Below are 52,603 nucleotides of genomic sequence, written 5' to 3' on the forward strand. Positions count from 1 at the left end.
TCGGTCACGAGTCCTCCTCGAGGATGTCGGCGAGTGTGCGCAAGCGGCCGTGCCAGAACCGCTCGAACGGATGCAGCCAGTCGCCCACGTCGGCGAGTGGCTGTGCGGTCAGGTGGTAGTGCCGTTGCCGTCCGGAGGGTTCGTCGCGGACGAGCCCCGCCTTGCGGAGCACCTGGAGGTGTTCGGCGACGGCGGGACGGCTGAGGTCGAACCGGCCCGCGAGGTCGCCTGCCGTCCGGGGTCCGTCGGCCAGAATTTCCAGCAGACGACGCCGCACGGGGTTCGCGAGGGCGAGGAAGACGTCGTCGTCGGGCACGACCCTGACAATATGTCGGAACTTTCCGACACGTCAAGGCGGATCCTTTTCTTGACTAATTCCAAATAAGGGCAATACTGGAACACATGCGACACGACACGGATCCCCGAGCGCAACTGCGCGCCGCGGGCCTGCGTGTCACTGCCCCGCGAGTTGCAGTGCTGAATGCGGTTGCCGTACAGCCGCATTCCGACGTCGACGACATCGCGGCCGTAGTTCGCGGCGAGCTGGGTTCGGTCTCCACCCAGGCGGTGTACGACGTCCTCAAGGCGTGCACCGCCGCCGGCCTGCTCCGCCGAATCGAGCCCGCGGGTTCGCCCGCACGGTTCGAAACCCGTACCGGAGACAACCACCACCACCTCGTGTGCCGCAGCTGCGGGACCGTTGTGGACGTGGACTGCGCAGTCGGCGAGGCACCGTGCCTCGACCCCTCGCAGGCCCACGGTTTCGAGATCGACGAGGCCGAGGTCGTCTTCTGGGGGCTCTGCTCGCAGTGTCAGAGCGGAACCGGGTCGGCAGCAGCCCTGACCTGACCCGTCCGTCCCCACTGATACACCCTCATCCGATGCAACCTGGAGGCTTTGCCATGCCTGAAACACAGCGCGCGACCACCACCAACGCCGGAATTCCCGTCGCCAGCGACAACGAATCGCTCACCGCCGGACCTCAGGGTCCCATCCTCCTGCACGACCACTACCTCGTCGAGAAGCTCGCGCAGTTCAACCGCGAGCGCGTCCCGGAGCGCGTCGTCCACGCCAAGGGCGGCGGCGCATTCGGCGAACTGGTGGTGACCCACGACGTGAGCCGCTACACCAAGGCCAAGCTGTTCCAGCCCGGCGCGAAGACCGAGTCGCTGGTGCGCTTCTCCACCGTCGCCGGCGAGCAGGGCAGCCCCGACACCTGGCGCGACCCGCGCGGATTCGCCGTGAAGTTCTACACCGAGGACGGCAACTACGACCTCGTCGGCAACAACACACCGGTCTTCTTCATCAAGGACCCGATCAAGTTCCCCGACTTCATCCACTCGCAGAAGCGGCTGCCCGGTTCCGGTCTGCGCGACCACAACATGCAGTGGGACTTCTGGACGCTGCGGCCCGAGTCCGCGCACCAGGTGACCTGGCTGATGGGTGACCGCGGAATCCCGAAGACCTGGCGGCACATGGACGGATTCGGCTCCCACACGTACCAGTGGGTCAACGCCGAAGGCGAACGTTTCTGGGTGAAGTACCACTTCAAGACCGACCAGGGCATCGAGTTCCTCACCCAGGGCGAGGCCGACACCCTCGCGGGCAACGACCCCGACCATCACCGCGCCGACCTGTACGACACGATCGCCCGCGGTGAGTTCCCCAGCTGGACGCTGAAGGTCCAGATCATGCCCGTCGACGAGGCCGAGGGCTACCGGTTCAACCCGTTCGACCTGACGAAGGTGTGGTCACAGAAGGACTACCCGCTGATCGAGGTCGGCAAGTGGACCCTCAACCGCAACCCCGACAACTTCTTCGCCCAGATCGAGCAGGCGTCGTTCGAGCCGTCGAATGTCGTTCCGGGCATCGGCTTCTCGCCCGACAAGATGCTGCTGGGCCGCGTCTTCTCGTATGCAGACGCACACCGGTACCGCATCGGCGCCAACTACGCGCAGCTGCCCGTCAACGCGCCGAAGAACCAGGTGAACTCGTACTCGCAGGACGGCGCGATGCGGTATGTCACCAACTCGCCCGAGACCCCGGTGTACGCGCCGAACTCCTACGGCGGCCCGCACGCCGACGCGTCACTCGCGGGCGACGAGGGCCTCTGGGCGTTCGACGGTGAGTCGGTGCGCGCCGGCTACATCGAGCACCCCGAGGACGGCGACTTCACGCAGGCGGGCACGCTCGTCCGTGAGGTCCTCGACGACGACGAACGCGACCGCCTCGTGAGCAACATCGTCGGTCACGCACTCGGCGGTGTCAGCGAGCCGGTCCTGCTCCGCGTCTTCGAATACTGGAAGAACGTCGATCCCGACCTCGGTAAGCGAGTGGAAATCGGTGTACGGGAAGGGCAGAGCCAGGGCTGACTCCGGTGGTGGGGCAGGCGTCAGAGCAGGCCCCACCAATAGATCAGACAGGCGAGAACGAACACGACCACAGTTTCCATTTTCGACCCTCCTCCCTTCGCCCGACTGCACGCAGTCGCACAGTTCCATCATCCACCATGCGCTTCGCACCCGTGAGTACTTGTTAACCGCCCGCGGTTGAGAAGTACTCACGGGGGTGTGACGGATGTGTCGGATGTTGTTGCTAGGTTGGGCGGTGTCAGGACACCGGCTCGGATGACCGTGTCCCGTGTCGGGGTCGAAAGGTGCTGTCTTCCATGGTGATGGGTCCTACCCATGCAATGTCCGGTGCGGCCGTCGGTCTAGCGGTGGCAGATCTTCTGCCCCTCGACTGGGGCGGGCCCACCTCGACGGCCGAGACCTTCACGTTCGCGGCGGTGTGCGCCGGCGCGGCGCTGCTCCCGGACCTCGACACGAGCCAGTCCACCGTGTCGCGCTCGTTCGGTCCGGTCAGCAGCGTCGTCGCGAAGGGTGTCGACGCGGTGTCGCTGGGTTTCTACACCGTCACCAAGGGCAGCCGCGACGGCAAGCGGCGCGGCGGGCACCGCACGCTCACCCACACCGCGTTGTTCGCGGCGGGGATCGGAGCGGGCGTGTCCGCGCTGGTCGTCCAGTTCGGCAAGCCGGCCATCATCGCGACGCTGTTCGTCTGCCTCGGGCTCGCCCTTCGCGGGCTGGCCGGGGAGCTGGCCAAAGAGAAAGGCTGGCTAGCAGTTTCCGCGGTCGCCGCCGTGCTGTCCGCCCTCACGTGGCAGTCGTATCCGACCGTGGCCGGCTCCACCGGACTCGGTGTCGCGGTGGCGCTCGGCTGTGTCACCCACTGTCTCGGGGACGCCATCACCAAGGAGGGCGTCCCCTTCCTCGCCCCGTTCCTCACGCTCGGCAAGGAACGGTGGTGGGAGTTCCGGCTTCCGTCGTTCCTGTCCATCCGGGCGGGCGGGCCCTTCGAGAAGGTCGTGCTCGGGCCCGCCCTCACCGTGGCCGTCGGATTCATGGTCATCTGGGCCATCGACGGTGCGCCGCAGGCAATCTACGACGCGTTCATGCCCGTGCCCAGGTAACTCGGCGACTCGGTGACTCGGTAACTCTGCGACGCGGTGACTCAGGCCGCGAGCATGTTCTCGAGGTCGTCGAGGACGAGCATCGCGCCGGTGGGGCCGAGGGCGAGGAACCAGGTCTCGTCACTGACGTGCACGGACTTGCCGTCCTTCACCGCCTGCATCTGGTTCCACAGCGGGCCGCCGACCACGGTCGACTCGTCGGTGGTGTCGGGCGCGCCGTAGCTGGAGTAGAAGATCCGGTCGGCGTCGGCCTCCCCGATCGTCTCCTGGCTCACCTCGACGGCGAGTTCGTCGACGTTCTGCACGGTCGGCCGCGGCAGCCCGACGTCGTTCAGGATGACGCCGATGAACGACAGGTTGCCGTACAGGCGGATCTTGCCGGACATGAACCGCACCAGCGAGATCGTCGGTGCACCGGTGATCGACTTCCGGACCTCGTCGGCCCGGGACTGGTAGGCGTTGAGCACGTCCTCCGCCTTGGCCTCCTCGCCGAGGGCGTCCGCGACGAGCAGGAAGTTCTCCTTCCACGGGAAACCGGGGCGGATGCCGAACACGGTCGGAGCGATGGACGACAGCTGCGGATACAGCTTGTCGGCGCGCAGTTTGCTGCCCAGGATCAGGTCGGGATGCAGCGCGGAGATCGCCTCGAGGTTCAGGTTGTTGGTGGTCCCGACGTCCGGCACTCCGGACAGCTTGTCGGCGAGGTAGGACGGCTGTCCTGCGGCGCTTTCCGGGCTGGCCAGTCCGACGGGCGTGATCCCCAGGGAGAGCACGTCGTCCAGTTCGCCGCCGTCGAGGACGATCACCCGTTCGGGCTTCTTCTCGATGACGGTCTCGCCCAGCGCATGGGTGATGGTCCGGGGGAAGATGCCGGGTTCGGCGTCGGTGCCGAGCTTGGCGGTCTGGGCGTCGGCCGTGGCGAACAGCCGACCGCCGGTGGCGACGTCGGCGTTGCCGGCGGACGAACCGGTGTCGGTGGTGCCGCAGGCGGCGAGAAAGACGGTGGCCAGGGCAACCAGCCCGGCGCGTACGTAGAGCCTCGAAGACATGAGGTGAGGCTAGCCTGAGCTGCCGGGCGGATGCGTGCGGGGTCCGTTGCAACGGCAAGGCCGCACCATGCAGAAGAGGCCTCGACCGGCGAACCGGTCGAGGCCTCTTCTGGTGTCTCACACTGTCGGGGTGGCGGGATTTGAACCCACGACCTCTTCGTCCCGAACGAAGCGCGCTACCAAGCTGCGCCACACCCCGTGTTGAACCTCGGCTAGCTTACATTACGTAGCCAGCCACCATTAAATCCCCTGGTCAGTTGCGTATAACAGTGCTCTCCGACGACTCCGTGCGACCGCGGGCGGCGTCGGTGTCCGAGCCGTCGCGCTGGGCCGGAACCAGTGTCAGGAGCGTCGCCTCGGGGCGGCAGCAGAACCGGGCAGGCGCCCACGGGGATGTCCCGATTCCGGCGGACACGTGCAGTTGGGTGTGCGCACCCCACTTCGACGGACCCTTCACCCGCGAGCGGTCGATGTCGCAGTTGGTGACGAGCGCGCCGTAGAACGGCAGGCACAACTGACCGCCGTGCGTGTGACCCGCCAGCACCAGGTCGTATCCGTCGTCCGCGAACCGGTCGAGCACCCTCGGTTCGGGGGAGTGGGTGATGCCCAGGCGGAGATCGGCCAGCGGGTTGGGCGGACCGGCGATCGTGTCGTACCGGTCGCGCTTGAGGTGGGGATCGTCCACGCCGGCCGACGCGATCCGAACCCCCGACACCTCGAGGTCGCGGCGGACGTGCGTGACGTCGAACCAGCCGCGCTCGGTGAACGCGGCCCGCAGATCGCCCCACGGCAGCGGATCGCCGAGAACACGCTTGTGTTCCTTCCGGAAATACTTGAGCGGGTTCTTCGGCTTCGGCGCGAAGTAGTCGTTGCTGCCGAAGACGAACAGCCCGGGCCGGGCGAGCAGATTCCCCATCGCCTGGACCACCGCGGGCACCGCCCGCTGGTGCGACAGGTTGTCGCCGGTGTTCACGACGAGGTCGGGGTCGAGGTTGTCCAGTTCGCGCAGCCAGTTCTGCTTCAGCCGCTGTCCGGGCATCATGTGCAGGTCGCTGATGTGCAGCACCCGCAGCGTCGACGACCCGGGTTCGAGCACCGGCATCGTGACTTCACGCAGCGCGAACGCGTTGCGTTCGATGAGCGAGGCGTAGCCGATGCCGAGGGCGGCGGCACCCGCCGTACCCAGGGCGGCGCGGGTCAGGTTGGCACGGAACTCGTCAGACACCCTTCCAGGATACTGATGGGCGCAATCGAGGTGCAGTGTCCGAATCGGGGCGCGTAGCGTTTCGCCCATGCCAGATTCACTGAAAGCAAGACTGCGCTCCGACATGACGGCCGCCATGAAGGCCAAGGATTCGCTGCGCACCGCCACCATCCGCATGCTGATGGCCGCCGTGCAGACCGAAGAGGTCTCCGGCAAGGAAGCTCGTGAACTCACCGACGACGAGGTGCTCAAGGTCCTCGCGAAGGAGTCGAAGAAGCGCGGCGAGTCCGCCGAGATCTACACCGAGAACGGTCGGGGTGAGCTGGCCGCGCAGGAGCGCGCCGAGGCTCAGATCATCGACGAATACCTCCCGACCCCGCTGACCGACGCGGAACTCGTCGACGTCGTGGACACCGCCATCGCGCAGGTGGCCGAGGAGATCGGTGAGCGTCCCGGGATGCGTCAGATGGGTCAGGTCATGAAGGCCGCCGGCGCGCTCGCGGGCGGCAAGGCCGACGGTTCGCGGCTCTCGCACGCGGTGAAGTCCCGCCTCTGACCCGCAGGTGAGTGGGAAAGTGTGCCCCCGCACGCTTTCCCACTCACGTGGGGGTTATCGAGGTATGGGCGGCAGCTGGATCGGCGGCAGGCCGGGCAGCTGGATGGGCGGAACGGGGATGCCCTGAGCCGGTGCCTGCGGGGGAGCGGCCTTCACCGATCCGTCGCTGACGTAGATCGTGATGGTCGACCCCGGAATGGCGGAACCGGACGGCGCAGCGCTAGTGACCGTGCCCTTGGTCGCCTGCGATTCGGTGGTGACGGCGTTCACGGTGAACCCCGCTCCCTGCAGACGGGACGTCGCGGCCGACTGGCTCAGCCCGGTGACGTCCGGAACCTGGCCGTTCTGCGAACCGCGCACGTACTTCTGATCGAGCGGCGGCAGCGTCGTCGGTCCGAAGTTGTTGGCGACCGGATTCAACGCGGCGAACCACGTCTGGGCCGGCTCGTTACCGCCGTAGAGATTTCCGTCACCACAGGGCCGCAGGGGACCCGAGCAGATCTCGCCGGGCGTCGGCGAGTCGCCGAACACGTAGACGGCGGCGGCGAAGTTGTTGGTGAATCCGAGGAAGCCCGAGGACATGTGGGCCTCGGTGGTACCCGTCTTGCCCGACATCGGGAGCGTCCAGCCCGCGCTGCCCGCCGCGCCGGCGGACGTGCCGCCGGCCTTGTCGTCCTTGCTCATGGCGTTGGCGAGGGTGTCCGCGAGACCGGGCTCGACCACCTGCTCGCACGCCTGCTGCGTGACCGAGACGGGTTTGCCTTCCCGGTCGAAGACGGAGTCGATGGGGGTGGGCGGGCACCACTTGCCGTGCGATGCGAGCGTCGCGGCGACATTCGACAGTTCCAGGGGGTTGACCCAGGTGGGCCCGAGGGTGAACGAACCCAGGTTCTGATCCTTCTGGAAGTCGGCCATGCTGCGGTCGTCGAATCCGGACGTGCCGGGCTCCGCGTACGAGCGCAGACCCAGCCGTACCGCCATGTCGACGGTGGGCGTGACGCCGGTGGCCTGGATGAGCTTGACGAACGCGGTGTTCGGCGACTGCGCGAGCGCGTCCGTCACCGACAACGCGGGCGGGTACTTGCCCGCGTTCTCGACGCAGTACGTGGACGCCGGGCAGCCCCGCGCACCACCGCTACCCATGCCTTTGGCCTCGAACCGCCCGGGGACGTCCAGGATGGCGTTGGTGCCGAGCCCCTTCTCCATGGCCGCGGCCGTGGTGAAGATCTTGAAGATCGACCCGGCGCCGTGCCCGGCCAGCGAGTACGGCTGCGCCTGGACGGTCTCGTTGGCGTTCGCGTCGAGGCCGTAGGTGCGGCTGCTGCCCATCGCGAGAATCTTGTGCGAATCCTGGCCCGGCTGGACCACGTTCATGACGTTCGCGATGCCGTCGAGGTTCGGGTCCGCCTTCGCGCTGAGCGCCGCCTTGGTGGACGCCTGGACCGCGGGGTCGAGCGTCGTCTTGATCAGGTAGCCGCCCTTGTCGATCTGCTCGCGGCTGATGCCGGCGTTGGCCAGGTACTGCAGGGCGTAGTCGCAGAAGAACCCGCGATCGCCGGCGGCGATGCACCCGCGGGGCAGGCGGTTGGGCTCCGGCAGCACGCCGAGGGGTGTCTCCTTGAGCTGCCGAAGCTCGGCCGCCCGCTCGGGGATGCTCGAGATCATCGTGTCGAGAACCACGTTGCGGCGCTCGAGAACACCCTCGGGATTGGTGTACGGGTTCAGCGCAGAGCTCGACTGCACCATGCCCGCGAGCATCGCGGACTGCTGGGTGTTCAGTGCGGACGCGTCGATGCCGAAGTAGGTCTGGGCGGCGTCCTGGATGCCGAAGGAGGCGTTGCCGAACGGAACCAGGTTCAGATAGCGGGTGAGGATCTCGTCCTTGGTGAGTTCCTTGTCGAGCGTCAGCGCCATCCGGATCTCGCGGATCTTGCGGGCGGGCGTCGTCTCGATCGCCGCGCGGCGTTCGGCGTCGGTCTTGGCGACGACGAGCAGCTGGTAGTTCTTCACATACTGCTGGTCGAGCGTGGACGCACCCTGCTGGACCTCACCGCTCGTGGTGTTGGTCAGGAAGGCGCGCATGGTGCCCTGCCAGTCGACGCCCTTGTGCTCGGGGAATCGGCGGTCCTCGACGGAGACGATGGCGAGCTTCATCTCGTTCGAGATCTTGTCGCTCGGGACTTCGAACCGCCGCTGGTCGTACAGCCACGCGATGGGATTGCCCGCCGAGTCGACCATCGTCGAGACCGCGGGAACCGTTCCTTCGACGAGTTCGGCGGACACGTTGTCGACGGTGTCAGCCGCCCGGTTGGAGGCGTAACCGAACCCGCCGGCAAGCGGAAACATCACGCCGGCGAGGAGAACACCAGCCAGGGCGGAGGATCCTGCGAGCTTCCCCACTGTTTTTGCAATCGACACGATCTACAGACTACGTGGGGTCTGAGGGTGCGCTGGTTGGGCGCAGAATTCGGCCAGGAAAATGCCCTGAGCACGGGGTATGGACGGGCGTACCAAAAAAGCGTGTTCTTCGTCTTGCGCGTTGCGGTTTCTTTACCTAAATTGTTGGAACAGTGTGATGGAGATAACACCCCATCGCTTATGTGGTGCAGCCTCGGCGTGATAAGCGCTGGCTGCGCAGACTCGAAGAGGGGAAACGAATGCACATGACCACCCCAACCAGCCGTCTGGACGTCGAGCAAGCAGAAGCGCGAATCGCCTGGGTCACTCAGGCCCGTTGCCGGGAAGTCGATCCCGATCAACTCTTTGTACGCGGCGCAGCACAGCGCAAGGCCGCAACCATTTGCCGGCATTGCCCGGTACTGATGCAGTGCGGAGCCGATGCACTCGACAATCGGGTCGAGTTCGGTGTGTGGGGTGGCATGACGGAACGTCAGCGCAGGGCGTTGCTCAAGCAGCACCCAGAGGTGGAATCATGGTCCGATTTCTTCGAGGCTCAGCGGCAGCACCAGTCCGCCGTCTGACGTTCGGACACTGACTCACAGCAGGACAGTAGGTAAGCACCAAACGGGTGACCGGTTCTCCGGCAGCGAGCTGATCAGCTCGTGCGGGTGAGCTGGTCGCCCACCGCCCTCAAGGCCTCGAGGTCCGACACCTCGAACGGCAGGGAGGGCACGCCGACGATCGGCACCCGAGGGTGGGCGGCCGTGAAGCGGCTCAGCAGTTGGACCTCACGCTTGGCGATCACCGCCCGATGGGCGTGGATCCGCAGCACGGCGGCGGTGAGGGGGTCTTGGTCCCCGAGTTTGTCGGCGGCAGTGACCGCGTGATCGGCAGACAGGGAACTGAGAGTGGGGTGCGTCCGATTCAGGACGAGGCCCGCGAGCGGCATCTCGTCGCCCGCGAGCCGGTCGACGAAGAACGCCGCCTCCCGCAGGGCATCCGGTTCGGCCGCTGCGATCACCAGGAACTTGGTTCCCGGCTGTCGGAGCAACTCGTAAGTGCGCGTGGCCCTTTCGCGGAATCCGCCGAACATCGAGTCCAGTGACTGCACGAAACTCGAGGCGTCCGACAGCATCTGACTTCCCACGATCGTGGAGACGCCGCGCAGCGCGAGCCCCATCGCGCCGGTGACGAGCCGGGTGAGGCCGCGGCCGGGGGCGGTGAGCAACCGGATCATGCGGCCGTCGAGGAAGGCGCCCAGGCGCTGGGGTGCGTCGAGAAAGTCCAGCGCGTTGCGGGACGGCGGCGTGTCGACGATCACCAGATCCCATTCGTCGCTGGAGGCGAGCTGCCCCAGCTTCTCCATCGCCATGTACTCCTGTGTTCCCGAGAACGAGGTGGCGACGGTCTGGTAGAAGGGGTTCGCGAGAATCTGCTCCGCCTTCTCCGGGGTGGAGTGCTCGATCACCATCTCGTCGAACGTGCGGCGCATGTTCAGCATCATGGCGTGCAGTTCGCCCGTGGCGCCCGGTCCCAGCTGCACCGGTTGCGGCGAGTTGTCGAGTTCCGCGACGCCGAGGGCCTGCGCGAGTCGGCGCGCCGGGTCGATGGTCAGCACGACCACCTTCCGACCCTGTTCCGCCGCGCGCAGCGCCAGCGACGCGGCCGTGGTGGTCTTGCCGACGCCACCGGCCCCGCAGCACACGACGATCCGCGTGGCCCGGTTCTCCAGAATTCCCGCGACATCCAGTGCGGCGGCGGTGCGGCGGCGCTCGTGTTCAGCTGTCTGCGTCATCGGACACCCTGTTCCGTCAGATACTCCGCGAGCTCGTACAGCCCGCCCAGGTCGACGCCGTCGGCGAGCGACGGCAGATGCAGTCGCGCCCCGTCCACTTCGGCGAGCTGTCCCGCACTCTCCTCCTGCGCCTCGAGGACCGACGCGTGCTCGATCGTCTCGGTGAGCAACCCCGCGAAATCGTCCTCGTCGAGGGTGATCCCGCCCGTGCGCAGTCCGGCGCGGATGGCCTCGGCGTCGATCCGGCCCTTCGCGGCGTCGGCCAACGTCTCGGCGGGCAGGAACTGCGGGCTGGTGCGGTTGACGACGATGGTGCCGAGCCGCAGGTCGGCGTGGGCCAGTTCCACTGCGGCGTCGGTGGTCTCCTGCACCGGCAGCGCCTCGAGCAGGGTCACGAGGTGGACGACGGTCTCGTCGGAATGCAGCAGACGCACCACGCCCTCACTCTGCGAGCGCACCGGACCACCCTTCGCGAGGTCGGCCATCGCCTTCGTCACGTCGAGGAAGTTGCCGATCCGCCCGGTCGGCGGCGCATCGACGACGACGGCGTCGTACACCCGCTTGCCGGACTTGTCGCTGCGCACCACGCATTCCTTGATCTTGCCGGTCAGCAGCACGTCCCGGAGGCCGGGCGCGATGGTGGTGGCGAACTCGATGGCACCGAACTTGCGCATCGCGCGGCCGGCGAAGCCGAGGTTGTAGAACATCTCGAGGTATTCGAGGAAGGCGGTCTCGATGTCGATGGCCAGCGCCATCACCTCCCCACCCCCCTCGGCGGCCGCGACCTTCGTCTCCTGCGGCGGGAGCGGGGGCACGTCGAAGAGCTGGGCGATTCCCTGCCTGCCCTCAACCTCCACCAGCAGGACGCGACGCCCGCCTTCGGCCAGGGCGAGCGCCAACGCGGCGGCCACCGTGGACTTTCCGGTGCCGCCCTTGCCGGAGACGAAGTGCAGCCGGGCCCGTGCAGCCTTCTCGGGCCACGCGGGGGTGAGCTGGTCTGGGGATGCAACCACGGGTCGAGCCTATAAGTCTGGGAGGCGGGATGTGCGGGGGATAGGCTCTCCGGCATGAGTGAATTGACTTCGTGGGAGTACGCCACCGTTCCGCTGCTCACACATGCGACCAAGCAGATCCTCGATCAGTGGGGCACCGACGGCTGGGAACTGGTGACGGTTCTCCCCGGGCCCACCGGTGAGCAGCATGTCGCGTACCTGAAGCGTCCGAAGGGCTGATGGCCGTGGCAGAGACACAGAACTGGTCCGCTCGCCTGGCCGAGCTCGGCATCACGCTGCCGTCCGTCGTCCCGCCGGTGGCCGCGTATGTGCCCGCCGTGCGCACCGGCAACTACGTGTACACGTCCGGGCAGTTGCCGATCGTCGAGGGCACCCTGACGATCGCAGGCAAACTCGGCGCGAACGTGTCGGACGAGGACGCCAAGGCAGCGGCCCGCGCGTGCGCACTCAACGCCCTGGCAGCGGTCGACGCCCTCGTCGGGATCGACTCGGTGGTTCGGATCGTCAAGGTCGTCGGATTCGTCGCCTCCGCCGAGGGATTCACCGGGCAGCCCGGCGTCGTGAACGGTGCATCCGAATTTCTCGGTGAGGTGTTCGGGGACGCCGGCGCCCACGCACGGTCGGCCGTGGGTGTCGCGGAGTTGCCGCTCGGCGCCCCCGTCGAGGTGGAGCTGATCGCCGAAGTGCGGCCGGAGTCGTAGTGTCATGACGCTTGCCCATCCGGCGTACGCCCAGGTGCGGGCGGTCACCCCGACCGTGTCGGTGATGCTCGAGAACAATCCCGGCATGATGACGCTCGACGGCACCAACACGTGGATTCTGCGTGCGCCGGGCCGGGACGAGTGTGTGGTGGTCGACCCGGGTGACGCCGACGAGGAGCACCTCGCCCGCGTCGCGGCACTCGGTCCGGTCGCGTTGACGCTGATCACGCACCGTCACTTCGATCACACCGGCGGAGTGCAGGGGTTCTTCGAACTCACCGGCGCGCCCGTGCGTTCGGTGGATCCCGAGTTCCTCCGCGGCGGCGGCGCCGTCCTCGCCGACGGCGAGACCATCGACGTCGCGGGGCTCACCCTCACGGTGATCGCCACACCCGGGCACACGAAGGACTCGGTGTCCTTCGCCGTGGAGGGCGAGGGCACCGTCCTGACCGGAGACACGATCCTCGGCCGCGGCACCACGGTGCTCGACGACACGGACGGCGACCTCGGCGACTACCTGTCGTCGCTGCGCCGACTGCTGGATCTCGGCGCCGGCCGCCAGGTCATGCCCGGTCACGGCCCCGAGCTTCCCGACCTGAACGCGATCGCGCAGCAGTATCTCGATCATCGAGAGGAGCGGCTCGACCAGGTGCGGGCCGCGCTCGGCGCGCTCGGCGGCACCCCGACCGTCCGGGAAGTGGTCGAGCACGTCTACTCGGACGTCGATCCGAAGTTGTGGCCGGTCGCCGAGAAATCCGTGACCGTGCAACTCGCCTACCTGCGCTGTCGCGACTAGCTTCCGAACGACGTCGGCCACCCCCTCCCTGTGAGGGGGTGGCCGAAATCGTCAGGTGCGAGAACTACCGCGCGCGGCGTGCCAGGCGCTCGGAGTCGGAGATCAGCACGCTCTTGCCTTCGAGGCGCAGCCATCCGCGGTGAGCGAAATCGGCGAGCGCCTTGTTGACGGTCTCGCGGGACGCGCCGACGAGCTGGGCGATCTCTTCCTGCGTGAGGTCGTGCGTGACCCGCAGCGAACCCGCCTCCTGGGTGCCGAACCGCTGCGCGAGCTGCAGCAGCGCCTTGGCGACACGACCGGGAACGTCCGTGAAGATCAGGTCGGCCAGGTTGTTGTTGGTGCGGCGCAGACGGCGCGCGAGCACCCGCAGGAGCTGTTCGGCGATCTCGGGGCGGTGGTCGATCCACGCCTTGAGCGCTTCGCGGTCCATGCTGACCGCGCGGACCTCGGTGACCGTCGTGGCGGTGGACGTACGCGGTCCGGGGTCGAAGATGGACAGCTCGCCGAACATGTCGGACGGGCCCATGATCGTCAGCAGGTTCTCCCGGCCGTCCGGCGAGCGGCGACCGATCTTCACCTTGCCGGACACGATGATGTACAGGCGGTCACCGGGCTCACCTTCGTTGAAGATGACATGTCCGCGGGGGAAGTCGACAGGCTGCAGCTGCTTGGTCAGCGCCGCTACCGCTGAGGGCTCGACTCCTTGGAAGATGCCGGCTCTTGCCAGGACGTCGTCCACGTGCGCTCCTTGGGAATATTGTTCGTCTGTATGCATATTGTGCGCGATTTGCTGCATGTCGACGATGCCCCGGTCATCCGCGGCGTGTCGCTGTGCAACAGGTACGGCTCTGAAGTCTACGTTGAGACGGCTCGGTCTGAGTGACCGATACCACGGAAGTCGCAAAAGTTAACCGGGGAATGCGTCCTGCGGTGTGTCGTTGCGGGTATTTCGCGGGGGTCAGCTGGCGCGCCGCGAGCCCACTTCGGTGATCGCGGCGTCATCGGTTTCGAAGTCCGCACGACCCTTGCGTCGACGATGGAAGCGTGCCAATGCGTGGGGGAATCCTTCGTGGGCCAGGGTGGCCACTTCGTCGTGACTTGCCTGGTCCAGGAACTCTTCCACCTCTTGCTGACGAACCGTGAGCCGGCGGAGTCTGAACTCCACCCGCTCCATGGCCAGCGCAAACAGCATCAGCAGCACTGGGAAGAGGACCACAGCGAGACCTTGCATACCGGGAAGTAAACACTGCAAATGTCTCAGAAGCGACACAGCGGCGATTCGGATCGGTCGGGTATCCGTAGAGTTGATGCCGTGCATGCGACCCCCAGCGACGGCTCCGAAGTGCGAGGACGTACCCGCTCGCGGGCGGCGAAACAGGACGAAACCAGGCTCGGTCTCGTCCGGCGTGCCCGCAGAATGAACCGCCGGCTCGCGGAGGCCTTCCCTCACGTCTACTGCGAACTCGACTTCACCACACCCCTCGACCTCGCCGTCGCGACCATCCTCTCCGCGCAGTGCACGGACGTGCGGGTGAACATGGTGACGCCGGCGCTGTTCGCCCGCTACCCCGACGCGAGGGCGTACGCGGAGGCCGAACGGACCGAACTCGAGGAGTACATCCGGTCCACCGGCTTCTACCGCAACAAGACGAACTCGCTGATCGGGCTCGGGCAGGCGCTGCTGGAGCGCTTCGACGGCGAGGTCCCCGGCAATCTGAAGGACCTCGTGACGCTGCCGGGGATCGGCCGGAAGACGGCCAACGTGATCCTCGGCAACGCGTTCGATGTGCCCGGAATCACGGTCGACACCCACTTCGGGAGGCTCGTCCGGCGCTGGAAGTGGACGGAGGAGGAAGACCCGGTCAAGGTGGAGCACGCGATCGGCGCTCTCATCGAGCGCAAGGAGTGGACGCTGCTGTCGCACCGGGTGATCTTCCACGGCAGGCGCGTCTGTCACGCCCGCAAGCCCGCGTGCGGCGTGTGTGTGCTCGCGAAGGATTGTCCGTCGTACGGGTTGGGCCCCGTCGACCCCGACGTCGCGGCAGAACTGGTTCGCGGACCGGAGACGGAGCATCTGCTGCGTCTGGCCGGCAGGTGAGGGTAGAGACGAGTGTCTAGTGCAGCGCGGTGGAGTCTGGCCGCTCTCGTTGTCGTGGTGGCGCTGGTCGTCGCGATCTGGCCCCGGGGTGACGATGCCGGGACGCCGTCGTACGAGGACCGGTTCGGTTCGGGGAGCAGTACCCCCACTTCGGTGAACACCGACCCGGACGCGCTCGCGGCGCTGCGGGCGCAAGCGAAACTGGCACCGTGTCCCGCTGCCGCGCCCACGACGGAGCCGGCAGGCGCGGTCCTATCCGGCATCACGCTCGAATGCGTCGGCGACGGCACCCCGGTCGATCTGGCGGCCGCGCTCGGAGGCCGGCCGGCGCTGCTGAACCTCTGGGCGTACTGGTGCGGCCCCTGCGCCGAGGAGCTGCCCTATATGCAGCAGTTTTCCGATCGTGCCGGAGACGCGGTTACCGTGCTTACGGTGCACACCGATCCCAACGAGTCCAGTGCGCTCTCCAGACTGGTCGACTACTCCGTCACCCTGCCCGGTGTGCAGGACGGCGACGGACGCGTCCGCGCGGCGGTCGGAGCACCGCCGGTGCTGCCCGTCTCGGTGCTGATCCGGCCCGACGGCACGGTGGCGAAGGTCCTGCCGCAGCCGTTCCACAGCGTCGACGAAATCGCGGCTGCCGTCGAACAGAACCTGGGGGTCGCGGCATGACGTTCTCGATGGACGGCGTCGTCGTCCCGTCCTGGCTGCGCAGGGTCGTGCAGCGGACTCCGGCCGACCCGCACCGCATCAACCCCGTCCTCGACCGGCGCGCTCCCACGGGCACGACCACCCGTGAGGCGGCGGTGCTCGTGCTGTTCGGCGGGCCCGCGGAGGCCGACCCCCTGATGTCGGGCGGCCTGCCCGCCGGCGCCGACGTCCTGCTGACCCAGCGGGCGTCCACGATGCGTCAGCACAGTGGCCAGGTGGCGTTCCCCGGTGGCGCCAGCGACCCCGGTGACGAGGGGCCGATCGCCACGGCGCTGCGGGAGGCCGAGGAGGAGACGGGTCTCGACCCGTCCGGGGTCCGTCCGCTCGCCGTGCTCGAGGAGATCTTCATCCCCCCGTCCGGATTCGACGTCACCCCGGTCCTCGCGTACTGGGAGAAGCCCAGCGAGGTCGGCGTGGTCGACCCGGCGGAGGCGGAGCGGGTCGCCCGGGTTCCCGTGCACACCCTGATCGATCCCCGGAACCGATTCCAGGTGCGCCATCCCGCCGGGTACCAGGGTCCGGCGTTCGCCGCCGACGGCATGCTCGTGTGGGGGTTCACGGCCGGCATCCTGGCCGCCCTGTTCGCGATCTCCGGCTGGGAACAGGAATGGGACCGCCGCGACATCCGCGACCTCGACACCGTCCTCGCGGAACTCGACAACGACCTCGACGACGACCACCTGACGCACGGTCCCGGCCGACCGGCGGTCGAGCGATGACCGGGTCGCGCTGGATCGACCTCGCGATCGTGCTGATCGCGTTCGTCGCCGCCACCTCCGGCTGGCGGCAGGGTGCCGTGGCGTCGGTGCTCGCGTTCATCGGGGTGGTGCTCGGCGCAGTCGCGGGCATCCTGATCGCCCCGCACGTGCTGGTGCACGTGGACGAGGGCCGCGGTCGGGTGCTGGTCGGCATCGCCCTGATCGTCGTCCTGGTGATCATCGGCGAGGTGGCGGGCATGGTGCTGGGCCGCGCCGCCCGCGGAAGCATGCACAGCCCGGTCGCCCGTTCCGTCGACAGCGTGATCGGGGCCTGCGTGCAGGCCGTCGCGGTGTTCATCGCGGCCTGGCTGCTGGCGATCCCGCTGACGTCGTCGTCCCAACCGCAGCTGGCTGCCGCGGTGCGCGGGTCGAGCGTGCTCGAGACGGTCGACAACATCGCGCCCGCGTGGATGCGGCAACTGCCCACCGAGTTCACGGCCCTGCTCGACACGTCCGGGCTTCCCGACGTCATCGGGCCGTTCGGGCGCACCCCCATCACGACCGTCGACCCGCCGGACGCGAGCGTGCTGCAGAGCCCCGTCGCGTCCTCGTTGCAGTCGAGCGTGCTGCGGATCCGGGGCGTGGCCCCGAGTTGCCAGCGGGCGCTGGAGGGTTCCGGGTTCGTCGTCGCGCCCGATCGGGTGATGACCAACGCGCACGTGGTCGCGGGAACGGCGGGAATCGTCGTCGACACCGCGAACGGGCCGATGGATGCCGAGGTCGTGTTGTTCGATCCGTCCGCCGACGTCGCGATCCTCGAGGTGCCCGGACTGGACGCCCCGGTGCTGAACTTCGCACCCCAACCCGCAAAGACCGGCGACAACGCGCTGGTGCTCGGATACCCGGGCGGCGGACCGTACACGGCCAGCGCCGCGCGGGTCCGGGAGATCCTCGACCTGAGCGGTCCCGACATCTACCGGGCCGGCACCGTCCAGCGTGAGGTCTACACGGTTCGCGGTTCGATCCGGCAGGGCAACTCGGGCGGACCGCTCGTGGACAGTGACGGGCAGGTGCTCGGCGTGGTGTTCGGCGCGGCCGTCGACAACAGCGACACCGGTTTCGTGCTCACCGCCGCGGAGGTCTCGCGGCAGCTGCGGGCGGCGTCCGGGGCGTCCGCCGCCGTCGACACCGGGGCGTGCATTCTCTGAGCGTCAGACCCTGCGGGGTGCGACGAGGTCGAGCAGTGCGGCGTTCACGCGTTCCGGGGCCTCCCAGTGCGCGTAGTGGCCGACACCGGTGACGGTGTGCATCTGCTGGGTGGGCGCGAACCGGTGGCTGCGGCGCACCGTCTCCGCGAGCACATACGGGTCCAGGTCGCCGTGGATGTGCAGGACGGGGATCCGCAGCGTCTGATCCATCGACGCCATGAACCGGCTGCCGTCCGGCCGGAACTGGCTGCGGAACGCCCACCGCTGATACTCCAGGGTGCAGTGCGCCGTGCCGGGGATCTGGATCGCGGACCGCATCCGCGACACCACCACGTCGAACTCGGGGTTCTCCGTCCACGACGGGCCCGAGCGCGCGCGGATCAACCGCTCGACCTCCGACCCGTCGTCCCGGGTGAGGCGGCGCTCGGGTCGCCACGGCACCTGGCAGGACACGAAGGAGGGCAGCAGGGCCTTGCGCTGGTACCGGTCGTGGAGGACGGCCTGCTTGAGTGCGAGAGGATGCGGGGAGCTGACCAGGCCGATCGACCGGACGAGCCGGGAGTGGAGGACTGCGGTGGCCCAGCAGACGAGGCCGCCGTCGGCGTGCCCGACGAGGGTCGCGTCGCCGTAGCCCATCGCCCGGATCAGGCCCGCGATGTCACCGGCCAGCGTCCACCCGTCGTAGCCGCGCGGCGGTTTGTCGGAATCGCCGTAGCCGCGGAGGTCGACGGCGACGGCCCGGTACCCCTGGGCCGACAGCGCGGTCAGCTGATGGCGCCACGACCACCAGAAGTCCGCGAAACCGTGCAGCAGGACGACGAGCGGCGCATCCGGTGCGGATGCGCCGACCTCGACGGTGTGGAATCGGATTCCGTTGGCGTGGATGTCGCGATGAATCCAGGGGCCGTCGAAACGGACGGTAGACGGATCGGGTGGTGCCACCGGAGCGAATTACCGCGCGTGACGTCCGCTGGACGATGCGAGATGTGCTTCCGCATCCGAGTACGACGACGCAAGCACGGTCTTGGCCTGCTTCAGGGAGTCGATGGTCTTCTCGGGTGCGCGTAGCTTCCGCACCCTCAGGTAGCCGAGGAGGGCGAGTATCGCCGTCACCACGACCATGATCAGGAAGACGATCAGGAACGCCAGCCAGCGGGCGATCCACACGTCCAGGAGTTCGGCGAGGAAGAAGAAGAAGAAGAACGAGCTGAACAACAGCACGGTGAACGCGAGGATGAAGAACAGGCTGCCCTGCAGACCCTTCTTGACCTCGCCGGTGACCTCGGCCTTGGCGAGCTCGACCTCGGCGCGAACCAGGGTGGACACCTGCGCGGTCGCATGCTTGACCAGGGTGCCGAGGCTCGCCTCGCCGGGCGTCTGGGCGTCCACGTCCGTCAACGGGATCGACGACACCGTGTTCGGCACCCCGTCTCCCGTGTAACGCGGGCTGTCTCCCTTGCCGTGAGTGATGCTCACTTGTCGACCCCTCCAGGTAGCTCTTGCTCTTCCGAGTCATCATTTCGGGCCGCATGGACCCGACCGCGTCGCCACAGTAACGCTGATCCGATCAGCGACGCTGTCAACGATGTCACGAGCACCGCGACCTTAGCTATCTCGGCCTCGCTGCCGTCACCGATCCCCTCGAGCGCGAGATCCGCTACGAGAAGGCTAACGGTGAACCCGATCGCGCCGAGCACTGAGAGGGCAAACATGTCGCGGAACCCGAGTGCACGCGGTTTCTTCGCGATGCCCAGGCGGATCGCGAGCCACGAGATCCCGAAGATCCCGACGGTCTTGCCGACGAGGAGTCCCGCCATCACGGCCTGCGAGATGGGGTTGGTGAACAATTCCCCGAGGAGTTCGCTGTTCAGGGCCACCCCGGACGCGAAGAGGGCGAACAGGGGGACGCAGACGCCGGCCGACAGGGGCTGGATGCGGTGCTCCAGTCGTGCGCCGGGGGCCTCACTCTCCCCGGGGTCGCGTCGCACGCGGGTGAGGAGGCCGAGGGCGACACCGGCGAGCGTCGCGTGGATTCCGGCGTCGTGCATGCAGTACCAGGTGAGCAGTGCGAGGGGGACGTAGAGCAGCGGCGTGGTGATGCGCCGGTACTGGGCGAACGCGTAGACGGCCAGGCAGAGGGCGGCGCCGAGCAGCCACAGCAGGGCGATCGAGGTGGTGAACAGCACCGCGATGAGCACGATCGCGAGAAGGTCGTCGACGACGGCCAGGCTGAGCAGGAACACGCGGGCGCTCGCCGGGATGCGCGAACCGGTCAGTGCCAGCACTCCCAGCGCGAACGCGATGTCGGTGGCGACGGGGATCGCCCAGCCCCGATCCATGCCGGGAGTACCTGCGCCGATCGTCGCGGCGATGATCGCGGGCACCACCACCCCGCCGCAGGCCGCGATGATCGGGAGCAGGGCTCGCTTGCGGTCGGCGAGTTCGCCCACCACCAGTTCCCGCTTCAGTTCCAGGCCGGCGACGAAGAAGAAGATCGCGAGCAGTCCGTCCTGCGCCCACGTCCCGACCGTCAGGTTCAGGTGGAGTGCCGCCGGCCCGATCTGCCAGTCGCGGAGCGCGAAGTACGACTCCGAGACGGGGGAGTTCGCCCACACGAGGGCGACGGCCGCGGCGGCGAGCAGTATCGACCCGCCGACGGTCTCGGTGCGGAGGTAGCGGGAGAGTTCGGAGCGCAGGGGCTGGGTCACGAGGATCGCTCGCTTTCGAGTTGTCATCCGGGTACGGCAAATGCTCTGCCGACCAGACTTCCCGGCGCACCGAGGAGAGCTTATCCAATTTGCCAAGCGAAAGACACGAGGTGTTCAATTCCTAAGGAATGGACTCTCGTCCCAATAGTTGAAATAAGCATCGTGCAGGAGTAAGTCGAGTGAGCAGTGCCGTCGATACGTCGAAGCCAGAACCGGACGACGGGACCACCGTCGCCGGCGTACCCAGAAGCCGGATCGTCGTCGCGAGCATGGTGGGAACGTCCATCGAGTTCTACGACTTCTACATCTATGCCACCGCGGCCGTGTCCGTGTTCCCACACCTGTTCTTCCCCAGGGGAAACGGCACCACCGCGCTGCTGGCGTCCCTCGCCACGTTCGGTCTCGCCTTCGTCGCCCGGCCGCTCGGGTCGATCCTGTTCGGCCACTTCGGCGACCGCATCGGGCGCAAGACGACGCTCGTCGGCTCGCTCCTCACGATGGGCATCGCCACGTTCGTGATCGGCCTGCTGCCGACGTACCACCAGATCGGCATCGCCGCGCCCGCCCTGCTGGCGTTGATGCGGTTCTGCCAGGGTCTCGGCCTGGGCGGGGAGTGGAGCGGTGCGGCGTTGCTCGCGACCGAGACCGCGCAGAAGGGCAAGCGGGCCTGGGCGGCGATGTGGCCGCAACTCGGCGCGCCCATCGGGTTCTTCCTCGCCAACGGCCTGTTCCTGATTATCACGCTGTTCCTCGACCACGACAACGGCAGCCCCGACCTGGACGGCGCGTTCCTCACCTGGGGTTGGCGTATCCCGTTCCTGCTCAGCGCGATCATGGTGATGATCGGTCTGTACGTGCGGCTGAAACTCGAGGAGACGCCGGTGTTCGCCCGCGCCGTGGAACGGGGCGAGAAGGTGAAGACCCCGCTGGCCGAGGTGTTCAAGACCAGCTGGCGTCAACTGGTCATCGGCACGTTCGTCATGCTCGCCACGTACACGCTGTTCTACATCATGACCACCTGGGTGCTCAGCTACGGCACCGGCAAGACCCCGGCCCAGGGCGGCACCGGAGCCGGGTTCCAGTACGCCGACTTCCTGGTGCTCCAGCTCGTCGCAGTCCTGTTCTTCGCAGGCGCCGTCCCCGTGTCGGGGTGGCTGGCCGACCGCTACGGACGCCGCATCACGCTGCTGACGATCACCGCACTGATCATGGTGTTCGGCCTCACGTTCGGTGTGATGCTGAACCAGGAAGGGATGGGCAACGCCCGCATGCTGGCGTTCCTCGCCATCGGAATGTTGTTGATGGGCATGACCTTCGGCCCGATGAGCGCTGTCCTGCCCGAGCTGTTCCCGACCAACGTGCGGTACACGGGTTCGGGGATCGCCTACAACACCGCCAGCATCCTGGGTGCCGCCGTGGCCCCGTTCATCGCCACCTGGCTGGCCACCACCTACGGCGTCGGCTGGGTGGGGATCTACCTGCTGATCGCAGCCGCGCTCACGTTCGTCGCCCTCCTCGTCATGCGCGAGACGCGCGACCAGTCGCTCGACGACGTAGGCGCATAGCGCCCGTGCGCCTTTCCGGCTGCTCCAACTACCAGAAAGGCGCACGAGCCGCGCAGCGGCCTATAGTTCTTGCATGGCGAAAGCCGTGCTGCTGTCCCGAAGGGCCCGGATCCGGCTGCCGACGCAGGATCTGTGGTCGTTTCTCGCCGACACCGATCGACTCAATCGCAACATCGATCTGTCGCCGGTGCAGTTCGCGCCGACATTGGATCGACGCCGCAAGGGGCACTTTTCGGCGGAGACCCGCTCGTACGGGCGGCGAGTGCGGTACGAGGAGTTTCCATTCGAGTGGATCGAGGGCCGCTTCTATCAGGTCCTCCGCCGATTCTCGGGCGGACCGCTGACGGAGATCTCCACCGGCGTCCGGCTGCATCCGGCCGCCGACGACACCGAGGTCGAGGTGTTCGCACGGATCGTTCCGCGGACGTGGTTCGGTGCGATCGTGGCGAGAACTCTGCTGGCGCGCACGGGTTTACGGAAGACGGTGGCGCTCGCACGCGCGTTGGAACTCCATGTCCGCGATCCGCAGGCGCACCCCGTCCCCGCCCTGCCGCCCCCGGAGCGGCTGGACCCGGTCCGGCTGGAGGCCCGGACGGCGCAGCTGTCTCGATCGCACGATGCCCCGAATCTGATCGGGCGCTTGGAATCCCACCTGCGGACGGCGTCCGATCTGGAGGTGACGGGCATGCGGCCGTTCGCGCTGGCAGACCGCTGGGGCGTCGACCGGATGCAGTTGCTGTACGTGTTTCTCCACGCCGCGGACTGCGGTCTGCTGGACCTCACCTGGAGTGTGTTGTGCCCGGTGTGCCGGACAGTCCGCGAGGACGCCGGCCGGATTCGACAGTTGCCCAGTCGGGTGCACTGCGACACATGCGACATCGCGTTCGACACCGACCTGGCACGGTCGGTGGAGATCCGCTTCGACGTCAACCCCGCGGTCCGCCGGGCGGAGCGGGCGCGCTACTGCATCGGTGGTCCGGCGAATTCACCGTCGGCGGTGGCGCAGTTGCGGCTCGGGCCGGGGGAGCGGCGGTCCGAGCGGCTCGACGTCGACGCGGGTTGGTTGCGGCTCCGGTGTTATCAGGTGGGCGCCCCGGTGGCCTGCGACGTCGGCGCTTCCGGTGGAACGCTGCGGGTGGAGTGCGGGCCCGGTGAACTCCGGGTGCGGAGTTCACCGGACACCGGCGGGTCGATCCGGTTGGAGGTCACCAACCGGCTCCCCGGTGAGGCGCTGGTGGTGGTCGAGCGGGAGCGGTGGAGGGACGCCGCGGCAACCGGTGCGCTCGTCACGTCGCTGGAGGGTTTTCAGGACCTGTTCCCGGATCAGGGGGTGGCCCCTGGCGACGAGATCGGGATCGCGAACCTGGCGGTGCTGTTCACGGATCTGAGTGGTTCGACCGCCCTGTACGAGCGCATCGGTGACGTTCGGGCGTTCGCGTTCGTGCAGAGCCATTTCCGGTATCTGCGGGAGGCGGTGGTGCGGGCGAACGGCGGCGTCGTGAAGCAGATGGGTGACGCGGTCATGGCGACGTTCGCGGCCGCGACGGAGGCCTGGGCGGCGTCGTCGTCGATGCAGTCCGGCTGGGACGACTTCCGCCGCGAGCACCTGGGTGCGGACCACTCGGTGGCGTTGAAGGTCGGGTTGCACCAGGGGCCTGCGGTGATGATCGACAACGACGGCAGCGTCGACTATTTCGGCGCGACCGTCAATCTCGCAGCGCGGGTGCAGGGGTGTGCGAACGGCGGTGACATCGTCCTGTCGCGAGCCGTGCACGACGACCCCGAGGTGGGTGCCCTGCTCGCGGTGTCGGACTACCGGTGCGAAGTCTTCACCGCAGGTCTGAAGGGGATCGGCGAGGAGCAGACGCTGTGGCGGCTTCGCCGCCCGTGAGTGGGTGAGGAGTGCAGGGACTCGTCAACCCACTCACGGGGCGCGGAGCGGCCTACTTGCCGCGGATGGCGTCGAAGACCTTGGGGTCGACGAGGGTGGAGGTGTCGCCGAGGTCGCGGCCTTCGGCGATGTCCTTGAGCAGGCGCCGCATGATCTTGCCGGAGCGGGTCTTGGGGAGTTCGGGGACGATGGTGATCTGGCGGGGCTTGGCGATGGGGCTGATCTCCCGGGACACTTCGGCCTTGAGTTCGGCGATGAGGGTGTCGCCGGTGTTTTCGACGCCTTCGCGGAGGATGACGAATGCGACGATGCCCTGGCCGGTGGTCTCGTCGGCGGCGCCGACGACGGCGGCCTCGGCTACGCCGTGGTGGCCGACGAGGGCGGATTCGACCTCGGAGGTGGAGATGCGGTGCCCGGAGACGTTCATGACGTCGTCGACGCGGCCGAGGACCCAGAGGGCGCCGTCGTCGTCGTATTTGGCGCCGTCGCCGGCGAAGTACCAGCCCTGCTCGGGGTAGCGGGACCAGTAGGTTTCGCGGTAGCGGTCCATGTCGCCCCAGATGCCGCGGAGCATCGCCGGCCACGGCTTGTCGAGGACGAGGTAGCCGGAGCCGCCGGCGCCGAGTTCGGTGGCGTCGTCGTCGACGATCTTCGCGGAGATGCCGGGCAGCGGGGCCATCGCGGAGCCGGGTTTGGTGGCGGTGATGCCGGGCAGCGGGGAGATCATGATGGCGCCGGTCTCGGTCTGCCACCAGGTGTCGACGATGGGGGCCTGGTTTCCGCCGATCACCTCGCGGAACCATTTCCAGGCCTCGGGGTTGATCGGTTCGCCGACGGAGCCGAGGAGCCGGATCGAGGACAGGTCGTGGGCGTCGGGAATCTCGCGGCCCCACTTCATGAAGGTGCGCACCAGGGTGGGTGCGGTGTAGTAGATGCTGACGCCGTACTTTTCGATGATCTGGAAGTGGCGGTGCTCGTCGGGGGAGTTGGGGGTGCCCTCGTAGACCACCTGGGTGACACCATTGGACAGCGGTCCGTAGACGATGTAGGAGTGGCCGGTGACCCAGCCGATGTCGGCGGTGCACCAGTACACGTCGCGCCCGGCCTTGTGGTCGAACACGTTGTGGTGGGTGTACGAGGCCTGAGTGAGGTAGCCGCCGGAGGTGTGGATGATGCCCTTGGGCTTTCCGGTGGTGCCGGAGGTGTAGAGGATGAACAGTGGGTGCTCGGCGTCGAACGGGGTCGCCTCGTGGGTGTCGGACGCCTTGTCGACGGTCTCGTGCCACCACAGGTCCCGGCCGTCGGCGACCGCGACGTCGATGCCGGTGCGCTTGACGACGAGCACGTGCTCGACGGACTTCGCGCCGTCCACCGCCTCGTCGACGGCGGGTTTGAGGGGTGCGGCCTGGCCGCGGCGCCACTGGCCGTCGACGGTGACGACGAGTTTGGCTTCGGCGTCGTCGATGCGGGACCGCAGCGCGCTGGCGGAGAATCCGGCGAACACCACCGAGTGGGTCAGGCCGAGGCGGGCGCAGGCGAGCATGGTGACGATGGCCTCGGGGATCATCGGCATGTAGATGGCGACGCGGTCGCCGGCGACGAGTCCGAGGTCGGTGAACGTGTTGGCGGCCTTGCTGACTTCGGTGAGCAGGTCGTTGTAGGTGAGGTCGCGGGTGTCGCCGGGTTCGCCTTCGAAGTGGATGGCGACGCGGTCGCCGTTGCCGGCGAGGACGTGGCGGTCGACGCAGTTGTAGGCGACGTTCAATTCGCCGCCGACGAACCATTTCGCGACGGGGGCGTCGGACCAGTCGAGGACCTCGGTGAAGGGGGTGTGCCAGTGCAGGCGTTCGGCCTGCGTGGCCCAGAACGCGAGACGGTCGTCGTCGGCGGCGGCCTGGAGTTCGGGGCCGGCGTTGGCGGTCTCGGTGAACGAGGGGCTCGGCGGGTACACCTGCGGGACGGCGTCAGACTGTTCCGACTTCTCCGTCGCTCCGCTCGCCTGTGCTGCACTGGTCATTGTCGCCCGGCCTTCTTTCCAGTCTCGAATTCGGCACTTCTAGCACGTGTGAGGGTAGTCACAAGGGCTCCCGAGCGCACCGTTGCACAAGGTTGCATGCCCCTGTTCTGCGACGATCGGTCGAATAGGCGCGACGGACGGCTGTCGGAGGCGACGAGCGGACTGCCCCCGTCCTTCGATGTTTCGATCGGATGCCGATTGGGCAAGTTTCCTCCGACGGGCTACACGGATCGGAACCCTGACTTATCGTCAACCCATTATCCGGCCGGGCTCGGGAGGTTGATCATCCGCTCGACGATCGCCTCGTCCGCCCCGTCGCCCTTCGACGGAGGCGGTGGTCCGGGCTGCACCCGCCACCGCTGCCCGCAACCACGCAGATCTGGGAGGATCGTTTTGCGCATCACACGTGTGGCCACCGCCGTTCTGGCGGTGGGCCTGGCAGCAGGAATGCTGTCCGCCTGCTCGTCCGGCGACTCCACCGGCGGCGGTGGCAGCGGCATCGTCAACGCCTGGGCGGGTGAGCCGCAGAATCCGTTGATTCCCACCAACACCAGTGAGAATCAGGGTGGCCGCGTCGTCGATTCGCTGTTCGCGGGCCTCGTCTCCTACAACTCCGACGGCGGGGTCGAGAACGAGGTCGCCGAGTCCATCGACACCACCGACGGCAAGAACTTCACCGTGAAGCTGAAGGACGGCTGGACGTTCACCGACGGCACCCCGGTCACGGCCGCCTCGTTCGTCGACGCCTGGAACTACGGCGCGCTGTCCACCAACGCACAGATCCAGGCATCGTTCTTCGACCCGATCCAGGGCTACGACGAGGTGGCGGCCGAGAACCCGACCGCGCAGACCATGTCGGGTCTGAAGGTGGTCGACGACTCCACGTTCACCATCGAACTCAAACAACCCGAGGCCGCGTTCCCGGACCGCCTCGGGTTCGCCGCGTACTACCCGCTACCGGCGGTGGCCTACCAGGACATGGCCGCGTTCGGGGAAAATCCGATCGGCAACGGCCCGTACATGATGTCCGGCCCCGGTGCCTGGCAGCACAACGTCCGGATCGACACGGTCGCGAACCCCGACTACAACGGCAACCGCAAAGCGAAGAACGCCGGCGTCGACTTCGTCATGTACAACAGCCTCGACACGGCGTACACGGACCTGCTCGCGGGCAACGTCGACGTTCTCGACCAGGTGCCGCCGAGCGCGGTCACCACGTTCGAGACGGACCTGCCGGGCCGCACCGTGAACCAGCCGTCCGCGACCATCGAAACGTTCACGATCCCGGGCCGTCTGCCGCACTTCAGCGGTGAGGAGGGCACCCTGCGCCGCCAGGCCATCTCCATGTCGATCAACCGCGACCAGATCACCCAGCAGATCTACAACAACACCCGCACCCCCGCGCTCGACTTCACCAGTCCCGCGATCGAGGGCTGGTCGGATTCGCTCGCCGGCAACGGCAACCTGAAGTACGACCCGGAGGCGGCGAAGCGGCTGTGGGCGCAGGCCGACGCCATCGCCCCGTGGTCGGGCAGTTTCGAGATCGCGTACAACGGCGACGGCGGGCACAAGGAATGGGTGGACGCCACCGCCAATAACATTCGCAACACGCTCGGTATCGACGCGAAGGGCAAGGAGTACCCCACGTTCGCGCAGATCCGCACCGAGGCCACCAACCGCACCATCCCCAGCGCGTTCCGTTCGGGATGGCAGGGCGACTACCCGCAGCAGTACGGGTTCCTCGCGCAGAACTATCAGACCGGCGGAAGTTCCAACGACGGCGACTATTCGAACCCCGAGTTCGACCGGCTGCTGCGTGCCTCCGCGGGTGAGGTGGATCCCGGCAAGGCGCAGGACCTGCTCAATCAGGCACAGGAAGTTCTCCTGCGCGACCTGCCCGCCATCCCGACGTGGTACCGCAACGCCGCCAGCGGCTGGTCGGAGAACGTCTCCAACGTGACCATCGACTGGAAGGGCATCCCGATGTACTCCGACATCGAGAAGAACTGACACACAGGAGTTCTCCGCGACGACGGGGTGGGGGCCGCGAGCTGTCGGTTCGCGGCCCCGCTCTCGGGAGGCGGGCCGAGGCTGCGAATCCCGACGTCGCCGCCCCCGACGAATAGGAGGTGATCCGATGCTCTGGTACGTCGGTCGCCGTTTGCTCCAGATGATCCCCGTGTTTCTCGGGGCCACGTTCCTGATCTACGCGATGGTGTTCCTGCTGCCCGGCGACCCGATCGCCGCCCTGGCCGGCGACAAGGCGCTCAGCCCCGCGGTGGCGGCACAATTGCGCGCCCGGTACCACCTCGACGAGCCGTTCCTGACGCAGTATCTCCTGTATCTGAAGGGCATCTTCACCCTCGACTTCGGCATGTCCTTCTCCGGGCGTCCCGTCAGTGAGGTTTTGGCGCAGGCCTTTCCGATCACCATCAAGCTGTCGCTGATGGCTCTCGCCATCGAGGGGATCTTCGGGATCGGCTTCGGACTGTTCGCCGGGCTCCGCAAGGGCGGCATCTTCGACAGTTCCGTCCTCCTCGTCAGCCTGGTGATCATCGCCATCCCGATCTTCGTCATCGGTTTCCTCGCCCAGTTCTTCATCGGCGTGAAATGGGGTTTGGTACCGCCGACGGTCGGCGGCAACACGAGTTTCAAGAATCTACTGTTGCCCGCCTTCGTGCTGGGGTCGGTGTCGTTCGCGTACGTTCTCCGGCTGACCCGGACGTCGGTCGCGGAGAACCTGACGGCGGACTACGTGAGAACCGCGACCGCCAAGGGGCTTTCACGTCGTCGCGTCGTGCAGGTGCACGTTCTGCGCAACTCGCTGATCCCGGTGGTCACGTTCCTCGGCGCCGATCTCGCGACTCTGATGGGCGGCGCGATCGTCACCGAGGGCATCTTCAACATCAACGGGGTGGGCGGCACGATCTATCAGGCGGTCACCCGCGGTGAGGCGCCGACGGTCGTGTCGTTCGTGACGGTGCTGATCGTCATCTATCTGATCGCCAATCTGGTCGTCGACCTCCTGTACGCCGCGCTCGACCCGAGGATCCGCTATGTCTGAGAAATTGGAGAAGGACGAGGCCGCCTCGAGGGGCGACCGGAACACGCGTCAGGCGCATTTCGTCGCGCCCGAAGAAGTGGCGGCACCGGGGGAGGTCGACGCCGTTCACATCGACCAGCCGCCGACGAGCATGTGGTCGGACGCGTGGCGGGACCTCCGCAAACGCCCGCTGTTCCTGGTCGCCACCGTGATCATCGTCGTGGTGATCGCCGTGGCCGCCTTTCCGTCGCTGTTCACCAGCACGGACCCCCGGTTCTGCGACCTGGCGTTCAGCATGCAGGGACCGTCGGCGGGCCACTGGTTCGGGTTCGACAAGCAGGGCTGCGACATCTATTCCCGCACGATCTACGGGGCCAGGGCGTCGGTGCTGGTGGGTGTCGGTGTCACGTCCATCGTGCTCGTCGTGGGTGTGGTGTTCGGTTCGGTCGCGGGGTTCTACGGCGGCTGGGCGGACTCGCTGCTGTCGCGGGTGGCCGACATCTTCTTCGGCATCCCGCTCATCCTGGCCGCGATCGTTCTGATGCAGCTGTTCGCCCATCGCACCATCTGGACGCTGATCGTCGTTCTCGCCCTGTTCGGCTGGCCGCAGATGGCGAGAATTGCTCGCGGCGCGGTGATCTCGGCGAAGAACAACGACTACGTGATGGCGTCGCGGGCGCTGGGAGTCTCCAACGTGCGCACTCTCGTCCGGCACGTGCTGCCGAACTCGCTGGCCCCGATCATCGTGATCGCGACCATCTCGCTCGGCATCTACATCGTGGCGGAGGCGACGCTGTCGTTCCTCGGCATCGGTCTGCCGTCGACGGAGATCTCGTGGGGCGGCGACATCAGCACCGCGCAGGTCACGCTGCGTCAGGGTTCGCCGATCCTGTTCTACCCGGCAACCGCGCTGGCCGTCACGGTGCTCGGTTTCATCATGATGGGCGACGCGCTCCGGGACGCACTCGATCCCAAGGCGAGGAAGAGGTGAGCGCGATGTCGGCGAACGATTCGGCCCGACCGCAGAGTTCGTCCGAAGAGGTGCCCCTGCTCGAGATCCGGGACCTGGAGGTGTCGTTCCGCTCCCATTCCGGGCTCGTGCCCGCGGTGCGCGGTGTCAGCCTCACGGTGTATCCCGGGCAGACGGTGGCGATCGTCGGTGAATCCGGGTCGGGCAAGTCGACCACTGCGCACGCGATCATCAACCTGCTGCCGGGGACGGGACAGGTGACCGGCGGGCGGATTCTCTTCGCGGGCCAGGATCTGGCGGAGGCGCCCGAGCGTGACTTCGTCGCATTGCGCGGACGGAAGATCGGGCTCGTCCCGCAGGACCCGATGTCGAACCTGAACCCGGTGTGGAAGGTCGGGTTCCAGATCGAGGAGGCTTTGGAAGCCAACGGGATCGCGAAGGGCAAGGCCGCGAAGGTGCGCGCCGCCGAGCTGCTCGAGGAGGCCGGGCTCGCCGACGCCGAGAGCCGCCTCGGCCAGTATCCGCACGAGTTCTCCGGCGGAATGCGGCAGCGGGCGCTCATCGCGATCGGACTGTCGGCCCGGCCGCAGTTGCTGATCGCGGACGAGCCCACGTCGGCGCTCGACGTCACGGTCCAACGCCAGATTCTCGACCATCTCGACGGACTCACCAACGAACTCGGCACCGCGGTGCTGCTCATCACCCACGACCTCGGGCTCGCCGCCGAACGCGCCGAGCACCTGATCGTCATGAGCAAGGGGCGGGTCGTCGAGGCGGGACCGGCGCTGGAGATCCTGCAGCGCCCGCGCCACCCGTACACCCGGAAGCTGGTGGCGGCCGCTCCGTCGCTGGCGTCGCAGCGCCGGAGTTCCGCACTGGCCCGCGCGGACATCCGGGAGCACGCCCTCGAGGTGGTGGGGGAGGCCGAACAGCACGGCGAGATCGGCGTCGAGTTCGGCAAGGCCACCGACGACGTGGTCGTGGCCACCGGGCTGACCAAGGTGTTCAAGATCCGCCACGGGCTGCGCAAGTCCACCGACTTCACCGCCGTCGACGACGTCTCCTTCGCGGTCCGGCGCGGGACGACCACGGCCATCGTCGGCGAGTCGGGGTCCGGCAAGTCGACGGTCGCGCAGATGGTCCTCGGCCTCCTCGCTCCGACGTCGGGGAATGTCGTGTTCGACGGCAAGGACGTCGCGACGCTGGACCGTCGGGAGACGCTGGCGTTCCGGCGCCGGGTTCAGCCGATCTTCCAGAATCCGTACGGCACCCTCGACCCGATGTACTCGATCTTCCGCACGGTCGAGGAGCCGCTGCGCACCCACAAGGTGGGGAGCAAGGCGGAGCGGGAGGCGCGGGTCCGGGACCTGCTGGACAAGGTCGCGCTGCCGGCGTCGGTGATGCGGCGGTTCCCGAACGAGCTGTCCGGCGGCCAGCGACAGCGGGTGGCGATCGCGCGGGCGCTGGCGCTGCAACCGGAGATGGTGGTGTGCGACGAGGCCGTGTCGGCGCTCGACGTGCTGGTCCAGGATCAGATCCTCACCCTGCTGAACGACCTTCAGGCGGAGCTGGGGCTGACCTACCTGTTCATCACCCACGACCTGGCCGTGGTCCGGCAGATCGCCGACGACGTGCTCGTCATGTCCGCAGGTGCGATCGTGGAGAAGGCCACGACGGACGAGGTCTTCAACTCCCCGCGGGAGGAGTACACGCGGAAGTTGCTGGACGCGATTCCCGGCGGATCGATCCGGCTCGGCGCCTGACCCGGGACGGCGCCGGGTAGCGTTCCGATACGTGAGCGACCCGTTGCAGCCCCTCGTCGATCTTCCCGGTGTCCGCGACGCCGCGGACCGTGCGCGTGACGCGCTCGGCGCGGTCCACCGGCACAAGACCAACCGGCGCGGGTGGCCGACCACCGCGGCCGAGGCGGCGGTCCGTGCTGCCCGCGCGTCGGCGTCGCTGGACGGGGGCAGCACCGAACTGCCCGCTCCCGGCGTGGCCGGCGACCCGATTCTGTCGGGGGCGCTCCGGGTCGGGCAGGCGCTCGACGGTGACGCACTCACCCTGCTGCAGTCCACGTGGCAGCGGGCTCCGCTCCAGGCGCTCGCGCGGCTGCATCTGCTGGCCGCGGCGGACCTGGTGGACGATCAGGAATTGCTGGGCAGGCCGCGTGCCGGGTCCGGTGTGGGGGAGCGGCTCGACGGTCTCGCCCAGCTGGTGACGGGTGGAACGGATGCGCCCGCGCCGGTCCTGGCGGCGGTGGTGCACGGGGAACTGTTGACGCTGAGGCCGTTCGGGGTCGGCGACGGCATCGTTGCCCGCGCCGCGTCGCGTCTGGTTGCCGTGTCGAGCGGACTCGATCCCCACAATCTGGGGGTCCCGGAGGTCAGTTGGTTGCGCCGGCAACAGGCGTACCGGAACGGGGCTGCCGCGTTCGCGTCGGGTGAGCCGGAGGGGGTCGGGAGCTGGGTGATCCTCTGCTGCGGCGCACTCGAGGCGGGCGCGCGCGAGGCCACGTCCATCGCGGACGCCGCGGCCGGTTAGCTCGAATCCATTGCGCCGCAACACAACCCCGAACATGTGAAACGGGCGGCGCTGCCGACTGCTGTCGACTTCGCCGCCCGTTAGCACGGACAACCGGTTACCAAGCGTGCAAAGGTGGGTTGTGTGGGTGGCCTCGGCGAGAGTCCGAATATCGTCGGGTCGTCCTTGCAACCTGTGCAGGGTCCTTGCCGGTGAAGACTCGAGTCTCGCAGGCCCACAACGCTTCTGCCCTTATAGTGGCTTATGCTTCGCGTGGGTACCTAGTGCCCGTGCTGGGAATCCTGGTCGGGAGATCGATCCTTCTCTTCTGGGTCGACCTTGGCCTTCCGTTCTTCCGTAACTCCTTTGTACCCCGTGACCCCCCTCACAGCAAGTATCAAATTCGGTTTGTGACCGTGTCGCGGGTTGCGGCGTTCAGCGCTTGCGGCGCAACACTCCATAGGTGAAGGCGCCCGCGACCAGCGCCCCGACGCTCACCGCCGCCGTGGTCACGACGGTGGTGGCGGACGGCGACTGGAGGCGGGCCCGGAGGGACACCGGATTGGAGAAAGTCAATATGGGCCAACCGTTTCCGGCCGCAGCCTTCCGCAGGGCGCGGTCCGGGTTGACCGCCGTCGGGTGCCCGACAGCCGTCAGCATGGGGAGGTCGGTCACCGAATCGGAGTAGGCGTAGCATGCCGACAGGTCGTAGTGGTATTCGTCGGCGAGTTCCTGGATCGCTTCCACTTTGCCCTCGCCGTAGCAGTAGAACTCCACCTCGCCCGTGTACAGCCCGTCCGCGACCGCCATCCGGGTGGCCGTGCTGTGCGTCGCCCCCAGCGCGTCGGCGATCGGCGCCACCACCTCCTCGCCCGACGCGGAGACCACGATGACGTCGTGCCCACGCAGCTTGTGATCCGCGATGAGGTCGGCCGCCTCGGCGAACACCAGGGGGTCCACGATGTCGTGGAGGGTCTCGGCGACCACCGATCGCACCTGTTCCACGTTCCAGCCCGCGCACATGCTCGTGAGGTAGGCGCGCATCCGCTCCATCTGATCGTGGTCGGCGCCGGACAGCAGGAAGAGGAATTGCGCGTAGCTGCTCTTGAGGACCGATCGCCGGTTGATCAGCCCCTGGTCGAAGAACGGTCTGCTGAAGGCGAGCGTGCTGGATTTCGCGATGATCGTCTTGTCGAGGTCGAAGAATGCGGCAACCCGACCCGTCTCGGTGTGTCGGCCTGTCTTGGCACTTCTCTGCGGCTTCGCGGTCACAATTCCCAAGGATATGCGGATTCCGGCCGGGGGCGGGTGTTCGAGCGGAGGACCCTGGTGAGCGGTTTCCGGTGCCCTCGACACGGTAAAACCCTTGAACAGTTGAACTTGCAAATACTGATCTGGGGAGGTGTAGTATTGCTGATGTCCGGATTTGATCCGGACGATGTTCAGCCCGACCCCCCGGGGCTGAACACTGACGACCCTCGCCTCCTCCCCCCCTGGCGAGGGTCGTCCTCTGTGTGCGGCAGGTGGGTTGCGCCGCGGTCCTCGCCGTCCACGAATTGGTGCGTCCGTACCATTTTCTATCCACAGCCCCGAAGTTGTCCACAGATCGAGCGGGGCGCGTCCCGCGGACCTCCGCAGCGGGCACGCTCACTGCATGGACGCAGAAGGCGGGGGCGAAGTGCTGGTTCTGGTCGACGATCCGGCGCTGCTGCACAGCATCAGGCGCGTGGCCGCGGCGGCAGACCGAGCGGTCAATGAAGTCGACGTAGCCGGCGCGCGGCACCTATGGGGCACCGCCCCGATCGTCGTACTCGATGCCCGGGCGGCCGTGGCATGCCGCAACCGGTTTCCCCGCCGGCGCCGGGTGGTCCTGCTGTGCGACGGGCCGCCCGGCATCGACGAATGGCGAATCGCTACCGCCGTCGGCGCAGAGCACGTGCTGGCGGTGCCGGACGACGAGTCGGCACTCGTCTCCGTTCTCGGAGAGCAACCCCAACGGCCCGACGCGGACGGTACCGTCCTCGCGGTCGTGGGCGGCTGCGGCGGTGCGGGTACGTCCACACTGGCCGCCGCGACGGCACTCGCCGGCGCGTCACGACCACAGTCCACGCTTCTGGTCGAGGCCGACGCGTGGGGGTCGGGCCTCGACGTCCTGCTGGGGATCGAGGACGCCCCCGGACTGCGGTGGTCGGGTCTGTCGATCGAGGGCGGCCGAATCTCTTCCGGCGCGCTCAGGGATGCACTCCCCGCGCACGGCGAGCACGTGCGGGTTCTCGCCTGCAGCAGGAAGGGCGCCGGCGGCGCGGGCCCCACGGCGGCCGCGGTGCGTGCGGTCGCCGACGCGGGCCGCCACGCCGGCGATCTGGTCGTGTGCGACGTGTCGCGATTTCCCGGACCTGTCACGGAAACCGTGCTCGACATCGCGGATCTGGTGGTTCTCCTCGTGCCCGCCACCGTTCGCGCCTGTATCGCCGCGGGCAAGGTGTCGCAGTGGATCAACGAACGAAACCCCAACCAGGGGTTGGTGGTTCGCGGGCCGGCACCGGGCGGGCTCCGCGGCGTCGATGTCGCGGAAGTGCTCGACCTGCCGCTGATCGCGTCGATGCGGGCGGAGCGCACACTCACCGGAATGCTCGAACACGGTGGGCTGAGGCCGGGCCGGCGGTCGCCGCTGGGCGTTGCGGCCGACGCCGTCCTCGACACGCTCGGCAGCAGGCCGCGGTCGCGGGAGTGGGCGGCATGAGTTCGCTCGTCACGCCCGATCTTCTCGACCGGGTCCGCGAACGTCTCGCTCACACGTCGGGCGAACCGACGCCGGCGACGGTCGCGGCAGCCATCCGCACGGAGTCGGGTGGCGTGCTCGGCGACACGGACCTGCTCGGGGCGCTGCGGGTGCTCATGACCGAACTCACCGGTGCGGGCCCCCTCGAGTCGTTGCTGACCGAATCCGGTGTCGCGGACGTGCTCGTCACCGCGCCCGACCAAGTGTGGGTCGATCGAGGTCGTGGGCTCGAGCGCGCCGCTGTCCGATTCGCCGACGAGGCCGCGGTGCGCCGGCTCGCGCAACGCCTCGCACTGTCCGCCGGTCGCCGCCTCGACGACGCACAACCCTGGGTCGACGGAAGGCTGCGCGACGTCGGAAACGGTTCCTTCGGAGTGCGGTTACACGCGGTTCTCGCTCCCGTGGCCCAGGGTGGCACCTGCCTGTCGCTGCGAGTGCTGCGCCCGGCCACCCAGGGGCTCGGGGCACTCGTCGCGGGCGGTGCCGTCACCGAGTCCGCCCACGCACTACTGGTGTCGATCGTGCACGCACGGCTCGCCTTCCTGGTCACCGGCGGCACCGGGGCGGGCAAGACCACGCTGCTGGCCGCGCTGCTCGGCGCCGTCGACCCGGCGGAACGGATCGTATGCGTGGAGGATGCCGCGGAGTTGGCGCCGACGCACCCGCACGTGGTCCGGCTCGTGGCCCGGGCCCCCAACGTCGAGGGCGTGGGCGAGGTGACCGTCCGGGACCTCGTCCGTCAATCCCTGCGGATGCGTCCCGACCGGATCGTCGTGGGTGAGGTGCGGGGCGCCGAGGTGGTCGACCTGCTGACGGCGCTGAACACGGGTCACGACGGCGGGGCCGGAACGGTGCACGCCAATTCGCCCGAGGAGGTCCCGGCCCGGCTCGAAGCGCTTGCGGCACTGGGCGGAATGGATCGGGCGGCGCTGCACAGTCAGCTGGCCGCGGCGGTGCAGGTGATCCTGCACGTCCACCGGTCCTCGGGTGGGGCGCGGCGGCTGACGCAGATCGGCGTCGTCACGCGCGACGCGCACGGGCACGTCACCATCGTTCCCGCCTGGAGTTCCCACTCGGGTGCGGGTCCGGCGGTGGACCGGCTCCGCCAGTTGTGTTCTCGGCGTGCACCGGTGGACGCGGCGGAGGGGGAACCGTCGTGATCGCAGCTCTGGTGGTGCTCGCCTGCGCGGTGCTCGCGGTGCCGTCGTCGAGGTCGCGGCCCCGGTTGCTCGCGATCACGGGCAGCGAAGGGGGCCGCAGGCGGTTCCGCGTGCCGTGGGCGGCTCCGGCGGCGCTCGTCGGCGTCCCGGTGGTCTACGGCGTGGGCGGACCGTACGCGGTTGCCGCCGCGGTGATCGTTTGTGCGACAGTGCGGTTCAGGGTGGCGCGGCGCAGTGCGGCGCGCGCCAAGGACGCCGAGCTGCGGGTCGTCCTCGCGAGTCTCGAGGTGGTGACGGCGGAACTCCGCGTCGGCGCCCATCCGGCCGCGGCGTGCGAGACGGCGGCCGACGAATCGGCGGGCAGTGTGTCGGCGGCGTTCCGCGCCGCGTCGGCGCGCTCACGCCTCGGAGGGTCGGCGGCCGAGGGGTTCCGGATCGGGGACTCTCGTGTCGGCTCCGAGTTGGGGCGGATCGCCGACATCTGGGCGGTCGCCGAGGCGCACGGTCTCGCGTTGGCCGAACTGCTCGAGGCTGCCCGCGCGGACCTGCTGGGACGCAGTCGCTTCCGCCAGCGAACCGAGGCGGCACTGGCCGGCGCGAGGGCGACGGCGACGGTGCTGGCCGGGCTGCCGCTCCTCGGCGTCGGACTCGGGCAGATGATGGGTGCGTCCCCGCTGAACGTGCTGTTCGGCGGCGGGCTGGGCGGAATTCTGCTGCTTCTCGGTGCGGGTCTGGTATGTGCGGGACTGTTGTGGACCGACCGGATCACCGGACGCGTGACCGGATGATCTGGTGTGCGGTACTCCTTCTCGCCTGCGCCGTGCTCGTCCTTCCCGGACCGCGATCGCCGGCGCAGCGGCTGCGCGACAGGCACGCGGACCCGGGTGACACCGGATCGGCGGTGGACGACGGCCCGGGTCGTGCCGACCCGCTCGCCGTCGCGGCGACGTTCGACCTGTTGGCGGCCTGTCTGCGCGCGGGACTTCCGGTGGCGACCGCGGCATTGGCCGTGTCGCGGTCGGCACCGGCGCCGCTGTCGGATTCACTCCGCCGCGCCGCCGACCTGCTGTCGCTGGGAGCGGACGCGCCGACCGCGTGGGAGGCGGCCGCGTCGGACCCGGCCACCGAATCGCTCGCCCGCATGGCGCGCCGCTCGGCCCGTTCGGGTTCGTCGCTCGCGGGCTCCATGACGGAACTCGCCGCCGACGGTCGCATCCAGGTCGAGCACCTCGCGGCGGCGTCGGCCGAACGAGCGGGCGTGCTCATCAGCGGTCCGCTCGGGCTGTGCTTCCTGCCCGCGTTCATCTGTCTCGGCATCATCCCGGTCGTGGTCGGGCTGGCGTCGCGCGTGCTCGACGGCGGGCTGTTGTGACACGTCGACACTTCCGGTGCAGAACCGCTGCTCCGGGCACTCGAGAAGGGGGAACATCATGAAACACGGAATCCGGGCCTTGGCGGGAATTCGGGAACTGACCAACCGCGTGACGCTGCTCGCGGTGGACGAGGACGGCATGTCGACGGCCGAATACGCCATCGGCACCATCGCGGCCGCGGCATTCGGGGCCGTGCTGTATTCGGTCGTCACCGGCGACAGCATCGTCACGGCCCTGACGAACATCATCGACAAAGCGTTGAACACCGCGGTGTGATGAGTTCCGCCAGGGACCTGCGCCGGTCCGAGGCCGGCGGCGTCACCGTGGAGGCGGCGATCGCGATCGCGTCGATCGTGGCGGTGGTCGTGCTGTGTGTCGGCGCGATCACCGCGGCCACCTTGCACGTCCGGTGTGTCGATTCGGCTCGTGAGGCCGCTCGGCTCGCCGCGCGTGGAGATCGCGAGTCGGCGGTCTCCACGGCGGCGAAGGTGGCCCCCGGCGGCGCCGATGTGGAGATCCGGACCGAGGGAGAGTTCATAGTCGCCACCGTGCGGGTGCGCAGCCCTCTCCTTCCGCTCGTGAACATCTCCGCCGAAGCGGTGGCCGCCCTGGAGCCGACGGTGCCGGGGTGGAGTGGGGGCGGGCGGTGAGGTCGGGGCTGTCCGACGATCGCGGTGCGGCGACGGTGCTGGCGTGTTGTGCGCTCGCGGCGCTGGTGGTGGTCACGGCGATGCTGGTGCACATCGGCTCCGCGGTGTCCGTGCGGCATCGTGCGCAGTCCGCGGCGGATCTGGCTGCACTCGCCGCCGCGGTCGGGCTCGACCGCGGCACTGCAGCGGCGTGCGCTGCGGCCCAGGAAGTCGCGGGCCGGATGCACACCCGACTCGTGTCCTGCACGGTCGAGAATTGGGATGTCGAGGTCACGGTCACCGCCCCGGTGCTCCTGTCCTCGCTCGGTGTGCGGGATGCCCGGGCGGTCGCGCGGGCAGGTCCCGCGGAGTGAGGCTGGTCGCACGCATCACCGCAGTTTGGGGGTGGTTTCCAGAATTATGACCAGATCCGTATTAATTACCCACTCAGGAAGTATTGGACGGCATGGATCTTGTGATGCGAGTCTCACTGGAGCGAGCTGATTTCCGTCGAAATCACTCCCCTTTGGCGAGAGAGGGCACTACATGACCACGGCACCACCGAAGCGGACCGACGCCGAGACGAAGGCACGGAGAGCGGGCATCGCCTCGTTCATCGGCACCACCATCGAGTGGTACGACTTCTACATCTACGGCACGGCGTCGGCCCTGGTCTTCGGTCAGGTGTTCTTCTCCGACACACTGCCGGCGGGAATGGGCACTCTGCTCGCCTTCGTCACGCTGTGGGCAGGTTTCCTCGCCCGCCCGATCGGCGGCATCGTCTTCGGGCACCTCGGAGACAAGATCGGCCGGAAGACAACCCTCGTCATCACCCTCATGATGATGGGCACCGCGACCGTCGGAATCGGCCTCCTGCCTTCCTACGCGCAGATCGGGGTGTGGGCGCCGGCCGGACTGGTCTTCCTCCGCGTCGTCCAGGGCGTGGCGGTCGGCGGCGAGTGGGGCGGTGCGGTGCTGATCGCCAGCGAAAACGCGCCCAAGGGGAAGGGGATCCTGTACTCCGCCTTCGCCCAGCAAGGGTCGCCCGCCGGAAATCTGCTGGCCACGATGGCGTTCTTCCTGCTCTCTGCCATGCCCACCCCCGACTTCGTGCTCTACGGGTGGCGTATCCCGTTCCTGATCTCCGCAGCGCTGGTGATCGTCGGCATGATCATCCGTCTCAAGCTCGAAGAGTCCGACGCCATGAAGACCGTGCTGAAGCAGAAGAAGACCGTGGCACTGCCGATCGGCGAGGTGCTCCGCAAGCATTGGGTCCTCGTTCTCCTCGGCGCGGGCGCGCTTCCCCTGGCGCAGGTGACGTACTTCAAGAACACCTTCGCGCTGTCGTGGGCCACGAGTGAGCTCGGCTACGACAGGGGCACGTTCCTCGGCGCCATCGCGATCGCCCTCGTGGTCCAGTTCATCGTCCAGCCGTTCGGTGCGGTCCTGGTGTCGCGGATCGACATGCGGAAAGCCATGTGCATCATGGTCATTCCCGAGTTCGTCCTGATGCCCGCGATGTTCTTCGCGATCCGCACCGAAAACTTCACGATCGCGGTGGTCGCCATGTGCCTCGCCACCATTCCGCACTCGATGTTCTACGGCGCCATCGCCGGTGTGCTCGCCCGTGCCTTCCCGGCCAACATCCGCTACACCGGCCTCTCGCTCGCGTACCAGCTGTGTTCGCTGGTGGTCGGCGGCGGCACCCCGGTGCTGGCGCAGTGGATGCTCAACTCGTCCGGAAACATCGTCGGTGTCGCCTTCGTCTCGGCCGGGTATGCGGCCGTCTCCCTGATCTGCACGCTGTTGTTGCTGAATCGGACCGGTTTCGACGCGCGACGGTTGTCGACCGCCGAGCAGTCCGACGCGGACGAACTGCGACTCGACACCGATCAGGACGACGAGGTGGGCGACGCCCCGAGCGAAGGGCAGGCACGTGCGACAGCCCATACCTGACCAGCGCATGTCATTCCGGGGTGGGCAACGCCTCTTCGGACAGTCTGAGAACCTCCCGCAGCGCGGCGCTGTCGTCGTCCGCTCGCCAGGCGATCCGCAGTTGCAGGGTGCTCGGACCTCCGGTCAGGGGCAGGAACACCACGTCCGGGTTGTTCACGTTCTCGGCCACCGAGGAGACGGTCAGCGCACAGCCGACCTCCGCCGACACCAACGCCATCAACGCCATCGAGTCCGGCGCGCTCTGCACGATCCGCGGCGTGAAACCGGCATCGTGGGCCGCCCTCTGCAGGGAGTCGCGCAGTGCCGACCCGGGATCGGCGGGCAACGTCACCCAGGGCTCGCTCGCCAGCTCCTCGATGCGGATGTCGGCCCTGGCCGCGAGCGGGTGGTCGGCGGGCAACGCCACTACGAAGTCCTCGTTGAGGATGACGCGCGACGCGATGCCCGGTGGTGTGAAGATCCACCGGACCAGGCCGATGTCCAGGGTTCCGTCGAGGAGTTTGTTCAGCGCTTCGCTCGCGAAAGCGGAACTGTCCAAGACAAATTCGATTCCAGGGTGGGTGTGCCGGACGAGTTTGGCCCACCGTCCGATGAGGAGGTGGGACGACACTCCGGCGAAGCCGATGCGCACTCTGCCGACCTGCCCGCGGCCGGCGGCGGCCACGGCGATCTCCGCGAGCCGGCAGGCGTCCAGGATCTCGCGGGCCGGACCGAGCAGGGCCTCACCGGCGGGCGTGAGCCGAACATTCCGCGTGTTCCTCTCGAAAAGGGTTGCTCCGAGCTGCTTTTCCAATTGCCGGATCGTCCTGCTCAGTGGGGGTTGCGCCGAGTGCAGGCGCTGGGCGGCCCGTCCGAAGTGCAACTCCTCGGCGACCGCGAGAAAGGCAGTGATCTGAGAAATCTCCACGACAGAACTATTGCAGTCCGAGCAACAGAGCTGTCAACACCAATGAGCACGGTGAGTGTAATCAGGGTCGAAGGGGTACGACGATGAGCAAAGTGGTCAGTATGGCGGACGCCATCGGGATGTACGTGGAAGACGGCATGACCGTGTGCCTCGAGGGCTTCTCGCATCTGATCTCGTTTGCAGCCGCGCACGAGATCATCCGGCAGGGGCGGCAGAATCTCACGCTGTGCCGGATGACGCCGGACATCGTGTCGGATCAACTCGTCGCCGCCGGCTGCGTGACCACGCTCGTGGCTTCGTTCTTCGCCAGCGGTTCGGCCGGATCGTTGCACGAATTGAGGCGCCGGATCGAGCGTCACGATCCGGTGGCGCTCGAGGTGGAGGAGTACAGCCACTACGGGATGGTCTGCCGTTATCAGGCGGGGGCCGCAGGCCTGCCGTTCTTTCCGCTGCGGTCGTACGCGGGCAGCGACCTTCCGCGGCTCAACCCCCGGATCCGGCTCGTCGACGATCCCTACGGGGAGGGCACGGTGTACGTGGTACCCCCGCTGAACCCGGACGTCACCATCGTCCACGCGCAGCGGGCCGACCGGCACGGCAACGTGCAGATCTGGGGCATCTCCGGCGTCCAGCAGGAGGCGGTGTACGCCGCGAAGAAGGCGATCGTGGTGGTCGAGGAGATCGTCGACGACGACGTCGTTCGCTCCGACCCCAACCGCACGTTGATCCCGTCCCACGCGGTCGACGCCGTCGTCGTGTGCCCGCGCGGGGCCCATCCGTCCTACGTGCAGGGCTATTACGACCGTGACTGCGCCTTCTACCGGCGATGGACCGCGATCAGCAAGGACTCCGGACTGCTGCAGGCCTGGCTGAAGGAATGGGTCCACGGCACCGCAAATCATGCCGAATACCTCGACAAACTCGGCGGCGACTACTGGGACGACCTCGCCGTCGCACCTCGATTGTCCGAACCGGTCGACTACGGGAGCAGAAAATGACGACAGCATCGGCCGGAGCCGTCTCGGCGACGGAGGTCATCGTGTCCGTCGCTGCCCGCGAACTAGCCGGAAAGGGGCGTGTCTTCGCCGGCGTCGGCCTGCCGACGCTCGCCGTCGATCTCGCCAAGCGGACCAGCAACCCGGACGTCGAATTGATCTACGAGTCGGGTGTGTGCGGCGCCCACCCCGCCGCGATGGCCGAGGGGATCGCGGACTCGGTCGTCGTGTCGGGCGCGGAGTCGGTGGTGTCGATGTCGGCGCTGTTCGGTTACGTGCTGCAGGGCGGCAACGTCGACGTCGGATTCCTAGGCGCGGCACAGATCGACAGGTACGGCAGCCTCAACACGAGCATCATCGGGGACTGGGACAAGCCGACGGTCCGGCTGCCCGGCGCCGGTGGCGCAGTGGAGATCATGCCCAACGCCGGCGAGATCTTCGTGGTGATGCGGCGGCACGACCCCAGCGCCTTCCCGGCGGAACTCGACTTCTGCACGTCGCCGAGCCCGGTCCGGGCCCGAGAGTCCGGCAACGGCATCATGCCGCGCGGCAGAGGGGTGACGAGGGTGTTCACGAATCTCGGGGTCCTGTCCCGGCAGGGCCCGTTCGACGAGCTCGAGTTGGTCAGCGTGCACGAGGGTGTCTCCGTCGACGACGTGCGGGCGCAGACCGGCTGGGAGTTGAAGGTGGCCGACGACGTCACCGTCACCGCCCCGCCCACCGCCGAGGAGATTCACCTGCTGCGGGATGTGATCGACAAGGTCCGGCTCTATTTGCGCTGAGCGTCTCGGCCGACGGCCCTCATCCGAGCGAATCCAGAACAGCCGTCAGGACCCGGATCGCCCCGTCCTTGTCGAGTGGGTCGTTGCCGTTCCCGCACTTCGGCGAGTACACGCAGGACGGGCAACCGGACGTGCATTCGCACGACTCGATGGCCTGACGGGTCGCGCCGAGCCACCGGGAGAGTTCGGCGTGACCGCGGTCGGCGAATCCGGCTCCGCCGGCGTGACCGTCGTAGACGAAGACGGTGGGGAGTCCGGTGTCGGCGTGCAACGCCGTCGAGACGCCGCCGATGTCGCCCCGATCGCACGTGGCGACGAGGGGAAGGAGCCCGATCGCGGCATGCTCGGCGGCGTGGAGCGAACCCGGCACGCGTTCGGCCGCGACACCAGCCTGCTCCAGCAGTTCCGGGGTGACGGTGTACATCACGGCGCGGGTGGGGAGGGTGTGTTTCGGCATGTCCAGCTCGACGGCGTCGAGGACCTCGCCCGAGGACAGGCGTCGCAGGTACCCGATCACCTGATGGGTCACCTCGACCTCGACGAGCGCGACCTCGACCTCGCCGAACTGCTTCTGCTCGAGCACGGACGTGACGGTGATCTCGGTGGTTTCCCGGGCGGATGTCGTCCACTCGGGGTCTTCCGCGTGCACGAGGGCGAGACCCTGGTCGAGGTCGAGTTCGTCGACGACGTACGACTCGCCCTGGTGGATGTGCACGGCACCGGGATGCGCCGTGGCCGGGGCCCGGCCGGTGTCGACGGTCCCGAGCATCCGTCCGGATTCGGACACAACAATCGCCACCTGGGTGCCGATTCCGCCGCGGATATCCACTGCGCCATGAGGATTTGTCCCCGCTGTGACGAACCAGCCGTGCGCGCGTCGCCGGATGAGGCCCTGCTCGGCAAGTTTCGCGAGGACGTCGAGGGCTCCGAAGGCCTCCGCCTCGGCGTCGGACAGCGGTAGTTCCATTGCGGCGCAGAGTAACTGCGGGCCGAGGACGTACGGGTTGCTCGGGTCGGTGACGGTCGCCTCGACGGGTTTGTCGAGCAGCGCGGACGGGTGGTGGACGAGGTAGGTGTCGAGGGGGTCGTCGCGGGCGACGAGGACCACCAGGGACCCCTCTCCGCGCCGGCCGGATCGGCCCCCCTGCTGCCAGAACGACGCCACCGTCCCGGGGAACCCGGCGACCACCACGGCGTCGAGTCCGGCGATGTCGACGCCGAGTTCCAGTGCGTTCGTCGTCGCAGCCCCCAGCAGGGTGCCGTCGGCCAGTGCCGCTTCCAGCTCACGGCGGTCCTCGGCGAGGTAACCGGCACGATACGACGCGACCCGCGACGACAGTTCGGGATCGATCTCCCCGAGTAGGCGTTTGGTCGCCATCGCGGTCAACTCCGCGCCCCGGCGGGAGCGCACGAAGGTGAGCGTGCGGGCCCCCTCGACCATCAGATCGGCCATGATGCGGGCGGCTTCCGAACCGGCGGGCCGCCGGACGGGGCTTCCGTTCTCGCCGGTGACCTCCCGCATGAGCGGGGGTTCCCACAGCGCGACCGTCCGGGGGCCATGCGGGGAACCGTCCTCCACCACCTCGGTACACGGTGCTCCGACCAGCCGCGACGCCGCCGCTCCCGGGTCCGCAGTGGTGGCGGACGCGAGGATGAAGACGGGATCGGCGCCGTACCGCGCGGCGATGCGCCTGAGCCGACGCAGTACGAGCGCGACATTCGAGCCGAAGACGCCACGGTAGGAGTGGCATTCGTCGATCACGACGAAGGCCAGATTGCGGAAGAAGTGCGCCCATCGCTGGTGGGTGCGCAGGAGGGAGATGTGCAGCATGTCGGGGTTGGTGAAGAGCCACCGCGAGTTCTCCCGGGCCCAGTGCCGCACCTCGAGCGGGGTGTCGCCGTCGAAGACGCACGGGCACGCGCCGCGCAGGTCGTCTCCGGCGTCGAGGATGTCCGAGTCGATGAGCGACGTCACGGACCGCAACTGGTCCGCGCCGAGGGCCTTCGTCGGGGAGAGGTAGAGGGCGGTCGCCCGCGGATCCGTTGCCAGAGTGGTGAGTACCGGAAGCTGGTAGGCCAGCGACTTGCCCGAGGCGGTGCCGGTCGAGACGACGACGTTCGTCCCGCCGTGGGCCAGGTCGGCGGCGACGGCCTGGTGGGTCCACGGGCGGGGGATCCCGTTCTCCTGCATGGCCCGGACGACGCTGGGATGCGCCCACGCGGGCCATTCGGCGACGGAAGAAGTCCGGGCCGGCATTTCCGCGGCGAAAGTGAGCGGGTTTTCGTCTCGGGGAACACCCTCGAGGACCCGGTTCAGGAGCGCTCGGCCGTATGTTTCGCCCGTATTTCCACTGTCGTGCCGTGGTGAAAACGGTGTACTCACTGAACTCTCCGGGCTGTCGTAGGGGACGGGCGAGTAGCTTCCACACCGCCACGACCTGCGCATTTGATGATAACGAGTGCCCGTTCGACGCTGTCGCCCGGGGTGCGGCCGTCACCTGGCGATTCCGCTCATTCGGGGCTGTTCGCTACAAGATCAACTTTTTGTGTGAATTGTTAGGATTTCGACTGTTGCGTACGCGGAGTTCATGGTTGACTACAACTGGTCGCAGCTTCTGTGTTCGTAGGCTTGAAAGAGTGAACGCTCGCAGGATCGATGTTGCGAACGCGGTGCTCTGCTTTTCCTGAGGGGGAAATCAAGAAGTACAGCGGTCGGAACCGGCCCGGCGGACTGTATGTGCTGTCCGCCGAATCCGGTGGTTAGAAAGAGAAGGAAAAGCATGGCACAGGGCACTGTGAAGTGGTTCAACGCGGAAAAGGGCTTCGGCTTCATCGCACCCGAAGACGGCTCCGCTGACGTCTTCGTTCACTACTCCGAGATCCAGGGCAGCGGCTTCCGCACCCTCGAGGAGAACCAGCGCGTGGAGTTCGAGGTCGGCCAGGGCACCAAGGGTCCCCAGGCTACCGGCGTTCGCGCAGTCTGATTCTGCCGTTCACATTCGTGAACATGTAAATCAGATAGGCGGGGTCCCCGTGACCGCGTCTGATTCGTCCCCCATCGCCTGAGGCGGTGGGGGACGAGTCGTTTTCACGGCAACGGTGCCGTGTCCAAGGGGGTACTTCGATGAGTCAACTGTCCTTCTTCTCCGCGGAGGCGATGCCCCCGGCCGTCACCGACCTGTGCGGCCTTCTCGCCGCGACGGGTCAGGTGGTCACGTCGGCCGGGCGTGCGCGCATCTCGATCGTGGTGGACGCACAGTGGCGGGCGGAGGCGATCGCGGAGTTGATCGCGCAGGCCGGACTCGAGGTCGAGATCACGCGCAGCGACGAGGGCAGCCCGCTCGTTCGGACCGCGTCCGTGGTCGATTTGCGGCCTCTCGCGGACCAGTGGACGAGGGGAGCGGTCAAGGCGGTGCCCCCGGGGTGGGTGCCGTCGGGGCGGCAGTTGCGGGTGTGGGCGCTGGCGTCCGGCCGGGGGGAAGCGGAGGGCGAGCGGTTCGTCCTCGGACTCGATCCGCATGCCCCGGATACCCACGCGCCGTTGGCTCAGGCGTTGATGCGGGCCGGCATCGCGCCGACTCTCATCGGCACCCGAGGCTCCGGTCCGGGACTCCGGATCTCGGGTCGGCGTAGGCTCGGCAGACTCGTCGAGAGCATCGGCGAGGCTCCCGGAAATGTGGACGACCGTACCGGTTGGCCCCACGTGTAGAGCCGTGTAGACGGTACTGATCTGCGAGGATGGGTTCCGGGTATGTCACTCTAGTAATAGGCGAACCGGGTATAAAAGGGTTTGTCTACACAACTGTCGAGTGGCAGCGATCGACTTCAGGAAGGCTCGGGCTTCAGGTGGCTAAAGGGGACAACGGCAGTGCACAGGGTGCGGCGGGAGCGTCCGGCCAGCCTCGCCGCCTCGTGATCGTCGAGTCGCCGACCAAGGCCCGCAAGATCGCCCCGTACCTCGGAAAGAACTATGTCGTCGAGGCGTCGGTGGGCCACATCCGCGACCTTCCGCGCGGTGCCGCCGACGTGCCGGCCAAGTACAAGGGTGAGTCCTGGGCGCGGCTCGGGGTCAACGTCGACCAGGATTTCGAACCTCTCTACGTGGTCAGCCCGGAGAAGAAGTCCAAGGTCACGGAGCTGAAGAGCCTCCTCAAGGATGCCGACGAACTCTTCCTCGCCACCGACCCCGACCGTGAGGGCGAGGCGATCGCCTGGCACCTCCTCGAGACGCTCAAGCCGAAGATCCCGGTTCGCCGGATGGTCTTCCACGAGATCACCGAGCCGGCCATCCGCGCCGCGGCCGAGGACACCCGCGAACTCGACAACGATCTGGTCGACGCGCAGGAGACCCGCCGCATCCTCGACCGTCTGTACGGGTACGAGGTCAGCCCGGTGCTGTGGAAGAAGGTCATGCCGAGGTTGTCGGCGGGCCGCGTGCAGTCCGTCGCCACCCGGGTCATCGTCCAGCGTGAGCGCGAGCGGATGGCGTTCCGCTCGGCGTCCTACTGGGACATCTCGGCCACCCTGGATGCCGGCGCCGACGCCAGCCCCCGCAGTTTCGGCGCGCGCCTGGTGAGCGTCGACGGCTCGCGTGTGGCCACCGGCCGCGATTTCGGTTCGGACGGTCAGCTGAAGACCGGCACGGTCACGGTTCTCGACGAGGCGCGTGCGCAGCGCCTGGCAGAGTCCCTCGCCGGCGTCGATCTCACGGTCTCGTCCGCGGAGAGCAAGCCGTACACCCGCAAGCCCTATGCGCCGTTCATGACGTCGACCCTGCAGCAGGAGGCGGGCCGCAAGCTCCGGTTCACGTCCGAGCGGACTATGCGGATCGCGCAGCGACTGTACGAGAACGGCTATATCACCTACATGCGTACCGACTCGACGACGTTGTCGTCGTCGGCGATCGCTGCCGCCCGCGCGCAGGCCACGGAGTTGTACGGCGCCGAGTACGTTCACGACACGCCACGCCAGTACACGCGCAAGGTCAAGAACGCGCAGGAGGCGCACGAGGCCATCCGCCCCGCCGGCGACGTGTTCCAGACCCCCGGTCAGCTGCATTCGCGCCTCGACACCGACGAGTTCCGCCTGTACGAGCTGATCTGGCAGCGCACCGTGGCGTCGCAGATGGCCGACGCACGGGGCACGACGCTGACCCTGCGGATCACCGGGACCGCGGGCACCGGCGAAGAGTGCACGTTCTCCTCCTCGGGTCGCACGATCACGTTCGCCGGATTCCTGAAGGCGTACGTCGAGAGCGTCGACGAAGAGGCCGGCGGTCAGTCGGACGACGCCGAGTCGCGGCTGCCGGTGCTCGTCGAGGGCCAGGCGGTCACCGCCACCAAACTCGATCCCGACGGCCACACCACCAACCCGCCTGCCCGCTACACCGAGGCGAGCCTGATCAAGACCCTCGAAGAGCTGGGCATCGGCCGTCCGTCCACGTACTCATCGATCATCAAGACCATTCTCGATCGCGGATACGTCTACAAGCGCGGCAGCGCCCTCGTCCCGTCCTGGGTGGCGTTCGCCGTCATCGGGCTGCTCGAGATGCACTTCGGACGGTTGGTCGACTTCGACTTCACCGCCGGCATGGAAGACGATCTCGACGCGATCGCCGGTGGCCGGGAACAGCGGGGCAATTGGCTCAGCAGCTTCTACTTCGGCGGCGATCACGGCGCCGAGGGGTCCGTTGCCCGCGAGGGTGGACTGAAGAAGATGGTCGGCGTCAATCTCGAGGAGATCGACGCCCGCGAGGTCAACTCGATCCGGCTGTTCGACGACGCCGAGGGCCGGGAGGTCCACGTCCGCGTCGGACGATTCGGTCCGTACCTCGAGCGGATGGTCCAGAACCCGGACGACCCCGAGGGCGACCTCGTCTCGCAGCGGGCCAACCTGCCCGACGACCTCCCCCCGGACGAGCTGACGCCCGAGTACGCGGAGAAGCTGTTCTCGACGCCGCAGGAGGGGCGCAAACTGGGCGTCGACCCACTGAGCGGCAACGAGATCGTCGCGAAGGAGGGCCGCTTCGGCCCGTACGTCACCGAGATCCTTCCCGAGCCGGAACCGGAGCCCGAGCCCGCGGTGGTGCCGGTGACCGACGAATCGGCCGACGGTACGACCAAGACGAAGACGGCCGCCAAGAAGGCGCCGGCGAAGAAGGCAGCGAAGAAGGCCACCGGTCCCAAGCCCCGGACGGGTTCGCTGCTCAAGTCGATGGACCTGGCCACGGTAACCCTCGACGACGCGCTCAAGCTGCTGTCGCTGCCCCGCGTGGTGGGTGTCGATCCGGAGTCCAAGGAAGAGATCACCGCGCAGAACGGCCGCTACGGTCCGTATCTGAAGAAGGGAACGGATTCGCGGTCCCTCGCCAACGAGGACCAGATGTTCACGGTGACCCTCGACGAGGCCCTGAAGATCTATGCGGAGCCCAAGCGGCGCGGACGTCAGGCCGCCGCCACCCCGCCGTTGCGTGAGCTGGGCGTCGACTCGGTCAGCGAGAAGCCGATGGTGATCAAGGACGGCAGATTCGGGCCGTACGTGACGGACGGCGAAACCAACGCCAGCCTCCGCAAGGGCGACGAGGTGGAGTCCATCACCGACGCCCGCGCTTCGGAACTGCTCGCGGACCGTCGTGCCCGTGGTCCGGTGAAGAAGAAGGCCGCCGCCAAGAAGGCGCCCGCCAAGAAGGCGGCGAAGAAGACCGCTGCCAAGAAGGCGCCCGCGAAGAAGGCGGCCGCGAAGAAGGCTGCGGACAAGAAGGCGTGAGCCGGTACCTCGGGCCGGCAGGGATGTCGTACGAGCCGGTTAGGCTGGCGCCGTGACGGTATTCGACCGGTTGGTGGGCCAGGAGGACGTCGAGGACGAACTGACGGCCGCGGCCACTGCGGCCCGTCGTGGAGTCGGTGCGATGGGCTCCGCAATGACTCATTCGTGGCTGTTCACGGGCCCGCCCGGATCGGGTAGGTCGGTGGCCGCGCTGTGTTTCGCCGCCGCCCTGCAGTGCACGAGTGACGGCACTCCCGGCTGCGGCGTGTGCCATGCCTGCACCACGGCGATGGCCGGAACCCACGGCGACGTCCGGCAGGTCGTCCCCGAAGGCCTGAGCATCAGCGTCAAGGAAATGCGTGCCATCGTGCAGACCGCTTCCCGGCGGCCGAGTACCGGACGCTGGCAGATCGTCGTCGTCGAGGACGCGGACCGGCTCACCGAGGGCGCGGCCAACGCTCTCCTCAAAGTGGTCGAGGAGCCACCCGACCGCACCGTCTTCCTGCTGTGTGCGCCCTCGGTCGACCCGCAGGACATCTCGGTGACGCTGCGATCGCGTTGCCGGCACATCCATCTCGTGACTCCGTCGGCCGATTCCATCGCGAAGGTGCTGCGTGAGCGGGACGGCCTCGACCCCGCCGACGCGCAACTGGCAGCCTCGATCAGCGGCGGACACGTCGGACGCGCCCGGCGACTCGCGACGGATCTGAACGCCAAGGTGCGTCGCAAGGGCGCTCTGGACCTCGCCGTCGCGGCACTGCGACCGGCGACCGCATTCGCGGCGGCGGAGGATCTGGTCCGGTCCGCGGACGCCGAGGCCAAGGAGATGAGCGCTGCCCGGGACGAGCAGGAGACCGAGGAGTTGCGCACCGCGCTGGGTGCGGGCGGCACCGGCAAGGGCGCGGCAGGAGCCCTTCGTGGCTCGGCCGGGGTCCTGAAGGATCTCGAGAAGAGGCAGAAGTCGCGGGCCACCCGCACGGGGCGTGATGCGCTGGATCGCGCACTGGTCGATCTGGCCGGCCTCTACCGCGACGCGCTCGCCGTCGCATGGAAGTCGACCGCGGCCGCGAACCATCCGGACATGGCTGATCGAGCGGCCGACCTGGCGTCGCGAACCACCCCGGAAGGCCTTCTGAAGTGCATCGAAGCGGTGCTCGAGTGTCGCGAGGCGATCACCGTCAACGTCAAACCGCAGTGGGCGGTCGACGCCATGGTGGCCAGTCTCGGGGACGCGTTCAGGGAGCCGTTTTCGCATACTGGGGGTTGAGGCGCTAGACTCGCCACCGCCGAAAGGCACCGCTGCCTTAGCTCAGTCGGTAGAGCATTTCACTCGTAATGAAAAGGTCGAGAGTTCGATTCTCTCAGGCAGCTCAGCGGTTCTCTGGCCCTCCCCGATCACTCGGGGAGGGCCAGAGTCGTCTCCGGAGCATGTCGCGCTCGCCGGGGCGGGGACACTGATCCGATCCACCGCAAGCCGGCGAAATCGTGAACACTGGACTCGTGGACGCCCAGAACGGATCTTCGACCACGCGGGTGGTCGGCCTGCGCGCGCTCGGTGCGCCTGCCGCTGTCGCCACGGGTGCTGTGGTTGCGGCCGCGATCCTCCACTTCCGGGATCCTCATCAGCCGGGTTCGTACGGTTTCTGCCCCCTTTATGCGGTGACCGGGTGGTGGTGTCCGGCCTGCGGTGGACTTCGCGCGGTGCACGACCTCACCAACCTGGACTTCGGAGCGGCGGTCGCCGGCAATGCTCTGATCGTCCCGTTCCTCGCGGTGATGGTTCTCGCCTGGATCGGATGGGCACGTCGCCGGTGGTCGGGTCGGCTCGACCGCCTGATCTCGGTGGGTCCGCGAGTGACGGTCGGTGTGCTCATTCTCGTTGTGGCGTTTACGGTCACCAGGAACACATCTTGGGGAAGCTGGCTCGCGCCGGTCTGACACCTGGTCGGCGCGGGCACTACACAGAGAGTCGGTTCACAGATGGCAATGCAGGTCTTTTCGTTGATCGCGATCCTGGGCGCGCTGATCGTCCTCATCCCTACCGCTCTGCGAGTGTTCGGCAAGAGCGACAACGTGAAGACGCCGGACGAGACCGAAGAGTGAGCATGCCGGCACTCTCGACAACCCACCGCCGCACGACCATGATTTCGATATGAGCGATTCGCTGAAGGACCGGGTGCGCGAGAAGCTGCTGCGTCAGCTGGCCGAGGACGGGGGGCACCCGGTCCAGGAGGCGGAGGGGGACGATCCGAGGTTGGTATCCATCGACTCCGATCTCGCGACGCTGGAGCAGGCTTCCGAGGGAGATGTCGTCATCGAGGAGCTGGCTGCCAAGTACTGGGTGCCCTGAATCGCGGTTTCGGTGCGTTGACCTGGCGATTTGGTGTTCTTGTTTCCCTTCGCGTAACTTATTCCAGGTCAGAGCGACACGGACACCGACCCCGGCCGGAAGGCGGGGGACACGAGGTTGGACGCAGGCGCCTGGTGAATCCGAAGTTCACCGTCGTGTACGGTGGTGCTTCACCCCCGATCTGATTCCGGTCAGCATCCCGGCTTGCGCCGAGGTGGTTGGTAGGATAGGATGGAACGGTTGCCCCGGAGCGGCCGAAGTTGATTCTTCGGTGGTGATGGTGTGTGCGTGTTCTTTGAGAACTCAACAGTGTGTCGATGAATGTCAGTGCCAATCGTTTTGGTACTCCGCATCACGGTTTGCTTTCGGGGCCTTCGGGTTTCGGGGCTGTGTGGTGTGGGTATTGCTGGCTCTTCTCCTTCTTCCGTCGGTGGGGGGTCAGTGTTTTTTGAAATGCTAGTTTGAGTTTTTTTGCTAGTGATTTGG

52 protein-coding genes and 2 tRNA genes (1 of these 54 only partly in view) are annotated in these 52,603 nt (G+C 67.8%); 37 read left to right on the top strand and 17 right to left on the bottom strand.

Translation table 11 applies throughout. From position 1 onward, the window contains the following. Together ACFTWF_RS08815 and ACFTWF_RS08820 are read right to left on the bottom strand one after the other, a co-directional pair. Window positions 1-8: the 5' end (the start) of an SRPBCC domain-containing protein gene (locus ACFTWF_RS08815; RefSeq protein ID WP_378460853.1), read on the bottom strand. It extends 403 nt beyond the left edge of the window; the window shows 8 of its 411 coding nt (coding positions 1-8); it begins with the start codon at window positions 6-8; the stop codon falls past the left edge of the window. Next, the gene (locus ACFTWF_RS08820) at window positions 5-328 is read right to left on the bottom strand and encodes an ArsR/SmtB family transcription factor (RefSeq protein ID WP_378460908.1); all 324 of its coding nucleotides are present in this window, start codon (window positions 326-328) and stop codon (window positions 5-7) included. The genes ACFTWF_RS08815 and ACFTWF_RS08820 overlap by 4 nt, the downstream gene beginning before the upstream one ends. Window positions 329-402: 74 nt before the next feature. Between ACFTWF_RS08820 and ACFTWF_RS08825 the strand changes: the two genes are divergently transcribed. From ACFTWF_RS08825 to ACFTWF_RS08835, 3 genes are all read left to right on the top strand, one after another. After that, entirely contained in the window at window positions 403-849 is a 447-nt protein-coding gene (locus ACFTWF_RS08825; RefSeq protein ID WP_378460854.1) for a Fur family transcriptional regulator, read from the top strand. A 53-nt stretch (window positions 850-902) separates the two neighbouring features. Further along, the gene (locus ACFTWF_RS08830; RefSeq protein WP_378460855.1) at window positions 903-2,372 is read left to right on the top strand and encodes a catalase; all 1,470 of its coding nucleotides are present in this window, start codon (window positions 903-905) and stop codon (window positions 2,370-2,372) included. A gap of 296 nt (window positions 2,373-2,668) precedes the next feature. Beyond that, window positions 2,669-3,472, top strand: coding sequence for a metal-dependent hydrolase (locus tag ACFTWF_RS08835; protein WP_378460856.1), 804 nt, complete (start codon window positions 2,669-2,671; stop codon window positions 3,470-3,472). Window positions 3,473-3,513: 41 nt separating this feature from the next. Here ACFTWF_RS08835 and ACFTWF_RS08840 read toward each other — a convergent pair whose 3' ends face one another. The 3 genes from ACFTWF_RS08840 to ACFTWF_RS08850 all read right to left on the bottom strand — a co-directional run bounded on the left by ACFTWF_RS08840 (window position 3,514) and on the right by ACFTWF_RS08850 (window position 5,746). Continuing rightward, window positions 3,514-4,521 (bottom strand): ABC transporter substrate-binding protein, encoded by a 1,008-nt coding sequence (locus ACFTWF_RS08840; protein WP_378460857.1) that lies wholly within the window; start codon window positions 4,519-4,521, stop codon window positions 3,514-3,516. A 125-nt stretch (window positions 4,522-4,646) separates the two neighbouring features. Continuing rightward, window positions 4,647-4,720: transfer RNA gene (locus tag ACFTWF_RS08845), tRNA-Pro, on the bottom strand. Between the two features lie 54 nt (window positions 4,721-4,774). Beyond that, window positions 4,775-5,746, bottom strand: coding sequence for a metallophosphoesterase (locus tag ACFTWF_RS08850; protein ID WP_378460858.1), 972 nt, complete (start codon window positions 5,744-5,746; stop codon window positions 4,775-4,777). Window positions 5,747-5,813: 67 nt separating this feature from the next. Between ACFTWF_RS08850 and ACFTWF_RS08855 the strand changes: the two genes are divergently transcribed. After that, entirely contained in the window at window positions 5,814-6,281 is a 468-nt protein-coding gene (locus tag ACFTWF_RS08855; RefSeq protein WP_005248498.1) for a GatB/YqeY domain-containing protein, read from the top strand. Window positions 6,282-6,335: 54 nt separating this feature from the next. Here the strand turns inward: ACFTWF_RS08855 and ACFTWF_RS08860 are convergent, their stop codons facing one another. Beyond that, window positions 6,336-8,681, bottom strand: coding sequence for a penicillin-binding protein (locus ACFTWF_RS08860; protein WP_378460859.1), 2,346 nt, complete (start codon window positions 8,679-8,681; stop codon window positions 6,336-6,338). Window positions 8,682-8,938: 257 nt separating this feature from the next. On the opposite strand from ACFTWF_RS08860, the gene ACFTWF_RS08865 reads away from it, so the two are divergent. Further along, the gene (locus tag ACFTWF_RS08865) at window positions 8,939-9,262 is read left to right on the top strand and encodes a WhiB family transcriptional regulator (RefSeq protein ID WP_005248496.1); all 324 of its coding nucleotides are present in this window, start codon (window positions 8,939-8,941) and stop codon (window positions 9,260-9,262) included. A 74-nt stretch (window positions 9,263-9,336) separates the two neighbouring features. On the opposite strand, the gene ACFTWF_RS08870 is transcribed toward ACFTWF_RS08865, so the two are convergent. Together ACFTWF_RS08870 and ACFTWF_RS08875 are read right to left on the bottom strand one after the other, a co-directional pair. Then, window positions 9,337-10,476, bottom strand: a complete 1,140-nt coding sequence (locus ACFTWF_RS08870) for an ArsA family ATPase (protein WP_378460860.1) — start codon at window positions 10,474-10,476, stop codon at window positions 9,337-9,339. After that, window positions 10,473-11,489 carry an ArsA-related P-loop ATPase gene (locus ACFTWF_RS08875; protein ID WP_378460861.1) on the bottom strand — a complete coding sequence of 339 codons (1,017 nt, stop codon included), beginning with the start codon at window positions 11,487-11,489 and terminating at the stop codon, window positions 10,473-10,475. Before ACFTWF_RS08875 ends, ACFTWF_RS08870 begins: the two co-directional genes overlap by 4 nt. Before the next feature lie 54 nt (window positions 11,490-11,543). Between ACFTWF_RS08875 and ACFTWF_RS08880 the strand changes: the two genes are divergently transcribed. Genes ACFTWF_RS08880 through ACFTWF_RS08890 form a run of 3 tightly spaced genes read left to right on the top strand, consistent with a single transcriptional unit; the run spans window position 11,544 to window position 12,986 of the window. Further along, window positions 11,544-11,708, top strand: a complete 165-nt coding sequence (locus ACFTWF_RS08880) for a DUF4177 domain-containing protein (RefSeq protein WP_005248493.1) — start codon at window positions 11,544-11,546, stop codon at window positions 11,706-11,708. 5 nt (window positions 11,709-11,713) lie between these two features. Then, window positions 11,714-12,190, top strand: a complete 477-nt coding sequence (locus ACFTWF_RS08885; protein WP_378460862.1) for a RidA family protein — start codon at window positions 11,714-11,716, stop codon at window positions 12,188-12,190. A 4-nt stretch (window positions 12,191-12,194) separates the two neighbouring features. After that, window positions 12,195-12,986: an MBL fold metallo-hydrolase gene (locus tag ACFTWF_RS08890; protein ID WP_378460863.1), complete on the top strand. Its 792-nt coding sequence runs from the start codon at window positions 12,195-12,197 to the stop codon at window positions 12,984-12,986. Between the two features lie 64 nt (window positions 12,987-13,050). On the opposite strand, the gene ACFTWF_RS08895 is transcribed toward ACFTWF_RS08890, so the two are convergent. Together ACFTWF_RS08895 and ACFTWF_RS08900 are read right to left on the bottom strand one after the other, a co-directional pair. Further along, window positions 13,051-13,725 carry a Crp/Fnr family transcriptional regulator gene (locus ACFTWF_RS08895; RefSeq protein WP_005256089.1) on the bottom strand — a complete coding sequence of 225 codons (675 nt, stop codon included), beginning with the start codon at window positions 13,723-13,725 and terminating at the stop codon, window positions 13,051-13,053. 219 nt (window positions 13,726-13,944) lie between these two features. Next, the gene (locus tag ACFTWF_RS08900) at window positions 13,945-14,217 is read right to left on the bottom strand and encodes a hypothetical protein (protein ID WP_185727179.1); all 273 of its coding nucleotides are present in this window, start codon (window positions 14,215-14,217) and stop codon (window positions 13,945-13,947) included. Between the two features lie 21 nt (window positions 14,218-14,238). On the opposite strand from ACFTWF_RS08900, the gene nth reads away from it, so the two are divergent. The 4 genes from nth to marP are packed head-to-tail and all read left to right on the top strand — an operon-like array spanning window position 14,239 to window position 17,701. Further along, the gene (gene nth / locus ACFTWF_RS08905; RefSeq protein ID WP_378460864.1) at window positions 14,239-15,084 is read left to right on the top strand and encodes an endonuclease III; all 846 of its coding nucleotides are present in this window, start codon (window positions 14,239-14,241) and stop codon (window positions 15,082-15,084) included. Window positions 15,085-15,096: 12 nt separating this feature from the next. Further along, complete coding sequence (locus ACFTWF_RS08910) at window positions 15,097-15,756, top strand: TlpA family protein disulfide reductase (RefSeq protein WP_378460865.1); 660 nt, start codon at window positions 15,097-15,099, stop codon at window positions 15,754-15,756. Beyond that, window positions 15,753-16,514 carry an NUDIX hydrolase gene (locus ACFTWF_RS08915; protein ID WP_378460866.1) on the top strand — a complete coding sequence of 254 codons (762 nt, stop codon included), beginning with the start codon at window positions 15,753-15,755 and terminating at the stop codon, window positions 16,512-16,514. The genes ACFTWF_RS08910 and ACFTWF_RS08915 overlap by 4 nt, the downstream gene beginning before the upstream one ends. After that, window positions 16,511-17,701 (top strand): acid resistance serine protease MarP, encoded by a 1,191-nt coding sequence (marP, locus tag ACFTWF_RS08920; RefSeq protein ID WP_378460867.1) that lies wholly within the window; start codon window positions 16,511-16,513, stop codon window positions 17,699-17,701. The genes ACFTWF_RS08915 and marP overlap by 4 nt, the downstream gene beginning before the upstream one ends. 3 nt (window positions 17,702-17,704) lie before the next feature. Here the strand turns inward: marP and ACFTWF_RS08925 are convergent, their stop codons facing one another. The 3 genes from ACFTWF_RS08925 to nhaA are packed head-to-tail and all read right to left on the bottom strand — an operon-like array spanning window position 17,705 to window position 20,409. Beyond that, window positions 17,705-18,643 (bottom strand): alpha/beta fold hydrolase, encoded by a 939-nt coding sequence (locus ACFTWF_RS08925; protein ID WP_378460868.1) that lies wholly within the window; start codon window positions 18,641-18,643, stop codon window positions 17,705-17,707. 9 nt (window positions 18,644-18,652) lie between these two features. Continuing rightward, window positions 18,653-19,177, bottom strand: a complete 525-nt coding sequence (locus tag ACFTWF_RS08930) for a phage holin family protein (protein WP_378460869.1) — start codon at window positions 19,175-19,177, stop codon at window positions 18,653-18,655. Further along, window positions 19,174-20,409: a Na+/H+ antiporter NhaA gene (gene nhaA, locus ACFTWF_RS08935; RefSeq protein ID WP_378460870.1), complete on the bottom strand. Its 1,236-nt coding sequence runs from the start codon at window positions 20,407-20,409 to the stop codon at window positions 19,174-19,176. Before nhaA ends, ACFTWF_RS08930 begins: the two co-directional genes overlap by 4 nt. 179 nt (window positions 20,410-20,588) lie before the next feature. On the opposite strand from nhaA, the gene ACFTWF_RS08940 reads away from it, so the two are divergent. Then, a complete protein-coding gene (locus ACFTWF_RS08940; protein ID WP_378460871.1) occupies window positions 20,589-21,974 on the top strand; it encodes an MFS transporter in 1,386 nt (461 codons plus the stop codon). Window positions 21,975-22,047: 73 nt separating this feature from the next. Next, on the top strand, window positions 22,048-23,865 hold the full coding sequence (locus tag ACFTWF_RS08945; protein WP_378460872.1) for a DUF5939 domain-containing protein: 1,818 nt from the start codon (window positions 22,048-22,050) through the stop codon (window positions 23,863-23,865). Between the two features lie 52 nt (window positions 23,866-23,917). On the opposite strand, the gene acs is transcribed toward ACFTWF_RS08945, so the two are convergent. Further along, entirely contained in the window at window positions 23,918-25,882 is a 1,965-nt protein-coding gene (gene acs / locus ACFTWF_RS08950; protein ID WP_378460873.1) for an acetate--CoA ligase, read from the bottom strand. Window positions 25,883-26,275: 393 nt separating this feature from the next. On the opposite strand from acs, the gene ACFTWF_RS08955 reads away from it, so the two are divergent. The 5 genes from ACFTWF_RS08955 (at window position 26,276) to ACFTWF_RS08975 (ending at window position 32,439) form a co-directional block, all read left to right on the top strand. Beyond that, window positions 26,276-27,892, top strand: a complete 1,617-nt coding sequence (locus tag ACFTWF_RS08955) for an ABC transporter substrate-binding protein (RefSeq protein WP_378460874.1) — start codon at window positions 26,276-26,278, stop codon at window positions 27,890-27,892. 127 nt (window positions 27,893-28,019) lie between these two features. Next, the gene (locus tag ACFTWF_RS08960) at window positions 28,020-28,946 is read left to right on the top strand and encodes an ABC transporter permease (RefSeq protein WP_378460875.1); all 927 of its coding nucleotides are present in this window, start codon (window positions 28,020-28,022) and stop codon (window positions 28,944-28,946) included. Then, entirely contained in the window at window positions 28,939-29,916 is a 978-nt protein-coding gene (locus tag ACFTWF_RS08965; protein WP_378460876.1) for an ABC transporter permease, read from the top strand. Before ACFTWF_RS08960 ends, ACFTWF_RS08965 begins: the two co-directional genes overlap by 8 nt. Further along, entirely contained in the window at window positions 29,913-31,658 is a 1,746-nt protein-coding gene (locus ACFTWF_RS08970) for a dipeptide ABC transporter ATP-binding protein (protein ID WP_378460877.1), read from the top strand. The genes ACFTWF_RS08965 and ACFTWF_RS08970 overlap by 4 nt, the downstream gene beginning before the upstream one ends. 31 nt (window positions 31,659-31,689) lie before the next feature. Then, window positions 31,690-32,439, top strand: coding sequence for an oxidoreductase (locus ACFTWF_RS08975; protein WP_378460878.1), 750 nt, complete (start codon window positions 31,690-31,692; stop codon window positions 32,437-32,439). Window positions 32,440-32,853: 414 nt separating this feature from the next. Here the strand turns inward: ACFTWF_RS08975 and ACFTWF_RS08980 are convergent, their stop codons facing one another. Beyond that, complete coding sequence (locus tag ACFTWF_RS08980) at window positions 32,854-33,690, bottom strand: HAD-IB family hydrolase (protein ID WP_378460879.1); 837 nt, start codon at window positions 33,688-33,690, stop codon at window positions 32,854-32,856. A 382-nt stretch (window positions 33,691-34,072) separates the two neighbouring features. Here ACFTWF_RS08980 and ssd point away from each other — a divergent pair, with 382 nt between their 5' ends. From ssd to ACFTWF_RS09020, 8 genes are all read left to right on the top strand, one after another. Then, window positions 34,073-35,161: a septum site-determining protein Ssd gene (gene ssd / locus ACFTWF_RS08985; RefSeq protein WP_378460880.1), complete on the top strand. Its 1,089-nt coding sequence runs from the start codon at window positions 34,073-34,075 to the stop codon at window positions 35,159-35,161. Beyond that, complete coding sequence (locus ACFTWF_RS08990; RefSeq protein ID WP_378460881.1) at window positions 35,158-36,360, top strand: TadA family conjugal transfer-associated ATPase; 1,203 nt, start codon at window positions 35,158-35,160, stop codon at window positions 36,358-36,360. Before ssd ends, ACFTWF_RS08990 begins: the two co-directional genes overlap by 4 nt. Then, window positions 36,357-37,148 (top strand): type II secretion system F family protein, encoded by a 792-nt coding sequence (locus ACFTWF_RS08995; protein ID WP_378460882.1) that lies wholly within the window; start codon window positions 36,357-36,359, stop codon window positions 37,146-37,148. The genes ACFTWF_RS08990 and ACFTWF_RS08995 overlap by 4 nt, the downstream gene beginning before the upstream one ends. Beyond that, window positions 37,145-37,732, top strand: coding sequence for a type II secretion system F family protein (locus ACFTWF_RS09000; RefSeq protein WP_378460883.1), 588 nt, complete (start codon window positions 37,145-37,147; stop codon window positions 37,730-37,732). The genes ACFTWF_RS08995 and ACFTWF_RS09000 overlap by 4 nt, the downstream gene beginning before the upstream one ends. Before the next feature lie 58 nt (window positions 37,733-37,790). Continuing rightward, entirely contained in the window at window positions 37,791-38,009 is a 219-nt protein-coding gene (locus ACFTWF_RS09005) for a DUF4244 domain-containing protein (RefSeq protein WP_185727200.1), read from the top strand. After that, the gene (locus ACFTWF_RS09010) at window positions 38,009-38,383 is read left to right on the top strand and encodes a TadE family type IV pilus minor pilin (protein ID WP_378460884.1); all 375 of its coding nucleotides are present in this window, start codon (window positions 38,009-38,011) and stop codon (window positions 38,381-38,383) included. Before ACFTWF_RS09005 ends, ACFTWF_RS09010 begins: the two co-directional genes overlap by 1 nt. Next, window positions 38,380-38,736 (top strand): Rv3654c family TadE-like protein, encoded by a 357-nt coding sequence (locus ACFTWF_RS09015; RefSeq protein WP_378460885.1) that lies wholly within the window; start codon window positions 38,380-38,382, stop codon window positions 38,734-38,736. The genes ACFTWF_RS09010 and ACFTWF_RS09015 overlap by 4 nt, the downstream gene beginning before the upstream one ends. A 172-nt stretch (window positions 38,737-38,908) precedes the next feature. Beyond that, a complete protein-coding gene (locus ACFTWF_RS09020; RefSeq protein ID WP_378460886.1) occupies window positions 38,909-40,318 on the top strand; it encodes an MFS transporter in 1,410 nt (469 codons plus the stop codon). A gap of 10 nt (window positions 40,319-40,328) precedes the next feature. On the opposite strand, the gene ACFTWF_RS09025 is transcribed toward ACFTWF_RS09020, so the two are convergent. Continuing rightward, complete coding sequence (locus ACFTWF_RS09025) at window positions 40,329-41,225, bottom strand: LysR family transcriptional regulator (protein WP_378460887.1); 897 nt, start codon at window positions 41,223-41,225, stop codon at window positions 40,329-40,331. A gap of 83 nt (window positions 41,226-41,308) precedes the next feature. Between ACFTWF_RS09025 and ACFTWF_RS09030 the strand changes: the two genes are divergently transcribed. Both ACFTWF_RS09030 and ACFTWF_RS09035 read left to right on the top strand, forming a co-directional pair. Then, window positions 41,309-42,223 carry a CoA transferase subunit A gene (locus ACFTWF_RS09030; RefSeq protein ID WP_378460888.1) on the top strand — a complete coding sequence of 305 codons (915 nt, stop codon included), beginning with the start codon at window positions 41,309-41,311 and terminating at the stop codon, window positions 42,221-42,223. Continuing rightward, window positions 42,220-43,002: a CoA-transferase subunit beta gene (locus ACFTWF_RS09035; RefSeq protein WP_378460889.1), complete on the top strand. Its 783-nt coding sequence runs from the start codon at window positions 42,220-42,222 to the stop codon at window positions 43,000-43,002. Before ACFTWF_RS09030 ends, ACFTWF_RS09035 begins: the two co-directional genes overlap by 4 nt. Window positions 43,003-43,021: 19 nt before the next feature. Here ACFTWF_RS09035 and ACFTWF_RS09040 read toward each other — a convergent pair whose 3' ends face one another. Then, window positions 43,022-45,385: a DEAD/DEAH box helicase gene (locus ACFTWF_RS09040; RefSeq protein WP_378460890.1), complete on the bottom strand. Its 2,364-nt coding sequence runs from the start codon at window positions 45,383-45,385 to the stop codon at window positions 43,022-43,024. A 397-nt stretch (window positions 45,386-45,782) separates the two neighbouring features. Here ACFTWF_RS09040 and ACFTWF_RS09045 point away from each other — a divergent pair, with 397 nt between their 5' ends. The 8 genes from ACFTWF_RS09045 to ACFTWF_RS09080 all read left to right on the top strand — a co-directional run bounded on the left by ACFTWF_RS09045 (window position 45,783) and on the right by ACFTWF_RS09080 (window position 52,117). Then, window positions 45,783-45,986 (top strand): cold-shock protein, encoded by a 204-nt coding sequence (locus tag ACFTWF_RS09045; RefSeq protein WP_005248460.1) that lies wholly within the window; start codon window positions 45,783-45,785, stop codon window positions 45,984-45,986. A 140-nt stretch (window positions 45,987-46,126) separates the two neighbouring features. Then, window positions 46,127-46,711, top strand: coding sequence for a hypothetical protein (locus tag ACFTWF_RS09050; RefSeq protein ID WP_073368736.1), 585 nt, complete (start codon window positions 46,127-46,129; stop codon window positions 46,709-46,711). Window positions 46,712-46,848: 137 nt separating this feature from the next. Continuing rightward, window positions 46,849-49,767 (top strand): type I DNA topoisomerase, encoded by a 2,919-nt coding sequence (topA, locus tag ACFTWF_RS09055; protein ID WP_378460891.1) that lies wholly within the window; start codon window positions 46,849-46,851, stop codon window positions 49,765-49,767. A gap of 52 nt (window positions 49,768-49,819) precedes the next feature. Next, a complete protein-coding gene (locus tag ACFTWF_RS09060; RefSeq protein WP_378460892.1) occupies window positions 49,820-51,034 on the top strand; it encodes a DNA polymerase III subunit delta' in 1,215 nt (404 codons plus the stop codon). Window positions 51,035-51,065: 31 nt separating this feature from the next. After that, window positions 51,066-51,138: transfer RNA gene (locus ACFTWF_RS09065), tRNA-Thr, on the top strand. A gap of 114 nt (window positions 51,139-51,252) precedes the next feature. Further along, on the top strand, window positions 51,253-51,705 hold the full coding sequence (locus ACFTWF_RS09070) for a DUF2752 domain-containing protein (RefSeq protein ID WP_378460893.1): 453 nt from the start codon (window positions 51,253-51,255) through the stop codon (window positions 51,703-51,705). Window positions 51,706-51,747: 42 nt separating this feature from the next. After that, the gene (locus ACFTWF_RS09075) at window positions 51,748-51,870 is read left to right on the top strand and encodes a hypothetical protein (protein ID WP_378460894.1); all 123 of its coding nucleotides are present in this window, start codon (window positions 51,748-51,750) and stop codon (window positions 51,868-51,870) included. A 49-nt stretch (window positions 51,871-51,919) separates the two neighbouring features. Continuing rightward, on the top strand, window positions 51,920-52,117 hold the full coding sequence (locus ACFTWF_RS09080; protein WP_141469987.1) for a hypothetical protein: 198 nt from the start codon (window positions 51,920-51,922) through the stop codon (window positions 52,115-52,117). Window positions 52,118-52,603 lie beyond the last annotated feature (486 nt).

The organism is Rhodococcus sp. NPDC056960 (assembly GCF_042674125.1).
In the GTDB taxonomy this organism is placed as follows: Bacteria; Actinomycetota; Actinomycetes; order Mycobacteriales; family Mycobacteriaceae; genus Rhodococcus_F.

What these genes read in the sequence shown, in the direction of transcription:
- ACFTWF_RS08825 (WP_378460854.1), top strand. Translation starts at nt 403, where the DNA reads ATGCGACACGACACGGATCCCCGAGCGCAACTGCGCGCCGCGGGCCTG.
- ACFTWF_RS08830 (WP_378460855.1), top strand. Translation starts at nt 903, where the DNA reads ATGCCTGAAACACAGCGCGCGACCACCACCAACGCCGGAATTCCCGTC.
- ACFTWF_RS08835 (WP_378460856.1), top strand. Translation starts at nt 2,669, where the DNA reads ATGGTGATGGGTCCTACCCATGCAATGTCCGGTGCGGCCGTCGGTCTA.
- ACFTWF_RS08840 (WP_378460857.1), bottom strand. Translation starts at nt 4,521, where the DNA reads ATGTCTTCGAGGCTCTACGTACGCGCCGGGCTGGTTGCCCTGGCCACC.
- ACFTWF_RS08855 (WP_005248498.1), top strand. Translation starts at nt 5,814, where the DNA reads ATGCCAGATTCACTGAAAGCAAGACTGCGCTCCGACATGACGGCCGCC.
- ACFTWF_RS08865 (WP_005248496.1), top strand. Translation starts at nt 8,939, where the DNA reads ATGCACATGACCACCCCAACCAGCCGTCTGGACGTCGAGCAAGCAGAA.
- ACFTWF_RS08870 (WP_378460860.1), bottom strand. Translation starts at nt 10,476, where the DNA reads ATGACGCAGACAGCTGAACACGAGCGCCGCCGCACCGCCGCCGCACTG.
- ACFTWF_RS08880 (WP_005248493.1), top strand. Translation starts at nt 11,544, where the DNA reads ATGAGTGAATTGACTTCGTGGGAGTACGCCACCGTTCCGCTGCTCACA.
- ACFTWF_RS08890 (WP_378460863.1), top strand. Translation starts at nt 12,195, where the DNA reads ATGACGCTTGCCCATCCGGCGTACGCCCAGGTGCGGGCGGTCACCCCG.
- ACFTWF_RS08900 (WP_185727179.1), bottom strand. Translation starts at nt 14,217, where the DNA reads ATGCAAGGTCTCGCTGTGGTCCTCTTCCCAGTGCTGCTGATGCTGTTT.
- nth (WP_378460864.1), top strand. Translation starts at nt 14,239, where the DNA reads ATGTCTCAGAAGCGACACAGCGGCGATTCGGATCGGTCGGGTATCCGT.
- ACFTWF_RS08915 (WP_378460866.1), top strand. Translation starts at nt 15,753, where the DNA reads ATGACGTTCTCGATGGACGGCGTCGTCGTCCCGTCCTGGCTGCGCAGG.
- marP (WP_378460867.1), top strand. Translation starts at nt 16,511, where the DNA reads ATGACCGGGTCGCGCTGGATCGACCTCGCGATCGTGCTGATCGCGTTC.
- ACFTWF_RS08945 (WP_378460872.1), top strand. Translation starts at nt 22,048, where the DNA reads ATGGCGAAAGCCGTGCTGCTGTCCCGAAGGGCCCGGATCCGGCTGCCG.
- acs (WP_378460873.1), bottom strand. Translation starts at nt 25,882, where the DNA reads ATGACCAGTGCAGCACAGGCGAGCGGAGCGACGGAGAAGTCGGAACAG.
- ACFTWF_RS08960 (WP_378460875.1), top strand. Translation starts at nt 28,020, where the DNA reads ATGCTCTGGTACGTCGGTCGCCGTTTGCTCCAGATGATCCCCGTGTTT.
- ACFTWF_RS08965 (WP_378460876.1), top strand. Translation starts at nt 28,939, where the DNA reads ATGTCTGAGAAATTGGAGAAGGACGAGGCCGCCTCGAGGGGCGACCGG.
- ssd (WP_378460880.1), top strand. Translation starts at nt 34,073, where the DNA reads ATGGACGCAGAAGGCGGGGGCGAAGTGCTGGTTCTGGTCGACGATCCG.
- ACFTWF_RS08990 (WP_378460881.1), top strand. Translation starts at nt 35,158, where the DNA reads ATGAGTTCGCTCGTCACGCCCGATCTTCTCGACCGGGTCCGCGAACGT.
- ACFTWF_RS09000 (WP_378460883.1), top strand. Translation starts at nt 37,145, where the DNA reads ATGATCTGGTGTGCGGTACTCCTTCTCGCCTGCGCCGTGCTCGTCCTT.
- ACFTWF_RS09005 (WP_185727200.1), top strand. Translation starts at nt 37,791, where the DNA reads ATGAAACACGGAATCCGGGCCTTGGCGGGAATTCGGGAACTGACCAAC.
- ACFTWF_RS09010 (WP_378460884.1), top strand. Translation starts at nt 38,009, where the DNA reads ATGAGTTCCGCCAGGGACCTGCGCCGGTCCGAGGCCGGCGGCGTCACC.
- ACFTWF_RS09020 (WP_378460886.1), top strand. Translation starts at nt 38,909, where the DNA reads ATGACCACGGCACCACCGAAGCGGACCGACGCCGAGACGAAGGCACGG.
- ACFTWF_RS09030 (WP_378460888.1), top strand. Translation starts at nt 41,309, where the DNA reads ATGAGCAAAGTGGTCAGTATGGCGGACGCCATCGGGATGTACGTGGAA.
- ACFTWF_RS09035 (WP_378460889.1), top strand. Translation starts at nt 42,220, where the DNA reads ATGACGACAGCATCGGCCGGAGCCGTCTCGGCGACGGAGGTCATCGTG.
- ACFTWF_RS09045 (WP_005248460.1), top strand. Translation starts at nt 45,783, where the DNA reads ATGGCACAGGGCACTGTGAAGTGGTTCAACGCGGAAAAGGGCTTCGGC.
- ACFTWF_RS09050 (WP_073368736.1), top strand. Translation starts at nt 46,127, where the DNA reads ATGAGTCAACTGTCCTTCTTCTCCGCGGAGGCGATGCCCCCGGCCGTC.
- ACFTWF_RS09075 (WP_378460894.1), top strand. Translation starts at nt 51,748, where the DNA reads ATGGCAATGCAGGTCTTTTCGTTGATCGCGATCCTGGGCGCGCTGATC.
- ACFTWF_RS09080 (WP_141469987.1), top strand. Translation starts at nt 51,920, where the DNA reads ATGAGCGATTCGCTGAAGGACCGGGTGCGCGAGAAGCTGCTGCGTCAG.